The sequence below is a fragment of the Lysinibacillus sp. BS3 genome (assembly GCF_039614735.1).
GTDB lineage: Bacteria > Bacillota > Bacilli > Bacillales_A > Planococcaceae > Lysinibacillus > Lysinibacillus capsici.
In genome coordinates this window covers 4076617-4134073 of record NZ_CP154860.1, presented here as the reverse complement: position 1 = coordinate 4134073, position 57457 = coordinate 4076617, and the positions used below count along the sequence as shown (strand labels likewise).

The 57457-nt window shown below is 35.6% G+C and carries 70 protein-coding genes (2 of these 70 running past the window's edge); 14 read left to right on the top strand and 56 right to left on the bottom strand.

What is annotated here, in order from left to right; translation table 11 throughout:
* Positions 1-1612, bottom strand: the 5' portion of a protein-coding gene (locus AAJG31_RS20595; RefSeq protein ID WP_269897600.1) for a spore germination protein. The gene continues 56 nt to the left of window position 1, outside the view; the window shows 1612 of its 1668 coding nt (coding positions 1-1612); it begins with the start codon at positions 1610-1612; its stop codon lies beyond the left edge, outside the window.
* A 224-nt stretch (positions 1613-1836) separates the two neighbouring features.
* On the opposite strand from AAJG31_RS20595, the gene AAJG31_RS20590 reads away from it, so the two are divergent.
* From AAJG31_RS20590 to AAJG31_RS20580, 3 genes are all read left to right on the top strand, one after another.
* Complete coding sequence (locus tag AAJG31_RS20590) at positions 1837-2841, top strand: hypothetical protein (RefSeq protein WP_279495639.1); 1005 nt, start codon at positions 1837-1839, stop codon at positions 2839-2841.
* A 381-nt stretch (positions 2842-3222) separates the two neighbouring features.
* Positions 3223-4347 (top strand): hypothetical protein, encoded by a 1125-nt coding sequence (locus tag AAJG31_RS20585; RefSeq protein ID WP_048395081.1) that lies wholly within the window; start codon positions 3223-3225, stop codon positions 4345-4347.
* A 170-nt stretch (positions 4348-4517) separates the two neighbouring features.
* Positions 4518-6008 (top strand): serine hydrolase, encoded by a 1491-nt coding sequence (locus AAJG31_RS20580; protein ID WP_279495640.1) that lies wholly within the window; start codon positions 4518-4520, stop codon positions 6006-6008.
* 181 nt (positions 6009-6189) lie between these two features.
* Here AAJG31_RS20580 and AAJG31_RS20575 read toward each other — a convergent pair whose 3' ends face one another.
* Entirely contained in the window at positions 6190-7185 is a 996-nt protein-coding gene (locus AAJG31_RS20575) for a DUF4179 domain-containing protein (RefSeq protein WP_279495641.1), read from the bottom strand.
* Positions 7186-7716: a sigma-70 family RNA polymerase sigma factor gene (locus AAJG31_RS20570; protein ID WP_048395075.1), complete on the bottom strand. Its 531-nt coding sequence runs from the start codon at positions 7714-7716 to the stop codon at positions 7186-7188. It lies immediately after the preceding gene.
* 481 nt (positions 7717-8197) lie between these two features.
* Here AAJG31_RS20570 and AAJG31_RS20565 point away from each other — a divergent pair, with 481 nt between their 5' ends.
* On the top strand, positions 8198-8302 hold the full coding sequence (locus tag AAJG31_RS20565; protein ID WP_227744914.1) for a YjcZ family sporulation protein: 105 nt from the start codon (positions 8198-8200) through the stop codon (positions 8300-8302).
* Between the two features lie 327 nt (positions 8303-8629).
* Positions 8630-8818 carry a hypothetical protein gene (locus tag AAJG31_RS20560; protein WP_048395071.1) on the top strand — a complete coding sequence of 63 codons (189 nt, stop codon included), beginning with the start codon at positions 8630-8632 and terminating at the stop codon, positions 8816-8818.
* Between the two features lie 134 nt (positions 8819-8952).
* Here AAJG31_RS20560 and AAJG31_RS20555 read toward each other — a convergent pair whose 3' ends face one another.
* The 4 genes from AAJG31_RS20555 to AAJG31_RS20540 form a co-directional block, all read right to left on the bottom strand.
* Entirely contained in the window at positions 8953-9591 is a 639-nt protein-coding gene (locus AAJG31_RS20555) for an NAD(P)H-binding protein (RefSeq protein ID WP_279495642.1), read from the bottom strand.
* Between the two features lie 776 nt (positions 9592-10367).
* Positions 10368-12320 (bottom strand): LTA synthase family protein, encoded by a 1953-nt coding sequence (locus tag AAJG31_RS20550; protein WP_115674166.1) that lies wholly within the window; start codon positions 12318-12320, stop codon positions 10368-10370.
* A gap of 369 nt (positions 12321-12689) precedes the next feature.
* The gene (locus AAJG31_RS20545) at positions 12690-13211 is read right to left on the bottom strand and encodes a DinB family protein (protein WP_279495643.1); all 522 of its coding nucleotides are present in this window, start codon (positions 13209-13211) and stop codon (positions 12690-12692) included.
* Between the two features lie 147 nt (positions 13212-13358).
* Entirely contained in the window at positions 13359-13580 is a 222-nt protein-coding gene (locus AAJG31_RS20540) for a hypothetical protein (protein ID WP_279495644.1), read from the bottom strand.
* Positions 13581-13862: 282 nt separating this feature from the next.
* On the opposite strand from AAJG31_RS20540, the gene AAJG31_RS20535 reads away from it, so the two are divergent.
* The 4 genes from AAJG31_RS20535 to AAJG31_RS20520 all read left to right on the top strand — a co-directional run bounded on the left by AAJG31_RS20535 (position 13863) and on the right by AAJG31_RS20520 (position 16220).
* A complete protein-coding gene (locus AAJG31_RS20535; protein WP_048393711.1) occupies positions 13863-14042 on the top strand; it encodes a hypothetical protein in 180 nt (59 codons plus the stop codon).
* A gap of 592 nt (positions 14043-14634) precedes the next feature.
* Complete coding sequence (locus tag AAJG31_RS20530) at positions 14635-14970, top strand: PadR family transcriptional regulator (protein WP_279495645.1); 336 nt, start codon at positions 14635-14637, stop codon at positions 14968-14970.
* A 2-nt stretch (positions 14971-14972) separates the two neighbouring features.
* Positions 14973-15374: a DUF1700 domain-containing protein gene (locus tag AAJG31_RS20525; protein ID WP_279495646.1), complete on the top strand. Its 402-nt coding sequence runs from the start codon at positions 14973-14975 to the stop codon at positions 15372-15374.
* Between the two features lie 153 nt (positions 15375-15527).
* On the top strand, positions 15528-16220 hold the full coding sequence (locus tag AAJG31_RS20520; RefSeq protein WP_279495647.1) for a hypothetical protein: 693 nt from the start codon (positions 15528-15530) through the stop codon (positions 16218-16220).
* A gap of 938 nt (positions 16221-17158) precedes the next feature.
* Here the strand turns inward: AAJG31_RS20520 and AAJG31_RS20515 are convergent.
* Positions 17159-18160 carry a hypothetical protein gene (locus AAJG31_RS20515; RefSeq protein WP_279495648.1) on the bottom strand — a complete coding sequence of 334 codons (1002 nt, stop codon included), beginning with the start codon at positions 18158-18160 and terminating at the stop codon, positions 17159-17161.
* Between the two features lie 4 nt (positions 18161-18164).
* A complete protein-coding gene (locus tag AAJG31_RS20510) occupies positions 18165-18674 on the bottom strand; it encodes a type II toxin-antitoxin system antitoxin SocA domain-containing protein (RefSeq protein ID WP_279495649.1) in 510 nt (169 codons plus the stop codon).
* A gap of 381 nt (positions 18675-19055) precedes the next feature.
* Between AAJG31_RS20510 and AAJG31_RS20505 the strand changes: the two genes are divergently transcribed.
* Positions 19056-20027 (top strand): SHOCT domain-containing protein, encoded by a 972-nt coding sequence (locus AAJG31_RS20505; protein ID WP_279495650.1) that lies wholly within the window; start codon positions 19056-19058, stop codon positions 20025-20027.
* 22 nt (positions 20028-20049) lie between these two features.
* On the opposite strand, the gene AAJG31_RS20500 is transcribed toward AAJG31_RS20505, so the two are convergent.
* The 4 genes from AAJG31_RS20500 to AAJG31_RS20485 all read right to left on the bottom strand — a co-directional run bounded on the left by AAJG31_RS20500 (position 20050) and on the right by AAJG31_RS20485 (position 22171).
* Positions 20050-20271, bottom strand: a complete 222-nt coding sequence (locus AAJG31_RS20500; protein ID WP_279495651.1) for a hypothetical protein — start codon at positions 20269-20271, stop codon at positions 20050-20052.
* Between the two features lie 114 nt (positions 20272-20385).
* Complete coding sequence (locus tag AAJG31_RS20495) at positions 20386-21069, bottom strand: hypothetical protein (RefSeq protein WP_279495652.1); 684 nt, start codon at positions 21067-21069, stop codon at positions 20386-20388.
* A 16-nt stretch (positions 21070-21085) separates the two neighbouring features.
* Positions 21086-21895, bottom strand: a complete 810-nt coding sequence (locus AAJG31_RS20490; RefSeq protein ID WP_279495653.1) for a phage antirepressor KilAC domain-containing protein — start codon at positions 21893-21895, stop codon at positions 21086-21088.
* Positions 21896-21910: 15 nt separating this feature from the next.
* Complete coding sequence (locus AAJG31_RS20485) at positions 21911-22171, bottom strand: XRE family transcriptional regulator (RefSeq protein ID WP_279495654.1); 261 nt, start codon at positions 22169-22171, stop codon at positions 21911-21913.
* A gap of 164 nt (positions 22172-22335) precedes the next feature.
* On the opposite strand from AAJG31_RS20485, the gene AAJG31_RS20480 reads away from it, so the two are divergent.
* A complete protein-coding gene (locus AAJG31_RS20480) occupies positions 22336-23064 on the top strand; it encodes a helix-turn-helix transcriptional regulator (protein WP_279495655.1) in 729 nt (242 codons plus the stop codon).
* A 577-nt stretch (positions 23065-23641) separates the two neighbouring features.
* Here AAJG31_RS20480 and AAJG31_RS20475 read toward each other — a convergent pair.
* Positions 23642-23971: a hypothetical protein gene (locus AAJG31_RS20475; RefSeq protein ID WP_279495656.1), complete on the bottom strand. Its 330-nt coding sequence runs from the start codon at positions 23969-23971 to the stop codon at positions 23642-23644.
* Between the two features lie 51 nt (positions 23972-24022).
* Positions 24023-24187, bottom strand: coding sequence for a YvrJ family protein (locus tag AAJG31_RS20470; RefSeq protein ID WP_103118549.1), 165 nt, complete (start codon positions 24185-24187; stop codon positions 24023-24025).
* 101 nt (positions 24188-24288) lie between these two features.
* Here AAJG31_RS20470 and AAJG31_RS20465 point away from each other — a divergent pair, with 101 nt between their 5' ends.
* Complete coding sequence (locus AAJG31_RS20465; RefSeq protein WP_103118550.1) at positions 24289-24579, top strand: hypothetical protein; 291 nt, start codon at positions 24289-24291, stop codon at positions 24577-24579.
* A 22-nt stretch (positions 24580-24601) separates the two neighbouring features.
* On the opposite strand, the gene AAJG31_RS20460 is transcribed toward AAJG31_RS20465, so the two are convergent.
* From AAJG31_RS20460 to AAJG31_RS20335, 26 genes are all read right to left on the bottom strand, one after another.
* Entirely contained in the window at positions 24602-25237 is a 636-nt protein-coding gene (locus AAJG31_RS20460) for a hypothetical protein (RefSeq protein ID WP_279495657.1), read from the bottom strand.
* 161 nt (positions 25238-25398) lie between these two features.
* Positions 25399-26301 (bottom strand): DNA ligase, encoded by a 903-nt coding sequence (locus AAJG31_RS20455; protein WP_279495658.1) that lies wholly within the window; start codon positions 26299-26301, stop codon positions 25399-25401.
* Positions 26302-26378: 77 nt separating this feature from the next.
* Positions 26379-26732: an aconitate hydratase gene (locus AAJG31_RS20450; RefSeq protein WP_279495659.1), complete on the bottom strand. Its 354-nt coding sequence runs from the start codon at positions 26730-26732 to the stop codon at positions 26379-26381.
* Positions 26725-27063, bottom strand: coding sequence for a YolD-like family protein (locus tag AAJG31_RS20445; RefSeq protein ID WP_279495660.1), 339 nt, complete (start codon positions 27061-27063; stop codon positions 26725-26727). The genes AAJG31_RS20450 and AAJG31_RS20445 overlap by 8 nt, the downstream gene beginning before the upstream one ends.
* A gap of 10 nt (positions 27064-27073) precedes the next feature.
* Positions 27074-28333 carry a UV damage repair protein UvrX gene (locus AAJG31_RS20440; protein WP_279495661.1) on the bottom strand — a complete coding sequence of 420 codons (1260 nt, stop codon included), beginning with the start codon at positions 28331-28333 and terminating at the stop codon, positions 27074-27076.
* A complete protein-coding gene (locus AAJG31_RS20435) occupies positions 28330-28551 on the bottom strand; it encodes a transcriptional regulator (RefSeq protein ID WP_279495662.1) in 222 nt (73 codons plus the stop codon). Before AAJG31_RS20435 ends, AAJG31_RS20440 begins: the two co-directional genes overlap by 4 nt.
* Positions 28552-28728: 177 nt before the next feature.
* Positions 28729-29451 (bottom strand): N-acetylmuramoyl-L-alanine amidase, encoded by a 723-nt coding sequence (locus AAJG31_RS20430; protein ID WP_279495663.1) that lies wholly within the window; start codon positions 29449-29451, stop codon positions 28729-28731.
* Positions 29444-29704 carry a phage holin gene (locus AAJG31_RS20425; RefSeq protein ID WP_279495664.1) on the bottom strand — a complete coding sequence of 87 codons (261 nt, stop codon included), beginning with the start codon at positions 29702-29704 and terminating at the stop codon, positions 29444-29446. Before AAJG31_RS20425 ends, AAJG31_RS20430 begins: the two co-directional genes overlap by 8 nt.
* A gap of 4 nt (positions 29705-29708) precedes the next feature.
* Positions 29709-29966, bottom strand: a complete 258-nt coding sequence (locus tag AAJG31_RS20420) for a hypothetical protein (RefSeq protein WP_066037375.1) — start codon at positions 29964-29966, stop codon at positions 29709-29711.
* Between the two features lie 135 nt (positions 29967-30101).
* Positions 30102-30404: a polymer-forming cytoskeletal protein gene (locus AAJG31_RS20415; protein ID WP_279495665.1), complete on the bottom strand. Its 303-nt coding sequence runs from the start codon at positions 30402-30404 to the stop codon at positions 30102-30104.
* A 79-nt stretch (positions 30405-30483) separates the two neighbouring features.
* Entirely contained in the window at positions 30484-30678 is a 195-nt protein-coding gene (locus tag AAJG31_RS20410; protein ID WP_279495666.1) for a hypothetical protein, read from the bottom strand.
* An 18-nt stretch (positions 30679-30696) separates the two neighbouring features.
* The gene (locus AAJG31_RS20405) at positions 30697-32469 is read right to left on the bottom strand and encodes a phage tail protein (RefSeq protein WP_279495667.1); all 1773 of its coding nucleotides are present in this window, start codon (positions 32467-32469) and stop codon (positions 30697-30699) included.
* Between the two features lie 112 nt (positions 32470-32581).
* Positions 32582-35344: a peptidase G2 autoproteolytic cleavage domain-containing protein gene (locus tag AAJG31_RS20400; RefSeq protein ID WP_279495668.1), complete on the bottom strand. Its 2763-nt coding sequence runs from the start codon at positions 35342-35344 to the stop codon at positions 32582-32584.
* Between the two features lie 11 nt (positions 35345-35355).
* Positions 35356-36276, bottom strand: coding sequence for a phage tail domain-containing protein (locus AAJG31_RS20395; protein WP_279495669.1), 921 nt, complete (start codon positions 36274-36276; stop codon positions 35356-35358).
* Positions 36277-36279: 3 nt separating this feature from the next.
* Entirely contained in the window at positions 36280-40314 is a 4035-nt protein-coding gene (locus tag AAJG31_RS20390; RefSeq protein ID WP_279495670.1) for a hypothetical protein, read from the bottom strand.
* 13 nt (positions 40315-40327) lie between these two features.
* Positions 40328-40549, bottom strand: coding sequence for a hypothetical protein (locus AAJG31_RS20385; RefSeq protein WP_279495671.1), 222 nt, complete (start codon positions 40547-40549; stop codon positions 40328-40330).
* Between the two features lie 56 nt (positions 40550-40605).
* The gene (locus tag AAJG31_RS20380; RefSeq protein ID WP_279495672.1) at positions 40606-41109 is read right to left on the bottom strand and encodes a tail assembly chaperone; all 504 of its coding nucleotides are present in this window, start codon (positions 41107-41109) and stop codon (positions 40606-40608) included.
* Positions 41110-41174: 65 nt separating this feature from the next.
* Entirely contained in the window at positions 41175-41951 is a 777-nt protein-coding gene (locus tag AAJG31_RS20375; protein ID WP_279495673.1) for a phage major tail protein, TP901-1 family, read from the bottom strand.
* 42 nt (positions 41952-41993) lie between these two features.
* A complete protein-coding gene (locus tag AAJG31_RS20370) occupies positions 41994-42437 on the bottom strand; it encodes a DUF3168 domain-containing protein (protein ID WP_279495674.1) in 444 nt (147 codons plus the stop codon).
* Between the two features lie 375 nt (positions 42438-42812).
* Positions 42813-43505: a hypothetical protein gene (locus AAJG31_RS20365; protein ID WP_279495675.1), complete on the bottom strand. Its 693-nt coding sequence runs from the start codon at positions 43503-43505 to the stop codon at positions 42813-42815.
* 108 nt (positions 43506-43613) lie between these two features.
* Positions 43614-43865: an HK97 gp10 family phage protein gene (locus AAJG31_RS20360; protein WP_279495676.1), complete on the bottom strand. Its 252-nt coding sequence runs from the start codon at positions 43863-43865 to the stop codon at positions 43614-43616.
* Positions 43865-44188, bottom strand: a complete 324-nt coding sequence (locus AAJG31_RS20355; RefSeq protein WP_279495677.1) for a phage head closure protein — start codon at positions 44186-44188, stop codon at positions 43865-43867. Before AAJG31_RS20355 ends, AAJG31_RS20360 begins: the two co-directional genes overlap by 1 nt.
* Entirely contained in the window at positions 44175-44501 is a 327-nt protein-coding gene (locus AAJG31_RS20350; protein WP_279495678.1) for a hypothetical protein, read from the bottom strand. Before AAJG31_RS20350 ends, AAJG31_RS20355 begins: the two co-directional genes overlap by 14 nt.
* A gap of 8 nt (positions 44502-44509) precedes the next feature.
* Positions 44510-44665: a hypothetical protein gene (locus tag AAJG31_RS20345; RefSeq protein WP_279495679.1), complete on the bottom strand. Its 156-nt coding sequence runs from the start codon at positions 44663-44665 to the stop codon at positions 44510-44512.
* Between the two features lie 13 nt (positions 44666-44678).
* Positions 44679-45542 (bottom strand): P22 phage major capsid protein family protein, encoded by an 864-nt coding sequence (locus tag AAJG31_RS20340; protein ID WP_054550321.1) that lies wholly within the window; start codon positions 45540-45542, stop codon positions 44679-44681.
* Positions 45543-45571: 29 nt separating this feature from the next.
* Complete coding sequence (locus AAJG31_RS20335; protein WP_279495680.1) at positions 45572-46234, bottom strand: DUF4355 domain-containing protein; 663 nt, start codon at positions 46232-46234, stop codon at positions 45572-45574.
* Positions 46235-46427: 193 nt separating this feature from the next.
* Here AAJG31_RS20335 and AAJG31_RS20330 point away from each other — a divergent pair, with 193 nt between their 5' ends.
* A complete protein-coding gene (locus tag AAJG31_RS20330; protein ID WP_345803555.1) occupies positions 46428-46757 on the top strand; it encodes a hypothetical protein in 330 nt (109 codons plus the stop codon).
* 14 nt (positions 46758-46771) lie between these two features.
* Here the strand turns inward: AAJG31_RS20330 and AAJG31_RS20325 are convergent, their stop codons facing one another.
* From AAJG31_RS20325 to AAJG31_RS20285, 9 genes are all read right to left on the bottom strand, one after another.
* A complete protein-coding gene (locus tag AAJG31_RS20325) occupies positions 46772-47791 on the bottom strand; it encodes a phage minor head protein (RefSeq protein WP_279495681.1) in 1020 nt (339 codons plus the stop codon).
* On the bottom strand, positions 47788-49206 hold the full coding sequence (locus AAJG31_RS20320; protein ID WP_279495682.1) for a phage portal protein: 1419 nt from the start codon (positions 49204-49206) through the stop codon (positions 47788-47790). Before AAJG31_RS20320 ends, AAJG31_RS20325 begins: the two co-directional genes overlap by 4 nt.
* Positions 49207-49218: 12 nt before the next feature.
* Positions 49219-50427, bottom strand: coding sequence for a PBSX family phage terminase large subunit (locus tag AAJG31_RS20315; RefSeq protein WP_279495683.1), 1209 nt, complete (start codon positions 50425-50427; stop codon positions 49219-49221).
* Positions 50427-51245 carry a phage terminase small subunit gene (gene terS / locus AAJG31_RS20310; protein WP_279495684.1) on the bottom strand — a complete coding sequence of 273 codons (819 nt, stop codon included), beginning with the start codon at positions 51243-51245 and terminating at the stop codon, positions 50427-50429. The genes AAJG31_RS20315 and terS overlap by 1 nt, the downstream gene beginning before the upstream one ends.
* A gap of 9 nt (positions 51246-51254) precedes the next feature.
* Positions 51255-51578: a hypothetical protein gene (locus AAJG31_RS20305; protein WP_279495685.1), complete on the bottom strand. Its 324-nt coding sequence runs from the start codon at positions 51576-51578 to the stop codon at positions 51255-51257.
* 65 nt (positions 51579-51643) lie between these two features.
* Positions 51644-52330, bottom strand: coding sequence for a Cthe_2314 family HEPN domain-containing protein (locus AAJG31_RS20300; RefSeq protein WP_279495686.1), 687 nt, complete (start codon positions 52328-52330; stop codon positions 51644-51646).
* A 155-nt stretch (positions 52331-52485) separates the two neighbouring features.
* Positions 52486-53073 (bottom strand): hypothetical protein, encoded by a 588-nt coding sequence (locus AAJG31_RS20295; RefSeq protein ID WP_279495687.1) that lies wholly within the window; start codon positions 53071-53073, stop codon positions 52486-52488.
* Positions 53074-53227: 154 nt separating this feature from the next.
* Entirely contained in the window at positions 53228-53431 is a 204-nt protein-coding gene (locus tag AAJG31_RS20290; RefSeq protein WP_066037345.1) for a hypothetical protein, read from the bottom strand.
* Between the two features lie 944 nt (positions 53432-54375).
* Complete coding sequence (locus tag AAJG31_RS20285) at positions 54376-54810, bottom strand: hypothetical protein (RefSeq protein WP_279495688.1); 435 nt, start codon at positions 54808-54810, stop codon at positions 54376-54378.
* Between the two features lie 167 nt (positions 54811-54977).
* Between AAJG31_RS20285 and AAJG31_RS20280 the strand changes: the two genes are divergently transcribed.
* The gene (locus tag AAJG31_RS20280; protein WP_279495689.1) at positions 54978-55220 is read left to right on the top strand and encodes a hypothetical protein; all 243 of its coding nucleotides are present in this window, start codon (positions 54978-54980) and stop codon (positions 55218-55220) included.
* 74 nt (positions 55221-55294) lie between these two features.
* Here the strand turns inward: AAJG31_RS20280 and AAJG31_RS20275 are convergent, their stop codons facing one another.
* From AAJG31_RS20275 to AAJG31_RS20250, 6 genes are all read right to left on the bottom strand, one after another.
* Positions 55295-56062, bottom strand: a complete 768-nt coding sequence (locus tag AAJG31_RS20275; RefSeq protein ID WP_279495690.1) for a hypothetical protein — start codon at positions 56060-56062, stop codon at positions 55295-55297.
* 31 nt (positions 56063-56093) lie between these two features.
* Positions 56094-56348, bottom strand: a complete 255-nt coding sequence (locus tag AAJG31_RS20270) for a hypothetical protein (protein WP_279495691.1) — start codon at positions 56346-56348, stop codon at positions 56094-56096.
* A complete protein-coding gene (locus tag AAJG31_RS20265; protein ID WP_279495692.1) occupies positions 56333-56749 on the bottom strand; it encodes a RusA family crossover junction endodeoxyribonuclease in 417 nt (138 codons plus the stop codon). The genes AAJG31_RS20270 and AAJG31_RS20265 overlap by 16 nt, the downstream gene beginning before the upstream one ends.
* 77 nt (positions 56750-56826) lie before the next feature.
* Positions 56827-56997: a hypothetical protein gene (locus AAJG31_RS20260; protein ID WP_279495693.1), complete on the bottom strand. Its 171-nt coding sequence runs from the start codon at positions 56995-56997 to the stop codon at positions 56827-56829.
* Between the two features lie 14 nt (positions 56998-57011).
* Positions 57012-57335, bottom strand: a complete 324-nt coding sequence (locus AAJG31_RS20255) for a nucleoside triphosphate pyrophosphohydrolase family protein (protein WP_279495694.1) — start codon at positions 57333-57335, stop codon at positions 57012-57014.
* Positions 57332-57457: the 3' portion of a hypothetical protein gene (locus tag AAJG31_RS20250; RefSeq protein ID WP_279495695.1), read on the bottom strand. 54 nt of this gene lie beyond the right edge of the window; the window shows 126 of its 180 coding nt (coding positions 55-180); the start codon falls outside the window, past its right edge — the gene reads right to left on this strand; its stop codon occupies positions 57332-57334. The genes AAJG31_RS20255 and AAJG31_RS20250 overlap by 4 nt, the downstream gene beginning before the upstream one ends.

The following is a 57457-nucleotide window of genomic DNA, read 5'->3' as shown; positions in this document are numbered from 1 at the left end:
TCATCTTTAAGGGCATTCGCACCATAAAATCTTTCCAATCACCTGCTCGATACGGAATAGTTGGGCTCAAATATGATACACCGAAGCTCTTTAGCTTTACCAAATGACTGCAAAGGAATAAGAAAAATAGAATGATGCCATATAGTCCAAATAAAGCTGCGGAAAACATCGCCACAAAACGTAGCATTCTTAGCGTGATACCAGCATTATATTGAGGGATAGCAAAAGAGGAAATTGCTGTTAATGCAACCACAATGACCATGATTGGACTAACAATTCCTGCCTGTACGGCGGCTTCTCCAATAACAAGCCCTCCAACGATCCCCATTGTCGGACCAATCGGCTTCGGTAGACGAAGTCCTGCTTCTCGTAATATCTCAATAGCGACTTCCATAATGAGGGCTTCAATCAATGCTGGAAACGGTACCCCCTGCCTTGTTGCCATCATGGACAGCGCTAGTTTAGTGGGAATTAAACCTTGATGAAACGATACAAAAGCAATGTACAGGGATGGGGCAAATAAAGAGATGCCTGCAGCAAAATAGCGAAGCAAGCGAATAAGTGAGCTCGATAACCAACGTTCATAGTAATCCTCTGGTGATTGCAGTAGCATATTAAACGTGACTGGCACAATTAATGCAAAGGGAGTTCCATCTAAAAGAATTGCGACTCGTCCCTCTAGTAAAGCAGCAATAACCCGATCAGGACGCTCGGTACTCTGCACTTGCGAAAATGGGCTGAGGTAATCATCCTCAATCAATTGCTCAATATATCCTGATTCAGCAACATCATCCAAATGGATTGTTTCAATTCGTTCCTTCACCTCTTTGACAAGATTAGGCTGCACAATTTCATCTATATAGGCTAAAACCAACTCTTTTTTCGTACGTTCGCCTACTTCCATCTCGATAATCGATAAATTTCGATTCTCACCATGCTGTCTTAATAAAGAGGTATTCACACTTAATTTTTCCGTGAAGCCCACTCTTGGTCCACGTACCATTGCTTCAGAAACAGGCTCCTCAAGATTTCGAGTTTTGCCATGTGCCGTACCAATGATAAATACATTCTGTATGCCATCCACAATTAATACAGTGGAACCAGTTAATACTTTCCCAACAGCTTTCATGACTTTCGATTCCTCTAGCAGTTCACTCACTGGTAGGATTTCATTTCTAATTGATTGTTGTAATTCATGACCTCTTAAAACAGACGACTTTTTTGTATGTCCATTCATTAATGATTTCAAAATATGTTTGTCAATTAATTCTTTATCGCATAATCCTTTAAGAAAAACGATCGCTGCACGATTATCCGTATTTCCTATTTGAAATTCTCTAAAATGAATATCCCAATTATGGCCAAGTTCTTTCCTCATTTGTAAAAGATCTTTATTAAAATCTCCTGTAAATTGCTCTAACGTTTTTTGAATAGGTATGTGTACCATCTCAACTTGTTCACTATTTTCTTTCATCTCAATTTTGCCATTGCTCTTATTAACAAATAAAAAAACATGGAACAATTTATAAATTAAATATGGAATAAAAAACGCTAAAAAGCCTTGTAAAAAAACTTGCCAATGTGGCATGTAGGAAATCACCTTTTCCCACATATTGATCACCCTCTTTAGTACACTTGTACAGAGTATCCCTACATGTTTTTATCTTTATCTAAGCAGCAGTATTTTAAACTTCCAATCCTCAACATTCTTTCATAATAAGACACTAACATTCGGTGACCATAACAAAACCAGCCTTAAATGAGTACTGGTACTTATAAAAGCAATCTTTAGCTTATGGTATACTAGCTACTATGAAAAATTAGAAGGTGAAATTTATGCTAGAAGTCAGTGAAAGTAAATTAACACAATATAGTCTGCATTTTTTGAGTGAGACGCTTATTTTAGGAGAAGAAGTTTTTACACAACCTGAGGTCATATTAGAAGCAGCCTTTACACAGCTCGCTTTTAGTAAAATTGATGTGGAACAGCAATATGAATTTTTCCATGAAAGCAATATTGCACTCAATGAAGTTTTTACGTATTCAAGAGCTATTTTCGAACAGGGAAGTAACTTCCTAGAACACTCACAAAATATTGCCAAACACTTACATAGTGTGTCACAGCATCCTAACATCAAAAGCGGAGAACTGTTTATTGGCCTTTTTGAAAATTGTTATCTATTAAATGAGGCTAAAAAGATTATCGCTATTGTCAAAATTGATGAAAAAGAAATGTTTTTAGATGTGAAAAATGAACACAATCAAATGATCGTGAACGGCGTGGATGGCATTAACGTTAAGAAAATTAATAATATGGCTATTATTGTTGATATGGGACCAGATCAATCTCCTGCCGTGTATATTAAAACAAAACGTAAAGAAGATATTGTTTATTGGCAAGAACGATTTTTAAAAATTAAGGCAGCGGATGAACATTATTATAAAACCAATTTAGCATTAACAGAATGTAAAAAATTCATTTTAAAGGAAGAAAATTATACAAGCACAGAAAAACTTGGGCTCTTGAATAAAACACTGGATTACTTTAGAAATGAAGAGGAGTTTCAAGTAAATCATTATATTGAAACTGTTTTTGAGCAAGCGGACACTACTCAAAAAGATATCATCATTAATTCGGTCAAACCCTATGAGACTATCATTTCTGATAGTGCGCTAGAAAAAGCTGAAAAGAAATACAAACGTAAAATCAAACTGGATTCCAATATTGAAATCCAAGTAAATATTCAACATATCGACCAAATAGATGAATTAATTGAAGTTGGCTATGATGAGGCAACGAATCGCAAATTTTATAAAATCTATTTCCAGGATGAACAGTAGAAGAGCTTGGATTAAACGGATGCAAGTTATCTTATGAGATTAAGCATTAGAATGACAGCGTCTCTCCTAAAATCTTCAATAAGGAGAAAAAGAGCTTAAAACAGTATCAGCTGCAATAATGCCTTAGTTCGTGCCCATGAATTTTCTCTGGAAGCGCACTAATCCTTGAAAATCTTTGCTTCGATAATCAACCCTTTGCATGGTCTGTGCTGTAAATAATAGCTATTTTTCAAAGACTACAGATACTAAAACAGTGAGTCTTATCATGAATCCTCCACTCTTTAATTTCTTAAAATTTTTTTCAAAAAGTTAAAACTTTTTCAATTGGTAAAACGTCTAATAATTGGTAACAGAAGTTAACCTAAAGGAGAATTGATAAATATGAAAAAACCTGCTAAAAAAACATGGCTATTAGCTTCAGCATTAACACTTGGGATGGCTGTATTAACACCGCTTCAAGCTGGTGCAACAGCTGTTGATACAACAAATAATGTAACGATTCAAATAGAACAAAAAATAACAGGTACCATTAAATATTTTGATGGTAGCAGCATTACCCTTAAAGGAACAGATGGAAAAAACTACTACATCGGTTTACACAATTTCTCAGATAAACAAATTGAGCAGTTAAAGCTAGCAGAGGGGCAAGAAATTTTAGTTGAGGGTAGTATTGTGAAAGATTACTCAGATTTCTTTACCTTTGCCGTCTATAAAAAAAGCTTACCTAAAGAAGTAACAAAAGAAGAATTAGTCCAACTAGAGAAACTCTTTTCTGACATGAAAAAGGCTGAAAAAGAAGAGAATTATGAGGAAATGGAACGAATCTATGAGGCGATGGATAACATCACAAGACCTTACGAATTAGCAAATTGGCAACCTGAGCCTTTTGAAGAATTTATTAATGAAGCTGCATTCGCTGAAAAAAATATTGTTATCAAAGCACAAGATAAAGAACAGCTAAAAACACTTTATAGTAACTGGATTAAGTATGTAAAAGAAAATAAAACGGATGAGGCATCAGAAAACATTGATAAAATTTTCACTATTCTTGAACCTTATTACCAAGAATTATATCCACCTTTAACTTTTGAAGAGTATATGGCGGATATGAACGTCGATTTAACAAAAGAGGAACTTGCAAAACTTAAAACAATCTATGAAGAGGCACAAAAAGCTGAAAAAGATAAAGACGAAGAATTGTCCATGAAGAAATGGGATGAATTCTATGAAATACTTCGCCCACACTTTAAACCAGTTCCCTTCGAGGAATATATGGCAGATATCGAATTCAGCATTAGTAATGCAGATTACGCAAAATTAAAACAACACTATGAAGAAGCAGTTGCCCTTGAACAAAAGGGTGAAGATGAAAAAGCTGGCGAGCAATGGGAAGCCTTTTATAAAGTTTTAGACCCTTACTACGAAGCGAACAGAGAAATTCTTATCTCACCATCTAAATTAACATTTAACGGTCAAGATTTTACGCCAGAGCCAGAAACAAATTAAATAAAATTTCAAGGGCCCTCCTATTGGTTTTAGGAGTGGCCCTTTTTGAAGTGACAATTTTGTCATGTTATCCCGGAAATAGTCATGTTAATCGATGGTTTACCCTTATTTTTCTTGTTACAGTAAACCATGTTGTCACAAGCACATTACGTTCTAAGGAGAAAAACAACATGACATTATTCATGAAGAAATCGGTGATGATGACAGTAATGTTACTATTTTTTACGTTCACACCCGGATTTGGACACGCAGCATCAAATAATACAATTAGTAAAATTGATCAGTTTATTAAGGAGCAGCAAACCATTAGTAAAATCCCAGGAATTTCAGTAATTATTGTTGATAAAGGGAAAACCGTCTATCAACGGGGCTTTGGCTTTGCAGATACGAAAACAAAAACGCCTGTTACCTCTGATACTCTTTTTGAGTTGGGCTCCACGTCTAAGGCATTTACAGGACTCGCTATTTTACAATTAGAAAAACAAGGTTTGTTAAAACGATCAGATGATGTCCGAAAGTATATCCCTTGGTTATCATTAACCTATAAAGGCGAGGATAAGGCTGTGACAATACAGCAGCTATTGTCTCATACTAGCGGAATTCCCTCAAATTCCATTACTCAAATCCCAGAAAGCACAGCGGATAATGCCCTTGAATTAACAGTTAAAACACTGCTGGATCAATCACTAAATCGTCAACCAGGGAGTTCTTTTGAATATGCAACCATCAACTATGATGTCTTAGGCCTCGTCATTGAACAAGTTACAAAACAGCCATTCGATCAGTATATTCAACAGAAAATTTTACAACCTGTTGGTATGCATCAATCTTTTGTAGGAATTCACCAAGTACATTCCACACATATGGCTTCTGGCTATAAAATAGGTCTAATGAGAGAGCAGCGATACATACCACCTATCTATCGTGGCAATATCCCCGCTGGTTATATCATCAGTAACGCTAATGATATAGCCAGATGGTTAAAATTACAGGTAGGAAACAGTGATATCTATTCAATCAGTAACAATTTAATTCAAGAATCGCATACTCCAGATCTAACAGTGGAGCCTTTTGATACGAATACTTACTATGCAAACGGTTGGGCAGTTGTGAAAAAGGACACAAAGTCATATATCTACCATGCTGGTGAGAATCCAACCTTTTCCTCGTATTTCATTTTGCAACCTGACGAACAAATCGGCGTGGCTATTTTAGCCAATATGAATACAAGCTCTACAACAGCGATTGGACAAGGTGTCATGGATTTATGGGAGGGCAAAACGATTGACATGCAACATATCAGCAGCTATCAAAAGCTAGATAAAATTGTAACAATCATATGTGCTATCATCATAGCAATCAGCATTATTTTCTGTTATCTATTCGTTCAAAATATACGCAACCTTTATAAAAAACAACGTAGTATGGCAAATCTAAATTACAAAAGAATATTGTTATTATCTGCCCATACTATACTTGTGGCGACAATGCTGACAGCACTATTTATCACGCCTAACATAGTACTTGGCGGCTTAAATTGGACATTTATTAAAGTTTGGGCACCAACTTCTATTACATTCCTGTTGTATAGCTCCATTTCGGCCAGTCTTCTATATTTATTATTAGGCTTTATGATGATTGGTACTAAAAGGAAGAATTAAAAATTTAATAGCTTAAAAGATATTTAGCTACAATTAATAGCTCTATTTTGACTGAACACTGCGTAATATGAGCTAATGGTAAAGATGCTGACCTATATCATTCATTGCTAACACATCCATCTTTGAAGGTAAGAATTGATTCCTTCAGCCCTTTGAAAACAAGTTGTAGGAACAGACCATATCATTTTAGAGAAATATTAATACTTGGGAGCGGAACAAGCTCTTTCCGCTCTAATGTTTTTTCGTCAACAATTCTTATAGTTGGCGTAATGATTAGCGTTCGAATATCAGAATCAGGTATAAAAACCTCAACATAACCATTTACTCGCCCAGAACCGCTTTTAATAGTTGTTGTTCCTACATTTTCATATACATTTCCAAGATTATCTTTTATGTCTACCATTAAAAATTCTGTCTCCCAATCAAGATTTCCCTCAAAATAAAGAGTGGTTATATATTTTCCCTCTGTTATTTGATTATAAAATAACTGGTATTGATCATTACCAAATGGTATATTTACTTTTCTTGAATAGGCTCGGGTTGGTGTAAGTTCTAACTGAAAGTCCCAAGCTCCTTCTACAAGAGTCGTATTTTCCATACCTATAAAATCTTGAGGACGCCATTGAACATTTACCTTTTCACCAATTACTTTGTCTGAAATTCTCGCTGTAAACATACCAATCCAAGTAGCCTCATTCTTTTTAACGATTTGATGACTAAGTACGTCTAACTTGTTTCCGTTGACTTCTAAATCGCCCTTCCAAAATAGAGGGGGTTCATCTATCGATTGTTCGTGTTTCATTTCATAACTAACCGATACAATCGTTCCATCGAAAAAAGCCTCAGCTAATTCAATGGAGGTTCCGTTACTTTCGTCTATTTGATTGATGGTTGATGCATTATCACTAAATACTTGTAATTGGGGATTATCATTGCTATTTAATAGTTGCTGTACAATTGGTACTCGATTAGCCACTACAGGTAGCCAAATGCTGCTACTAGCAAAAATAAATGTGAGCATGGCGACAATACTAACCCACTTCCATTTTTTAAATACATACTTCTTGGTTGAAGATGACCGTAAAACACTTTTTTCAATATTAATCTTTTCCCAATCAGATAATTCAATTGGTTCAATCTCTTCAATATCTATTTCGATGAAGTCCTTTTCGTTCATTTAGATACCTCCCAGCTCTTCTGTTAACTTTAACTTACCTCGATATAAACGATTTTCTACAGCTGATTTAGATAGACCAAATATCTCAGCGATTTCTCCGTTGGAATATCCTAAGTAGTATTTCAAGAGAAAAATTTCCTGATCGTTTTTACTTAAATTTAAAATACTGATAAATAGTTGCTCTTTTTGTACTTTTTGTTCGACGATTCTTTCTGGTAGATCCTTGCTATTTGAAATTGATGAAAGTAACTCGACTGTTTTAGGCTTATTTTGAAGGCTTCTATATGTATCAATCGCTTTATATTTTGCAATAACGCCAATCCATTTTTTAAAATCAATCTCATCGCCAGTAAATTGAATACTCTTTTGCCAAATGGTTAGAAAAACATCGTTGATACATTCTTCAATAGCTGTTTGATTGGGCTGTAACACTTTCACTACAATGGCTTTAACATAACCTCCATATTTGTTAATCACTTCTCTTAAAGCTTGTTCATCCTTTTTTTGTAGCTGATTAATTAATGAATACACGAAGTTAGAAAACCTCCTTTCCTTTCTTCTCTACAAGTAATAACGAGCAAATGAAAGAAAACTCTCACATTATTTAAATAAAAAAACAAATGATTCCTTTCCGCAACACATTGTAGCTAAAAATAGAAACGGAAAAACATAGACTTACTGTTTCAAACCCGCTCCATCATCATGCATCAAAAAATTATTTTTTATCTTATGGACTGGATTGACAACTAATCATCAGGCTGTAACAAGCGCCTTTGAGTTTCATCCTATCAAGGGTTTAGTGATACTCATCCTTCACCCAAAATTCTCTTTAAAATTACCTAAATACGATTCATTAGACGAATACCCTTTTCTCTTTCAACGGCATTCATACAATAAACTGAAGAAAGGAGAGATCTTGATGGGATACTTTGGAAACATGGGTAATTTCAATTGTTGTTATGGAGGCTATGGTAATGACTATAGCGGCGGTTATAGTATGGGTTGTTGTGGCATGGACTATGGCGGCAAAAACAATAGTTCAACATTTGTTTTAATTGTTGTGCTATTCATTCTTCTGATTATTGTCGGAGCAACATTCGTGCAAAAAGAATATTAATATTTATTGATAAACATGAAAAAGGGATGATCTTCATTAATAGCAGCTCACATTAATGTCGATACATCCACAGCAAAGAGGGTCACTTCCAGCCTAGTGACCCTTTTTAAACCTGCTTGTCTTTCACCTTATTTAATTTTAAATTCTCCATTTCCCACATTTGCGGTAATACACATCGCTAAAGAAATATAATAAGCCAACATTTTTACTTCCATTTACGCCCCATATCAGCTTTTACATCATAAAGTTTTTTAAAAATGAAACCACCTAAAACCATGAAACGTATACTTACTTAAGAAAAAGCCATTGTAAAAGGGGTCGAGTAATGTGAGAGAATGGTTGCAAGGAAGGAAAAACAAAAAGAGAAGAGATAAGAGACGTAAAGATCAATATTCATTAATTGACTTATTTCTTGATGTACTAATTTGGATACCAGAATTACTTTTCCTCCCATTTAGAATCATTTATTGGTTGTTGAGAGGAGTTGGAAGGTTTATTGGAGAAGGTTTTAATTAAAAAACTGCTCAAAAGGATGTCATTTGATTTTTTGTACCAATACGATTGAGGCAAAGGAAAATTTTGTTGGGCATTCAAAAGGGATAAAGTCATTTAGTTGAGGCGCTGACCCTATCCCTCTCCTTTAAATTAGATTAATTGGAGATAAACGGTGCTTTTTGTACATACTTTTGATTTTCTATTTGGTTAATGATGAATGTAGCTATATCCCTATTTGTTATTTTTGTACCTGGCATATCTCTAAGATTTTCCTTTATGAACCCTACTTCATTTCCCTCTACTATAAATGGAAGCCGAATTAGTGTCCATTTGATAACTTGATTATTGCTAAGGAGATGCCATTCTTTTTTCTTATCTACCATCATTTTTGAATAAATAATTTCAAATATCTTTGCACCCATTCTATTTATAATACTCTTTGTATCTCCAGCAATGGTTAGCGATCCACCCGTTACCCCAATATAACGATCCATATGTAAATCAGACATGACTCCCAATATATTTTCCGTTACTTTACTATAAATTGGTTTTTCTTTCATGGGTTGACCAAAAGTATTGATAACGATTTGACAATCTTTTAATAGCTTTTGAAGATCCTCGATATTTTGTACATTTCCTTCTATTACCTCAATCCTACTGTCTCTGAAAACTAACTTTTCTGGGTTTCTAACAAGCATCCGCACGTGATACCCTTTCTCTAATGCTTTAGAAGCAATGTAACGCCCCGCTTTACCTGTTCCACCGATAATTGCTATCTTTTTATAAACGTCCATGATGCCCCCTAATTATCATAATAATATGTATACGGACAAATCATAGTTTAGATTCAATAATTCTATTATTCACCTCTCTTTATCAAATGAGATAAAGAAATAGTAATTTTGTTTATTCTAGCTAGAGCTTTTGTCTAAGCAAAAGAAAAAGAACCACTCTCTTAAAAGAAAATGGCACTTCAACGCCTCATCGTACTAACTTGATAATTACACTTTTTAGGTGTATTCAGCTTAACTAGATCAGTGGTTTATATTATTTACTAAGTCTTTATTATAGGCAATCCACTTCTCCATTTCTCTCTCGACAGCTCGGTTTTGCCATTCAAACCAAATACCTGTACATTCACTGCAGTGACTATCGACACCCTTTTTTTCATGTGTATCTTGACATGTAAACACAGTCTTTTTACGACAACTATAACAATAAATGACTATGTCTTTATAAAACTCCATCCCGATCAACTCCTCAAATTTACACCTATTTCTTTCCTTTTTTCATCTAAATTATGCTTTAAAAAGAAATAAGTAAGGATGATGAGTGCCATCATGTTTGTTCTTTCCTCTCCTTACTAATAAAAGCGATTCAAACCCTTACTATTAAAGGATTTGAATCGCTTTTTCCGTTAGTCCAACTTTCTATTTGAACCTTAAGGAGAATATAAAACCTTGGTATTGCCATACTTATTCAAAAATGACCAATAAAAAAGCAATTCAAGGTAAGGGTATGATATCCTATAGACTTTGATATCGTACACAATTCCTTGAACTGCCTTAAATTATTTAGACTCTACATTTTCATCAGGAGAGTAATTATATTGAGAAGGATCAACTGGCGTATAACCTGTTGGCGTATAGAATCTCAATAAGTCACCATTCACGACTCTATCAGATAACGCCAATTTATGATCTACTTCATTTTTAATCGTCTTTGCTTCCTCTAATTGACTGTCGTCTAATGGTAAGCCTGTTTTATTATCATAATATTTTTCATTAATTGAATAAATAGTAGGACTGACAAAATCGCCATTTCTAAATGGTACAATTTCATCATGCTCTTCTGATAATAAGTCTGAACCAAATTGAACAAATTGTTGTGAATCAATTCCTAGTAAATGCAATAACGTTGGCAGTAGGTCTGTTTGGCCACCATAGCTATGGTTGGTCCCACCTTGTATGCCTGGAACATGTATAAATAATGGTACACGTTGTAAATTAGCACTTTCATATGGTGTAATCTCTTTTCCAATGACTTGTTCCATCGCTTTATTATGATTATCGGAAATACCGTAATGGTCACCATAAAGAACAATCATTGAATGATCATATAATCCTGATTCCTTTAATTGCTGGAAGACCTGTTGAATTGCTTCGTCTGCATAACGAGCTGTTTGGAAATAATTATCAACGCTTGCATCTCCCGTATTGGCTTTATCAATTGTCACTAAATCTTGATTCATTTTATATGGATAGTGATTCCCTACCGTAATTAATTTTGTATAAAAAGGTTGTGGTAAGGAGCTTAAAAGATTTTGAGATTGTTCAAAGAATGGTTTATCTAACAAACCATATTCAGCCATGTCCTCTGAAGTACCTGTGTTATAGTAACTAGCATCGAAGAATTTGTCGAAGCCAAATGATTTATAAATTACATTTCTATTCCAGAAGCTTCCGTTATTACCATGGAATACAGCTGATGTATAACCATAATCTTTTAAAATACTAGGAGCTGCCTGATACGTATTTTGTGCTTTTGTAATATAAGCAGATCCTTGTGGTAATCCAAATAAAGAATTTTCAAGCATAAATTCTGCATCAGACGTTTTCCCTTGACCTGTTTGATGGAAGAAATTATCAAAATACAATGTATTCTTATCTTTTGCTAATGAATTTAAAAATGGTGTTACTTCTTCACCGTTTAATTTATAGTCGATTAAAAAGTTTTGGAATGATTCTAAATGTAAATAGATAACGTTCATTCCCTTTGCTGCACCGAAATATTGAGCATTTGGTTTGGCATAGTTTGACTTTGTATAGTTAATTACTTCAGTAATATCACTACTATCCGCCAAAGCTCTCTGAGAAGAGGCTTTCATCGTTTCAACTGAGTCATAAATCGTATAGTTATACATCCCTAGATATTTCACAATATAGTTTCTATCAAAACCTCGTGTTAATAGTTGAGGACGATTAGTTTCAGCTAGTCCTAAATTAAGGATTGATACCGCTAATGCAAAGGCAATGATTGCCATTCCTTTTTTATAGCCAAAACGTTTGGTATCTTTTTGGATTTTTTTAGAGAATCGTAGATAAAACATAACCATTACATCCACAAAGAACAAGATATCATAAGGCTTTAATAAAGAAAGAACACTGCCGCCTAAATCTCCAAAGTTCTGCGTTTGAGAAAGTGTAGGTAATGTAATGAAATCACTAAAAAATCGGTAATAGACAATATTGGCATATAAAACAATAGACATCAAAGTGTAGACAACAACGAGTGATGTGTATTTTCTTTTTCCTTTAAATAAAAATGAAAATCCTAGAAATAGCATTGCTGAGCCCAGCGGATTTATTAGTAAAAGGAATTGTTGAATGATTCCTTCTACACCTAAGTCAAATTGTGATAGTTGAGAGATGTATGTTTTAATCCATAACATTAATACTGCTACTATATAAATTCCTAAAAAGTTTTGTAATAGGTTATCTTTTTTATTTGCTAGATTTTTCATTTTTGCACCTACCTTTTACTGATTAAATTAAAATCTAGATATATATGAACTTAACTGATAAGTACTGTATGGCACTTTAAAAAATGTTACGTTACAATAGCTTTTTTCGCGACCAATGTATAGTACTCCCCATTTAAACTTCTGTCAAGTTGTTAGCTATTCTTCATATAAATATTTCTAATTAACCTAAATATTGTCCAAAAAATACCCAGTAAACATTAGTTTTTAACTAATGTTTACTGGGTATTTTACGCCATAATAGAGATGGTTGGTTCTTTAAATATCTATATGAAATTTACCTCGCAATTTCTCTTATTTGGGCATCAAAAAATCTTCCATTTCAAATGAATTGGAAGATTTTCTGGAACACTATTTAGACGTTTCTATATTTATTTGAGCACCTACTGAATTTTTCAATGATGAAGAAAGACCTCGTCTGATTAGATTCACTGAAACAGGCGCTCTCCCCATCTCCCTTGCCCAAATTGATAGTTGTCCTATATGGTGAATTTCATGTGCAATGGTATGACGAATGATCTCACCCCATGTATGCGTTTCAATGCTACCATCGGCTAATGGATTATGAAGTATACGCTCTTCCATACTATCATCCCATTGATTTACAAAGCTTTCTACTTCTAAATGAAAAGCTGCTTCCAATTTACGAACCTTTTCCAAGCTATTATATTCATCAAAGCTCTCCTGAAAATCAGTTTTCCCTTGTAATAGACGAATCCAACTCCATTCAACATCAATGATATGGAAAAGTGTGTGCAAAATACTGCCCATCCCACCAGTTCTGTTTTGCAAAAGTTCTTCTTCAGTCAACTCTTCACACCAACGAAACCAGTCTTCCCTAACTAGCCAATTATATTTAAAAAATGTTTGCAAAAAAGCACCTCCGTAGTTGTGAAAAACATTATAACTCACTATTTCTTCATATAAAGTGAGGAATCCTTCTTTGCTCTTTTCACATATCCAAATAAGCACTAAAAGTAACATAAATATAGCAACATTTCTAAGGCTGAAGTCTGGTAATTACCATTTCTGGTTACCCTTATGGATTTTTCTATAAACGTAATCTGCATTATCTAGGTTTTTCCAACTACTAATAAAATTCAAAATCAGCATAAAAATTCCAAATAAAATAAATGCCACCATATATTTACCTACGAAAAATAAAACAAACGTTGCAACCAAAAGTAATATCATTAAAATTATTACGAGGATTTGTAATTTCCCCTTCTTCTTCTCATCCACCTGTTCAACCTCCAATCAAAGCGCCGGTACTTTTCTAAAATGTTTTCTTTGGTTTATTTTACCATAATATATATAAATGCTCCATAATTAACCTTATTGAATTCATTTATTTCTAAATAATCAATTATTTTATGTAAAATCCAAACATCAGAAATTTCCTACTAAATTTAACTTACATAGTCTTGGGGTGATCTGAAATATTTAAATATGAAGTAGAAATAAACAAGGGATCAAGGGATATTTTATTGGATAAGATAAATAATATCTTTAGGAGGTGTCGACATGAAACGAGACAAAAAAAATACAGAATTTGCTACAGACGAGCCAACAAAACAATCATTTGCTAGTGGAGCAGACCCAAAAAAACCTAATGGACGCAAAGAATATACTGAAGCCCCACGCCCACAACGTGAAGAAGACCTTATTATGGATGAGAAAAAAGGTAAGTCAACTTCATTATAATGTAAGACAAGTTAATATTTTTGACCACTCTATTAGAGATGGTCTTTTTTAATTTTCTCCACATCATGTAACCCTATATAAAGATTGAGACCACCCATCATGGAGTGGTGTTTCTACTATTATTAAATACAGATTATTTTAATTAACTTATCTCATCGCCAGTATATTATATATTAAAACAAAAAAGTAAATTTATGTTTTTAACTTTTCAGACCACTCATCACGGAGTGGTCTTTTTCATCTATATATAGCCTCACCTATTTGCTTTAAAATTTGTAAGAATAGTGGACTAAGGTTTATTAAGACAAATCCTAGCCCAGCATTCTTATCACGCTTTTCAGAATTACCAAACATAATGAAGAAACAACCACCAACCATGATGACGCTTGCTATAGGGAAAGTACTCGCTACAAGCATTTGCCCCAAGTGTATCTATTGCAGTTGCTAATATCTCTAATGGTTTTTCTGTTTATTTGGCGTTGATTAATTTAATATTGCCATATTTTTTAACATTTATTATTTTCCTTTCAATATGTATCAGTGAAATACATGTATCATTGCAATATAATGGTTAATAAAGCATGATTACCCAATGAATAACAAAAATAAAAACAATAATACACAATATCTTAAGGGTTTATTTGAAATTGCCATTTTAATGATGCTTCAGAAAAAAACGATGTATGGCTATGAATTGACTAAAGAATTGAAAGAGAGCAAGTTTTTTTCTATTTCTGATGGCTCAATTTATCCCATACTAAAACGTTTGACGGCGAATGATTATGTTGATATATTTTCCGAAGAATACGAGGGGAGAATTAGGAAGTATTATAGAATTACGGATTTAGGAAAATCATTAATAGAAATTAGACTGAAAGAATTAGAATTGATAATTAACTTTTTTGAAAAAATTAAGGGGATGAATTAGAAATGGATAATTCGAAGATAAATGAATACGTAAAGCAACTGGAAATCGAATTAGATGTATTACCCAAAAAAGATAGAGATAATCATATCATAGAAGTAAAAGATCATTTATTGCAGTCCGTAACTGATGGCAAATCAGTTGACGAGGTATTAAAGAGTTTTCTTCCACCTAATGAATTAGCTAAGGAAATTATAGCTGAATTTCATCAATTGTATAGTATGTCGTCTACTGAAAATAGACATCTAATCAAACAAAAGAGTAGCAAAATATGGATGATATTAACTGTTGTGGTAGCGATAATTATTTTCGCTATATTTTTAGCGATTGCTGTATTTATGGGGAATTTATCAGATACACCTACTGACAAAAACGGAATCATTGAGTATGAAAAAATAGAAGACTAATAAATATAAAAACGAATTATTTAACAATTGGAATCGTTAAATAGCTCGTTTTTTTTATGCATCAATACCTTAATTACAATATATTCTTGAATTACCAATAATTAAATGGTATATTTTTCAATTAAAGAAAATACATACCAAAAGGAGAACAGCATGAGAAAATTATTTTTAACTTTTTTTGCGGCTTTAACATTGTTTTTTGTAACAAATTCAACAACACATGCAACTACGAATACCGTAAATTATGAAGGTTATCCGGGGTTGAAAATGGTAGTTGAAGAATTAGAAGCTGATGGAAGTAAAGAAGCTATTGAAAACCTTGAAAAAATTGAAGCATTATCAGAGAAAGAATTAATTGATCTTAATAACATTTTAATCAACCCTGATAAATTAGCTGAAGAATTAAGTAAACCTGAAAACTCGATTGTAGAATCTGTTGAGGTAGATTATTCTAACAAAAATAGTTTATCAAACTTTAACATACAGCCTTTCGCAGTAGGCTATTCAGGACAAGTTACAGTGGTAACAGCTTTAAGTGCGTTAGGAATTGATCTTATTAAATATGAATTAACAGGTAAATTCACTGTAAATGAGGCAAAAACTAAATTTATAAGTGCGGATAGCATGGACGGAATTGTTATTCGTAAATGGTTACCACAAGTGTCAACTGAAAAAATTGGTACACCCTCTAAAAAAGTTACGGCTGATGAATTCAGAGGAGAGATGACTTTCAGTTATGATTTGGGAGTCGGTTCATGGGGTGTTGCTCGTGTAGGAGTAGTACGTACAGGATTTACAGGAAATACTAAACGAGTAACTAATTCGTGGGCTTATGGCGAAATCTAAATAAAGACAAGAACCATTACTTTCAATTGCTTATTGAGAGTGGTGGTTTTTTACATTTACTGGAACCCCTTGGATTTTCTTTTTGAATACCACATAATATCCCCTTGTTTTGAATATCGGTAATCTTAAACACTTTGCACTTTATCCCTCTGCATGGGTATTATAGCTGCTTACGTCTTTAATTCAGTAGTCGTAATCCATCTGTTTAACCAGACTATCCATGAGAATTCCGTATCGTTTAATCTTTTCACGAAAAGAGCATTACAAATAACCCTGAGCCTTGTTACAAAATGATTTGCATATGTCCCTTTTGATGCTCACAGGGTAATCAAATTCCTAGCTTGAAAAAGTCGATATTGGAATACCATTAAAACAGAACACATTCATTCAATTTCTAAATGATTAGGACATTCAGATATTCAAACAACACTTGATCACTATTCGCACGTATTAAAAGAAATGGAAGAACGAGATGAAGAAATAGCGATTAATGTTTATTCATCTTAATTTCTTTGTTCACCATGTTTACATTTTGTTTACCTAATTTAAATTTTATATGTTATTCTATGCGATTCTTAAAGAAATCAATATAAACAAAAAACGCTCAAAACCCAGTGTTCATAAGGTTTCAAGCGCTTTTCAATTTGGTTAAAAATTAACCTTTGATTTGCTATTGACGTCCCAGGAGGGATTCGAACCCCCGACCGACGGCTTAGAAGGCTGTGGGTGTAGCTTTTTGGCCTTTTATACATTTGTATATAACTTATAAATATCACTTGTTTATCAATCTATCTATTATGTTTCAATTATTTTTTTCTTCCTGTTTATATAGTTTTATATCTATTTGGGCACCTCTTGGGCACCTAACGATATATACATGAAGCTTAAATAAACCTAAAAAGTCACTCATTATTCTTTCTAATGAGTGACTGACTTTTTTATGCTGCTCGATTACGTGCATCGCGGAAAGTGATAGTTGTTACAATAGTGATCACTGTTATCACTATGCTTAAAATAAAGAATATTTTCCAATCATCTAAATCATTTACTAATGATTTATAATCAATTATATATTCGGATATCCCTAATATTGCAGTCACAACTAATATTACAGCTACTATATAAAGTGTTGGATGTTTTTTTGCTATAGGACAATTACATGAGGTATTTACTTCACATCCACAACTTCTAATGTTGAGTTCTGAAAGTTTGGATATCCCGTTTAATAATAAGAAAACTATTAATATGACTGTAAACATTACGAATGATCCAAGTAAAACCAGCTTTCCAGTCCCAGCATTATTAATATTATTAAAAATACTAGATAAAGAAGTTAAACCACCAAAAGTAGTGATAAGTATTGTCGCAAAAATACCTAATATGGTTACAAACTCTTTTTGAACCTTTTTTGCTTTTTTAACCGCATCTTTTTGTTGCTCTGTAAGATTTGATATTTCTGTAGATAAATCATTGAATTCTTTTTGGCTCTTTTTTATATTGATTTGTAATTCTTCAATATTGGCAGAAAGGCTTTCCTTATAAGTTTCAATTTGTTCTACACCTGAATCCATTCTATTTACTTGTATCCCTATGAGTTCGATATGATCTTTAATTTTTTCTATAAAACTGTTGAAGTTGTCGAGTTCTTCAATTTGTCTTTCTTTTGCTATATCTTTTAGCAAAGCAATATTTCTTAAAAAAATCTCAACATTTTCTCCAGCCTCATTCATTCCATATGGTTTTAAATAAAAAAAGTGGGCGCTTAATGTTGAATATACTCTTACTTTACTCAAAAAAGTTGAATACCAAATATCAAAAATACTGTCTAATTGATGTTTTTCAAAAGCACTGTGATACTGTATTAAATTATTAAAGGTATCTTTAAATTCATTCTTTATAATAATGTTTTGAGAATCGTTTGTTTCACTAATCGGTTCCAATATATCACCACTTTAATTCATTTATAGCTTCTTGATAATCATCAAATGTATATTCAATATTAGATACACCACTTCGAATATCTTCTTCTTTGCGTTTCCATGGTGAATGATCGTGAGTGATATCAACTAAATCAAAAGAATTCATTTCTCCATATTTACTTATCACTTTGTCTACTAAAGCTGATTCAGGTAAATCAAAATTCGCTACTTCATGTTTTCCAAATCTCATACCATCGTTATTTACGATTAAAGTTGTGGGTTGCTCAACAATTTGACTGTAGCCATTTGTACGATATTCTGAATAAACACTTCTAACAACTGGACCTAGCTTCCACATTTCCGTAGCTTGTTTATATGGATATTCCCCATACTCACGAACCCAATCTAAAGTAATAAAATACAGTATTTTCTGTAGTTTTAGATGATCAAGGTACATTCCTTTTTCATTAAATTTTTGCACGATATATGCAGCAACTTCTGACGCATTAAATCTGCCATTTTTATTTAATGTCATTAAAGAATCCTCCCCTCTCTAATATGTATTAATTGTCTATACAAATTGTCTAGACAATCTCTATTTACTCACATTATAAATTATTTGTATATAAAAAAGTAAATAAATGTGGTTAAATAACAAGTTTGTACTATTTTATTCATGACTCTCATTCTGTTCTCACTGTTATTTTGCCTGTTCATTCCCTATAACACTTTCTCTCCTTACTTTATTATAGAACAAATGTTTGCTTTTTGCAAATATAACGTATAATCTAATGAAGTTTGTCATGAATTTTAGTCATTTTTAGCAATGATTAAACCCAATACTGACAACACCTACCAGAATTGATACAATTTTATTGTATTACCAACAAGCTATAAGGAAGGAGGAAATATAAATATGTATGCAGTAGAACAAATAAAAGAATATATAAAACCTGAAGGTTGGGTACTTTTAAATAATTTCAAAAAAGAGATTAACCTTATTGGTGAACAAGTAGATGATGTTGAAATCGTAGAAGGTGTCGCTATTCTTGTGCGTGGTATTGGTGGACTCAAACAATATCTTGGAGTTCTAACTTCAAAGAGATTTTTAACTACTGATAAACAAAAGAAATTCATTAGCTTTAATTTCAATGATATCCATAAATTTACTACCAATAAAAAGATTACTTCTACTGAAATTAGCTTTGCATATAATACTGAAGCTATTTCAATCAACATCCTTTCAGATGATTTGGGTAAACGATTCTTAAAAGATCTACAAGATAAACTTGGCATAATTTCGGATACTCCAAGTGAAAAGAATGATACAGAAGCTAGAGAAATTGTTCGCGTTATGAAAACAATCAAGATGAACATAGAAATACTTAATGGAAAAGAACAATTAAAACAAAATGGTTCAGGCTATAAGTTAGTACAAGCCAAACCTGGTACTGTGGAGATATCAGTTGATTATCATGATGCTGAAACGTTTAAACTTGTGAAATGGGAACGAGTAGAAAATGTCCAAAAGAGTGCCTCTAGTATTGTAGGCTGGACAGTAATCGGCAGTAAATTTGGCAATGCTGGAGCTATAGCTGGAGCCATGGGGGCTAATATCGGGAAAGATAAATCAGTAGCCACACTTTTCTTAAAGCGTGAAAACGGAGAAAAAGTACCTCTAGTCATTAAGTGTGATAAGAAGGATCTTGAAAAGCTTTCATTATTAATTCTTGCTGAAGAGGAAGAGACTAACCAAGCAGCTGTCACTCCCCCTCCCACAACATCAATCCCTACAGAAGAATTGATTAAACTAAAAGAACTCTTAGATGTAGGAATCTTAACTCAAGAAGAATTTGATGCAAAGAAAAAGCAATTATTGGGTATCTAAATCCCTAAGTGATTTGCTAAGTTTAAACCATTTTCATTTTCTCATATATTTGGTTTACATATACTAATTCGCTAGGTATATGTACTTTATTAAATTGTTGTTCAGTACTTAAAGTGAGGAACGCTATTAAAAATTCATCTAAAGAGTCGTATCTTAATAGATCGATACCTTGATTGTTTTTAATTTCTTCAAACATTGATGTAAAAGATGTTAAAGAACGTGGTTTGTCTTGTGTTTCATTCATATGCTCCTCCTATTGGGAGCAACATCCACTTTTAATTACCACCGTTTTCGGTTATAATGCATTTAGTTGTAGGGTGGATGTCACTCAAATTTATGTCATGTTTTAAGTTGCAGCTTAAAGCATGATTTTTTTATTTTCATTTTTAACAACTCTTAAATAACGCGGTCTAGGTTTCTTAACCTCTGAAATCTCGCCTGTTTGGTTGTTTTCGATATACTGTTTATTATCAAGGTCTTCGTGCATTGTATAAGTTGGTACTCCCTGTTCTTCTAAGAATTCCTCCATAATGCCTTTACCAGTTTCTAAACGTCGTATATTACTCATAATTTTTAAAGTTTTTACCATGTAAAATCTAATTGTATGATTTTGATACTCCCAAAGATATTCTTCGATTTCGTCACCAATAACTCTATTTTCTCCGAATTCTTCGATGTACCTACGAGTATAGTAGTAATCTTTCATGCCCCATTTGTCACCATTAAATTCTTTATCAATCGGGAAGATTTTTTCAAATTCCTTTGGTGTTAACAATGCCATTAGACCATTAATAAATGTAAGTAATGGAAGTCTACTTTCTAACAGTACTTTTTCATCATTTGTTTGTTCAGAAACTGAAATTGTTTTAACACCTGTCCAGATTAGTTTTGTTAGTGTATCTCGATCATATTCTCTTGCTGTTTCATACTTTTTATTTGCTCTTTCAATTTCATTAATGAACGCATTTAAATAAAGCATAAAATAATCAGGCTTGTCCTTCTTGATACCATCAATTACTTTCAACTGAGCCTTAAAACTCATTTAATAACCTCCTCTATTAAACTACTAATAACCCATGTTCAGCTAAAATTTTATTGGTAATGTAAATTTGACCCTTACCTGTAATCTTTGGCGTACGAGTTTTTTTCATCTCACCATTATTACCTGTTCGCAAACCATGTTTTACAACAATGATGCCTAAATCTAAACTGCGTTGAGTTGGCATGTTCCACATCTCACCCTTTTGTTTGCAAAGATAACCGTTTTCACGTAACCATCTAAACAATCTAACCTCACCTATATTGACACCTTTTTGTCTTAAAACTGTGGCTAAATCTTTAACTAGTACCGTATCCTCAGATACTTCAACTGCATCTGCGTATACAACTTTAGGTCTTTGTTGTTCTAACTTTTCCTTTTGTTCTGCAATCAATTTATCTTTTCGTTCAATTGCTCTTTGAGCTGCTTGCATTCCCCTCGCCATTATCATCGTGTCATCGTCTTCTTCAGTTGCGTGAACATACGCTCCATCACGACGTATAGAAGGCAGAACCTCTGATGTTACCCAGCGTTTGAATTTCTTCGCCTTTTCTTTGATTTCAGGGTTGTGTCCTTGTTTAGCAGCTCCTAAAATCAATTCGTACAAACCAGATTCGTTCACAAACTTTTTTTGTTGTTTCCCACCATTCGTAAGGACTGGATGGATCGTCCACCCCTCATCCTCAACATGATTCTTTATTGCTTTGTGTGGATCTGAAAAACTTAGTGCTTTAGCTGCTTCAGTTGCACCAAACCACTCTATTTCATCAACTATTAAAACTGGTAGTTCACCAAACATCTGGTGATTAAATGTTTTCAGTTCGTTCATATCCATCTCTCCTTTTTATGAAATTAATTTTTCTAAAACGTCCTTTGGTATCTTCTCTCGATACGCAGCAACTTTTAACTCCAAAGCATCTACATTTAGAATGTCAGCTAATGCTTCATTGAGTTTATTACTAGCTGGTGGGATTCTACCATTTTGTAGTTTACTCAAATACGTCTTGTCCGCAGAAAACCCAAGTTCTCTTAGCTCACCAGATATTTCGCTAAGCGATAACCGCGATTTGACTATAGCTAATTTTAGCAATTCAGAATAAATCATTCTGGTCTCTCCTTTCTAAAAAATTAATAGCAACAAAGCCATTAAACTAATAATAACAACTTAAACTTTTTATTGCAACTATAATTAATATAAAAATAACAACTTATATATTGTTGCTATTCTTACAACAACAATTCATAATTAAAGGTTAGGATGGTGATGTTATGAAATACGCCGAATTACTACAAAGTTATATAGAACAATCGAGATTAACTCTTGATGAAATATCAGAAAAGATATCTAATAAAGGTTTGAGTGCCAGTAAACAATATTTAAGTAAATTACAAAATGGGAAAACGCCTCCAGCAAGCGAAAAATTGAATTCAGTATTGGCTGAAATTCTAAATGGCGATGCTGATAAACTAGATTTTTTTGCATATGTAGAAAAAGCTCCAGATTTAGTTAAATTCATTTTAAGTAACTTTGATGAAGATTTAATTGATTCATTTATAGTACTTTCACACAGATTTCCTGATAGGACCATAAATCTATTAGGTGAAAATGATTTAGATATAAGCGAATCTGATGAATTTAAGAAAATTAATCATTTTGCACAAAAAACCATTTTTAATTATTTAGGTAATGGTCAATCAAACTCATTGAACAATGAAATCACTCAATTAATGGATAAACAACTTGGTCATTTACCTTTTTATCAAAAAAACAAAGAAATGATAACAAATCACTTAAAAGAGTATGGTTTTAACTCAACATTATCTCTTATTAAAGATCTTTCAATACTTAACACTTTAAATATTGAAAATGAAGAGAACTTCACGATTTCAGACCCTGAATTATATCACTGGTACCAAACACTCCCTCTATCTGGCGAAAAAAAATTACGTAAACTGCGTGCTATTTGGGAAATGATGCAGGATGATGATAATGAATAAACTTCCTTCTTGATCATTATTTTTTTATTAATCCTAACAATTCTTTGTTGTAATTAAACAATCTTTTGTTAACTGCTTCCATTAAGGAAGCAGTTTTTTTAGAAGAAAAAACACACATGCCAAATTGACATTTAGGATAAAATTAAAAATTATACTTAAAACCAAGCTATTTTTTTAGTAGACACATTACAATTATTGCTTCCTTCATATAATTCCAAAACATAAAAATGGAAAATTTTTGATTTATATTCCAATAGAGTATTTTATTTGCTGCGTTTTGTTGTTTAATATTGTGTTCAATTGTTTAAAAATATTTAAACATGTTTATTAATTGTTGAATGAAACTCGTTAACAACTGGAAAAAACAAAGATATTCATGTCAAGTTTTTTTCCGAATCTTTTTCTCTATTAAACATATACACAAATATTTATAGTTTTATTCAATACAGTTCTTTCTTTTTGTTTTAGCTGCCATTTTAATCTTCTCTAAAGAGAACACCAAAAAAGAACATACGTTCTTTAGTAATGATAAAAAAATAGCCAAATAGGCAAATTGATTCTTTTACAAACTCTATTACTAATATTCTTTCATCTCACACTTTTCCTCGTTATGAAGTAAATGACTTATTCCAAGATAGATTTTCATAAGCACTTTTTTTCTAATAACATAAATCATCTGCTGGCTGTAATTCATTTCTTGGGCTACCTTAACTATTGTCCACCCATTTATGTACCTAAAGTTTATAAATTTAACTTCTTTTTCTGGTAATATACTTAACAATTCACTAATACATATTGCTATTCTTTGATCTATAGTCAATTCCCCTACTCTTTCTTTACTAATGTAAGGGTACATTTTTAGATGTTCTTCTACTAATTTATCAACTTCACGAGCGTTCGTTTTCATATCCAATTTCCCCTTGCCCTATATGTTTGCCCTTTTTGATTTAGCCTCTGTTTAGCCCTTACTCCTGGATCTTGAGTTCTTAAGTTCATTTGTTAAATTAACAATAGCAATTTCTATGTTTTTCATACTCTTGTCCAACTTAACAAGTAAAAATGTAGAAACAACCACTGGAAAGCCCAATTCCATTATTGATTTAGATAACTCTACATACTCCATGCAAACCACCTCCACGAGAACATAGGTTCTCTTTTACTCAACTTTATTATACTGTATACTTAATGTTGTTTTCAAATTTTTACATTTAAGGGAGAGATAATGTGAGCCCAGAACAAATAACACAGATTTATTCGTTTTACTTCTTAACCACACCAATTTTAGTAAGGTTAATAGTATTTAATTTTATTTTTAAAGAGCATAAACATTTAATGGTTATTTTATTAGATTCATTCGTTATAATATCAACAACTATTTGGTTAATACTGATTAGAGATGTAATATTACCTCTACCTTCAATAACTTTAAATGGTTCTATTGTACTTTTTATAATTTTGATTATTGACATAGCTTTTAATTTTAATCGATTAAAAAAAGCAAAAGCACTTAATTAATTATTAAGTGCTTTTCTTTTATTTATTTTGGATAAGTGATATATTTAGCAACTGTTGGCGCTGAAGTGTAAGTACCACCACTAAATGAATTACCAAATTTATCTTTATAAGGTTTTTGAACAAACTTGACTACTGTTTGTACCCCCCCTATAACAGGTGTATAGGTTGTCGTCAGAGTATCACCTACTCGTGGTTTAGGGAATGTAATTTTTGTTGATGCAGCTTGTCTTGTACCAAAGTATATAGAAATAACAGAACCCAACATCGCAGCATACATTCCAATACCTGTGATAACTCCTAATAGGAACATGTCACCATCTTCAACTTTTTTCACATCCGCTGCTTTGTATGTGTATTTCTTTTCCTTTACAGCTTTTAAGAATACATTACGATAAATAAAGTCGTATGTTTGACCATTGTTAGACTTAATATGAACTTTATATTCGCCAAAGTACGGAACTTCAAATGTAAAAGATCCCTTTTTAACATCTTGGTTATATGTCTTAGAATAAACAATTTGACCATCGCCAGGACGTTGGATGTCGATACGACCATTATAACCAATACCACCACTACGACTCCATGATACTTTTAAACTCTTCTCACCTGTTTGTGAAACGCTTAAATTAAAATCAGTATTTCCATTATTAATTGACATAAAAATTTCCTCCTTGTGTTGTTTAATTGGTACATCTTAATAATAGGCTGTCCACAATGCCTAAAACTCTGTAAAAAATACATAATTATTCCAGTGAATATCTATCAAAACTCTATATATAAGCAAAAAAATAACCAGGTACTCATTTGAGCGCCTGGCTATCAGCTTATTGTTTCTGGGACTTTATCAAAATTAAAGCCTTTAAAGGATACAATTCGTAGTGACCCAGTATTTGTTTTCTCTAGATACTGAACTTTGCAGCACAGTCTAGGTTCCAACCATGTCATATCTCTTTCTTCCTTTGTAACGATTTGTTTAGCTATTTCTCTGAATGCAGTTTTTTCTTCAGGTTTGAACCCAAACTCTACATTTGCGAGTGGTTTATACTTACCATTGCTTAACTGTTTACCAACCAGCATAGTAAATGGATTTTCTTTATACCCTAGAATTACAACATCTGCTATTTTGAAATGCTTATATTTTAACCAATCCTGTGATCGATAATTAGTTTTGTACGTTGAATTAATTCGCTTACCTACGACACCCTCCATATTACGGTCTTTAGTTAACTGAAAGATATTGCTACCGTTTCCCACAATAGATGGAGTAACAAGTAAATTATTTGAGGGCTCTACTATTGAAGATAAAACCTCTTTACGTTCTGACAATGGTTTATTTAAAAGAGGCTTATCAGTCGTTAGAATATCAAATGCAACAAATGTCGCTGGATGAGTAATAGTTGCTTGCTCAATCTTACCTTTATTTGAAAGTCTACCTCTGTAATTGAAGTCATCAAACACAGAAACACCATTCCTTAACACAACACCCTCACAATCAATGATTGCTGTATGTGATTGAATTGAACGGCCAACCTCTTGAAGTTCAGGAAACTTAGCTGTCACATTGTTACCATGTCGAGTAAAAGCCTCGACTCTATCCCCTTCTTTATGCAAAAGGATGCGCCAACCATCCCATTTTATATCGTAAATCCAATTTGGATCATCATCTATTTCTTCATTATTTCCCATGTGTAAAAGCATAGGTTTTATTGGAGTAAATAACATTGTATATCCCTCCTTAATCTACATTATCTCATGTTAGTTAAGACAAGAATACATGTAAATCAAGGGATTGATGGCAATTACAATTTCATCTTCTCATTAATATGATTGATTAATAATTTTTCTACTTGAGTCTTTAGTGCTTGGTTGGCATACCGTAGCACGACATCATTACCAGCAGTTGCTATTTGTACATCGCTGAAGTATTCATCTACATTAGTCCATCCAATAACTCGTATCTTTTGTTGCGCCAGTTGCCTTTTGAGATCAAAATATTCTTGGCGCAAATCTTTTAAAAGGGCATCCATAAGGGGAAGAAATACAACTTTCATTTTAAATTGTTCCGTTTTTTTATAATCAATCTGTAGGGACTTCACTGCTAGTTCAATTAGTAAGTATTTGTGTAACAACTGACGTTGTTCAGGTTTAATCATAATAATCAGCTTCTAATTGAGCTGACTGTATGTTTTGAATTGGAATTCGTTTTGTTTTAAGTAGTGTATCAAGTATGAGTTCATTAGTATTAAAATTAATTGTTTTGATAGTTCCAGTCCATTGTATGATTTTGTTGTCCTGCCACATTTCTAATTTAATGTCCAGTTGCCGACTATACGCTTGATCAATTGTTTGTTGTATTTCTTCTAGTTCCCATTCAGTCAATTCTCTCGGCTGCTCTGTGAAGCCTTTTTTGTATTCCTTAAGTCCATCCAAATGTTCAGGCATCATCATGGATGCCCATTTAATGTTTCCACGGTCTTTTATCATCCAATCACTCCTATGCTAAATGCCCACCAACTAGGCGATCACGTCCAATAGCTGTACCAGCACTTGTATATGAAACAGCTCGTAATAATGCAGTTGCTCCAAACTTATTACGAATCGCATCCATGGTAGGGCCAATCAGCTGTCTCTGAGGTTTTCGCTCATCAAATAAATCTAATTGGATACTGTGCTCACGATCTAGATTTGATATGCGGACAGATAACTGACGTGCTGGCTCTCCAGCAAAATGTTCGTCGAGTAATTCGATACAGACTTTATACATTTCAAGTGTCTCATTTGTAGGTGCAGAAATTGTTTTAGAACGATGAAATCCTTTCGTCATAGCATTACGGCTGTACGATAGACCTAAGCTAATCGTGCGGCCAACAAAGCCTGCATCCCGTGCTCGTTTCATCACATCCTCGCACATTTCAAGGAGTACTACCGATATTTCATTTCGTGTGTAATAATCTCTCATCAACATTTGACCTTTACCAAAGCTTAATGATGGATTCTTGACTAAAGGTTCACCGAGTTTGGACAAATCTATTCCCCATGCATGGTGATACAATTGATTGCCCATTACACCAAACTGCTTTTCTAATTCATCTAAATCAGCATTTGCTAATCCACCGACCGTTTGAATGCCCATCTTATTAAGATTAGCCTCCATTTGCTTGCCAATTCCCCACATTTCTGACAAAGGTCTCACAGGCCATAATTTTGTTGGTACGTCCTCATAAGTCCATTTAGCGAAGCCTGTTTTCTTAGCATCTAAATCCAATGCTAATTTAGCCATTAGCATATTTGGTCCCATTCCCACTGCACTTGGTACATTAAATTGATCAAGTATAGCTCGCTGTATTTCCTTGGCGGTTTCTTCAGCTGTACCCCACAATTTTTCAGTGCCAGTCAGATCAACGAAACTTTCATCCACACTATAAACATGGATAGCCTCTGGAGGAACATAGTTAGAAATCAACTTTGTAATTGACATCGACATCTGAATAAAGAAAGCCATTTTAGGTTCAAACAGCTTAATATCTGGATGCTTAGGAATTTCATAACGACGATTCCCAGTCTTAATTTTGAATCGTTCTTTCATGACTGGAGACGCAGCCAGCACCACACTACCTGGTTGACTAAAATTGCCGACAACTGCTATTGGGTCCTTCAGTATATCCAACCCTTCTAACATGGCGATACAGCTAGCATAGAAGCTTTTCATGTCTATACAAACAATTGGTTTGTCAGGCATTCCTTCATAATTCATACAACATCACGCTCTTTTCGGACAACAGGAGTAACAGCGAGTATACTTCCAATTAAGAAAGTACGTTTTGCTTGTTTGGTAAAACAGAACGCATGAAACGTATCACCAACAACTTTGATAATATTGATACGTCTTTTTGTGACTGTACCATCTTTAGCCATATACATCATATTCACAATTTGATTACGCTGCATAGCTTTAACCAGTTGTTCTCTCATCAATTTTTCCTCCTAATACGTACGTGAAATGTTCCTCTATAATTTATACAAGAACACTTGTTTGTATACATAATAGAACAAATGTTTGTGTTTTGACAAGATAAAATTTTTGGAAATTAAAAAGGCCCATTACCAATTAAGGTAACAGGCCATTGAATTACAAGAGGGTTGATATTATCATTTTACTTCATACAATTTTGTTGTCTTACTTTCGTTATTATAAACCAGCTTAAGTCCTAACAAATCAGCAATCTCACGCACTTGTACATACGTCCTACCTTCTAGAATCCTCGCAGATATAGCTTTAGTATCATTAAGCATGACTTTCGCTTCTGCATAATCATATGCCTGTTCTGTTTGTGCTTTTGTATATCCTAAATGTGCAGCTAAAACCTCTGCGATAGCCGCACAAACAGCATTAAAGTTGCTATAATACAACTCAACATCTGCTTTGCTATCTACAAAGCACACTTCTATTAAGATAGCTGGTTTACTCGTATTTTTAAGGAAGTATAATTCTTTCCGTTGTTTTGCTCCGCGGTCTTTCAAACCAGATGCTTTAGCAATAGCAGCACTCATCCTAGCTGATAAATCTTTTACATCATAATATAGAACCTCTACACCTCTGGGTCCATCGATAGCACTTGCTGCGTTAAAGTGAATGCTCCAATCCAAATCACGTTGTTGTCCATTATGATAGGTAACGATCGTTTGTAAATTTTGATTTTGAGTTATTGAACTATTGTCATGGAACACTGTGCCAGCACCGTTGTATTCACTAGTTAGAATTCGATGAACCTCATTAGTTACTTTCCGGGCTTCATCAACTTCATCGATAAAATGTTTGGCACCCCTGATTTTTAGCCCATGTCCACTTGACCCTACAAATTTTTTAGTCATTATTATCACCCTTTCGTTCATAACTCATTGCTCTGTCACTATCATTAGTACCTGGAGTAGTTGGATCAACAACCACACCAATCAGCACTAAAAAAGCGAGCACAGTGTTAAATAACTCTGTAACTCGCTCGTTATAAATTGTAGTGTCGTAGCCAAATAGTGCGCCAATTTGTTGAATGATTAGTAGCAACAATGCAAATGCTCCCACTAAGAATGGTTTGTGTTTTAAACGAACTTTCCAGTTAATTTTCATGAATTCATCCTCCAAAAATAGAATTTTGTAATGCAATAAATAAAACTCCAACGACACCACTAATTGCAGCAGCTAAAAAATAACCTTTGATTTTATCACTGTTCTGTTCCATTTTTTCAACAGATTTTTCGATTTGTTTAACACTTGAAGCTGTGTTGTACACGATTGGTTTAATTGTTGATACGTCTTTTTCTAGTTCCTGTAACCGTCTTTCATGGTCAGCTACAGTAACAGCTTGTTGAAAGGTTGTTTCTTGACTCATGCCCTATACCCTCTCCTTTGTCCCTTAAAATAAAAAGCCATGAGAAGCTTCGAGATTCAGTAACTTGTACCGTTGCCCATCTCGATTGCTCTCATAGCATAATAAAAAGCACTCTCTGGTTGAGAGTGCTTTTTATTAATATTTCTTACCATTTACCATCGCGTCTTTATGAATAGTCACAATTCCATCGAAATTAGTAATATTTCCTGTTACCATTCCATAAACATCAATTTCTCCGTTATTGTTTACATCGCCACTTACCATACCATTTACTTTAACATAAGCATTTTGTGAAATTGTTAGATTTCCCGAAATCAGTCCACTTACAAATAGTTCTGTACCTTCTATGACTTGTACATTACCACTGACTAATCCACTAATTTTTGTATCCGTATCAATGGTAAGATCACATTCTACTTTATCTTTCAGTATTTTCATAATGATCACCTCCCCATTCTATTACGGTTACAATAGGGTGAAAGTTTCATTAATAGAAAATAATGAAATAGCGCTCAGCCTATACTTGTGTTTCTGTTTCCGCAGCTGATACTGGCAGCACACTAATTATGATGTGTTTATTGATGATTGCTCCACCGATATTCACGAAATTAATCTTTTGATCATTGAGTGTGGCTGTAAATGCTGCTACATCAAACTCCGCATTCGTTAAGTTAATTGCTTGGCCGTTGTTTAGTTGTACTTGATAGTTCATAATATCAATCTCCTTTTTTTATGTTAATGCCACTGAGCCTTTTGTTGAACCGTCAACTTGCACATATAATCTTCCACTTGCGTAAGAAATGCCTATACCTGACGAATTAGCTCTTGCGACTCCTCGAACAGTTGCGTATGAAAAATCAACCGTCCCATTAAAATCAGTAATGCCACTACCCGTTCCGATTGTTATATCTGCAGAACTTAAATTGATTTCTTGAGCGTTTAATTCTAAGCCATAACCAGAGCTGTTGATACGGTTTGAATTATTGAATACTAGTGACTTAAAACCTCCACTTTTACCTAAATACAAATTGTTTCCTACTGTAGCATCAGTGCTAATATCAATTGTGGCACCTTCAATCCTTCCAGCATAAATCGTCCCTAAGTTACCACTGATATCAGAAAGAACACTGACAGCACCAACTAAATTGATTTTTGAAGCCTGAATAGTGACTGACGTTGATGTTTGGTTAATCAACGATGCTATTGTATTACCGTTGTAATCTGTTTGAGAAACCTTACTACTGATTTGACCAGCTTGTTGAACAATAGAACTCTCAGCTGTCCCTAACCTCGAATCGACATTAGACACCCTTGTTGATATCTGACCAACTTCAATAGATAAAGACGACACTTGTGTTTGAGTGCTATCAGCTTTACGTTCTACCCTTGTAACCTCTGCTGTTATGCTATCAGCTCGGATGTTGAGTTGAGCCACCTCGTTAGTAATACGGTTGTTCACGCTTAAATTAATGTTGTCAGCTTTAATATCAATAGCTGCAATACTGTGATTTATACGCTCTACTTCTAAACGGATATTTGAGTCCGTTTGTGTAAAGGATGAACGATATTCTTTAATTGACTCTTTCAAGATCTCTTGTGTTTCAGTCAATTCATCAGACAATGTTTGAGGTAATGCATTCCCAATAACTACGGCCACGGTCTTAAATTCATCTGTTTCTTCATCAATTACTTGTGAAACCTCTAGTATTCGAGTCTGCATTTCATAATCCCACGGCTCGTAAATTAGCCAGATACGTTCCCCAAGCTGTTTATCTAGTAACTCTATCGAATCTAATTCAATAGATATTTCTGGCTGATCTTTTAACGACTTTCGTGCTTTATCCATCAAATTCTCTGAATCTGAAAAACGTTCATCGCTCATGTCATCGGCATCACGAATACCCCATTTAGCAGCCTGTGGTGACGTGTATCGGACAACGAGATTATCTTTACCCTTGGCACTAATACGCGTCCTTAGATTGTCTGTATTAACTGATTTAGACAGTTCAACGATATTGTCACCATATTGGTAAACAAAGTCGTTATCTGGGCCAAGCATTTTGCTAAAATGAATGTTGCTGTTTGATGTGATCTCATACTCGCATTCAAATGCTTCACAGATTTGATTCACTAATTTAACGATATTGTCATTACCAAAAGCTTCGATAAAGCCATCTTCATTAAAATCACTTGTGAAGGTCCAGTTTGTATTCCGCAATGCAAAAGTAGCAAATTCATTTAAGGTTTTATGTCCTCCATTAGTGCCCTCTTGCCTGCGCCAGATATTATCGAAGAAAATATGCTGTGCAAAGACTGACTTCACATTTCCTCTCGATTTTCGTTGTAGTTGCTTAATACGAAATTGAAAACCGCCAGCATCGATGATACTTTCTTCTGCGATCAGTTGAAATGAATGTGGGTTATCACGTTCACTTGCATCCAAGGTCAGTTCAAATACACCATCGATATTTTTCCTTACGAATGGCTTTCCTCTGCATACCAAAGCCTCTGTTAGGGTACCTTCATAGTTAGTGATTGACAGCATCGCATCACCTTCTTTCATAATAAAAATACGCTACCCAAATGAGTAGCGCTTACTGAACAATATGGAACAATTATTTTATAAACACTCGCACAATGTTAGGAGCTACACGCTCAATTACTCGCATATCTGTACGATAATTAGAAGCCGTTAAAGTACCTTCTTCAGCACCAACTTTCGCATAGCTATTAACCTCACATGTGCCATCGTCACGCACTAACAGCTTACCTATTAGACCTACAGTGTCCCACTCCTTACGTTGCTCACGTGGAATGTATTCTTCATCATTGTTCCAATCAGGGTTAAGGATAGGAACGTAGTCTTGACGAGTTTTAATGACAGTTTCGTTATGAACTCCATCCTCTGTAGGAACAGTCATTAACTCCTCATATTCTACTTCTATCCAATGGTATTGAATGCGTCCCCACTCGTCAGCAACGTACTTATTGTTCCAATCGTCTTGGTGAGAGTCGCCAATAACAGACGGGTTAGCTGAAATAATACCTAAAAGGTAAGTGTCTTCTGCTGTAGCCTTGCGAATTTTATCTCCGTCTAGTGCTACAACAAAGCCTACTCTATCCTCGTTGTCTACATTACCATCTGACCATTCAAAGAATTCTGCGTAGTCAGCTCCTGTAGAGTTCCACGCCCCCATACCATAAGTACTACCGTTGAAACGTACACGGAGAGCATTACTTAGAGATGTAGGGCTTGTTCCGTTCCCTATTACAAAAGCATCATCGGTAGCAACTGCAATCGTTGGAGAACCGCTCATTACCTTATTGTATCTACCAATAGCTGTAGATGCGAACACATCTGCTGTTGTAGTATCACCACTAGAATGGGAATACTCTCCTTTAGCTTTGGTTCTATTACCTTCCGCATGAGAGTAGTTACCTGTCGCCTCTGTATAAGCCCCTTCTGCATGTGCAGAGTTTGCTGTAGCTTTAGTGTTACTCCCCTCTGTGTGAGAGTAATGCCCTTCGGCTCTAGTTTTGTAACCTTCTGCATGTGAAGCCTCGCCAATAGTGACAGATGTTTGCCCTTCGGCATGAGAGTATGCACCAGTAGCTTCAGTATAAGAGCCTTCCGCATGAGAATATGCTCCAGCAGCCTTAGAGCCTTGACCTTCAGCGTGTGAGTCATCACCAATAGCCTCTGTATAAGCTCCTTCAGCATGTGCACGATTACCTGTAGCTTTGGTGTTTAATCCTTCAGCGTGAGCAGCAAACCCTGTAGCTTTAGTAAACCTACCTTCAGCGTGAGATGCTGTACCAGATGTATAAGTTTCCATACCTTCAGCATGAGAGTTATCTCCAAAAGCTACGGTCGACATTCCTTCAGCATGAGAGTTACTACCACTCGATACAGTTTTTAACCCTTCTGCATTTTGGTTAGTCTTACTCCCACCTAGCTTAAATACATGCGTAATGGTTGTATCTAATGTTACTAAAGTACTTATCGTTATTACTTGTCCTGAAATAGCGATAATTGTTGCATCTTCTAAAATTACACTGTCATTTCTTTTCAGTTTAACAGCATCCGATACAGAAATACCTTCTGTATTCCATAAGGTGAGTTTGTTGTTAGCAGCGTCTACCGAATTTACAATAGATGCAAATAATGTTGATTTAGAAAAAGTGTTAGACCCAATAGCATTAGATGTTTCTTCTCGCATTACATTGTTTTGATACAGCTCTGCACCACCAGTTTCAACAGTAACCCATTGCCCTTGTTCATCTTCAACAGCTAACTCATTATTAAAATACCTTATCCCATGTGCTCCATTTTCAGAAAGTACGTCATGTCCCAAATGTTCAGTAACTTCCGTTTTATTATCAGTGACCGTTTGCTGTAAATTTGCTATTTCTTGATTAACTTCTGTGAGATCAGCATCCTGTCCTGGGGGACCTTGTTCACCTTGTGGTCCTTGAGGTCCGGTATCACCTTTTGGACCTTTAATGGTACCGACATTCGTCCAGTCAATTGTGGTATCCGACCAAACATATAGGTCGCCATTAATTAAATAAGCATCACCTGGTTCGCCAATGGATGGTAAAGCACTCTCATCTAGCAATGTCCCTAGAATTCGTACTCCAGTACCCTGCTCACCTTTCTCACCTTTTTGAACAAACATTGCCCAATCAGCATTTGAAAGCACAGGTAATGAAGGTGGTCTAACTCCTTTATTGTCACGTAACGCCATATAACCATTACCTTCTAAAGTGACAAAGTTGTTCTTTTTATACTGTGTTTCTATTGTCCATTCCTTTAGATTCACTAACCCTGTTACATTTGGTAAAACTACATAGATTGCGTCAGTAGCTGTCTGTGCTGCTTGTGTCGCTTGATTTGCGTTACCTGTTGCTGTATTTGCATCTTGTGTAGCTTGTACTACATCAATCTTTAACTGCGATAAATTTGAAGCCTCTTGATTGGCGTTATCTGCTGCATTTTGAGCTAACACTGCCTTTTCATTAGCATAATTAGCCTTTTCATCAGCAAGTAAAGCACTAGCATTCGCTAATTCTGTGGCTGTTGTAGCTAAAGCTGTAGCTTCTTCCGTTGCTGTTTTAGCTGTTCTAGCCTCTTGTGCAGCTGTTAATGCTTGTTGAATGGAATCATTTAGGCGCTCTAGTAATTCCCCAATGTTTTCACCAGTCAGCATATCAATTTGTTGCTGTAAATTATTAATATAATTCAGCATTTCTTGACGTAAAGCATCAGTCAAACCACTGGCTTCACCGATTAAGGCTTCTAACAGCCCGAAATTATAGTTTAAATCGTCACGGTATCCTTTATCAAAGGAAGCACCGATTTCACGCATACGCGCCATTGTAGCCCTCCTCACTTGTAATAAAATTTAAATTTAAAGGATAGTAGAAATTGAGTTGCACCAGTAATTTGAATTGTGTTCCAGCCAGGATTCAATACCAAGACTTTGCGGTTTGTATCTTTGAAAATACTGCTACCGTTTTTAGTAAATCTAGTAGGTGTTTCAAGCTTAATAACATCATTAGCGCCACTAGAACCGTTGTATTGCCATTGCATGCCGTTCGTGACATTCCTGATGCTTAGATTAGTGCTAGCACCGCGAAACTCAATTTCAAAGAGCATGTCTCGCAAGTTGGTTTTTAGTGGCACATCACCAGCGTTGTAAACCTGAAAAGACGTTTCGTTTTGGAATACATATTTTAATGTTGTTGGATCCGCAGCAACTAATCCTTGGCCTGTTTGCCATATCTCTTTATCAAAGGTTCGCGCATCTAGAGTGGTACCCGAGGACTCAGCATAAGGTAGTTGATATGTCTCGAACTCAACATCAACCTTCCCTAGCAACCCTCTTTGTTCTACTTCATTCATATTGGTACGAATCACTTTGTAGCGTTTGCCTTTAAGTATTTCGATATTGGTTGGTAGTTGAGGATTCTCGCCCCAAGTTTGCCCTGGTAATTCGAACTCATAAGTAATAGTCTTATAGGTCGGCCGTCCTTCGTAGATATAAAAAGGCTCCAAGTCGCTAAAAATTGAAAACAATTTATCGCGTCTTAGAGCAAAATCTATTTCATCAGAAGCTATGAACATAATAGATAAAATGATTACCCTTGTTCCATGATTAACTGCTTCTCGTACTACCCCTGGTCGCCCGTCCACATCAACACTAGATGCTTTCTGGTCAATCGGTCTAATCAACATATCTTGTGTGATGTATCCTTCTTTGACAAGGGAGAGTGTAGCCCCTGTACTGTATTCGATTAATGTGTCCATCGACTACACTCCTTTACCAATAGTTGTTCTTCGTGAAGAAACCCTGTTACTTTGGTTTCTATCAACATACTCACTGATTACATCTCCATCTAATTCCACAACAAAATCCAGTTTGCTAATTAATGCAGCAATCTGTTTTAATAATCCAATTTGATCTTGGCTTGATGTTAGCTCGTAGCTGTTTAATAAATGTGAATCCATTCCACCATTTAGAGCCGTAGACAGCCCGATAGAGGCTGCTGAAATATCAGTCTGCATTATATCCGTTAGGCTTCTAACAGTGTTTTCTAACATGCCTTTTGTGCTTGCTAGGCCTTGAATAATGCCTTGTCCGGAAAATACTCCTGATTTTTCAAGGACCCTTGATGGCGATTTGATTTGTAAAGCTTTACGAATCGTTTTATCGATGGTATTTGCTATCTCATTAGCTTGAGCTTGTAAAGCAGGCACTTGACTAGCTAGTCCATTACGTAAGCCTTCAATAGCATTGATACCAATCTCTTTCATGCTACTAATCATTGGGTTAAATTCATTTTTTGTACCTTCGCGAATTTGCTTGATTTGTTCAACCCATTCGGTTTGGTATTGCTCTAGCTTAGATTTTGTTTCTGTTTGGAGCTTTTCAATTTGATCAGCCATATCTTTTCGTTGACCTGTTAACTCAAATTGAGCACGTTCTCTAGCTATCTGTGTTTTTTCTTTCCAAAGATTTTCGTACTCATTCAATTCACCAAGACTTAGCTGATTTAATGCCGCAATTTCGGCTTGAGCACTTGGGCCAATTGCTTGTAGCTCTGCAATCAAGCCTTGGTCTACACCTTTAGCTGCAAGCATTTGAAGATCGTTTGCCCAATCACGCATTGCATCTACTTGACCGCGTAGGTTTTCTATTAGCTTAGAACCAAATACATCTGTTTTACGCTCAAATTCATCAAAGATACTGATCGCATTAGCAATCTCTTTAGTTCGAGCATCCTCGGCATCCTGATAAGCTTTTTTGAGCTCCTTGATACCATCAATTTCAGCCTGTTGTACATCTTTAATTTTGCCAATGTATTCTTCGTTTAATGCCATCAGTCGGTCGTGAATCGCTTGTTTTGTCTCAGCGATCTTATCCTCATAATAGATACGTTCCTCGCTACCAACTTTGTACGCTTTAACATACTTTTCGTATGCTGCGAGCTCTTGCGTCAATGACATCAAATTGTACTTCTTACGACGTTCAACGTAGTCTTTTTCCTTATTAAACTGCTCAGACGTTAACTCAGCCATCGATTTGTTGTACTCAATTTGAGCTTTGATCCGTTCCTCTGTGCCTTCTTTGAACAAACTAGTCGCATACTGCCAGTAAGCAGCTTGTTCTTTGGTAGACCACTTTTCCAACCCTACTTGATGTTCTGCATATTCTTTCAGCTTATCGTACTGCTCTTTTGCTGACTTAGCGCGAATAGCATCAATCTTTTTAGCTTTTTCTTTTTCGATCTTTTCGAGAGCCGATTTTTCATCATCATGCAATTTCAAGATTTGGCGCTGTTGAGCAGCCGTTAGCTTTTTCTTTTTGTCATTGGCTTTAGCATTGATCTCAGCTATCTTGTTGTCCGATTTCTTAGTAGCCTCTGCTCTTTTCTTCGCATACTCTGCTTCAACTGTTTTGATTTCCTTTTCAATTTCACTTGTCTTGGATGCAAGGATTTTCTTAGCAGTATCCATCATATTGGTTGTAGCTTTTACAGTTTGTTGGAAGTTAGGGATAGCTGCTCTAGACATTGCCTCAGCAGACTTCTTAATATAATCCAGACTGTTGTAAATACCAGTAGCAACACCTGCAGGAATCCACTTAGATACCTTAGCCATAACTCTTGATGGTGAGTGGATGCCTAATTTTTTCTTCAACCAATCAGGAATTAGATCAGCAATACCAGCAGCTGTTTTCTTCACATTTTCCCACATTGAGTTGATACCTTTAATCAACCCTTGGATAATGTTCTTACCAATTTCAAATAGGTTAATATTTCGGAAGAACGATTCAATGGAGTTCCAGACGCTTGATGCTGTTTGCTTAATAGTTTCCCAAGCACCTTTCCAGTCACCGTTAATTAACTGCATGACTGTCTGGATAATACCCATTACTAAATTAATGCCGATTTCAACAGCAGATTTAATAAGATTCCAAGCAATTTTTACTACTCCAGAAATAATCGGCCATGCTACTTGGAAGATAGCGATGATATTACTCATAGCCCAATTGATTATTACTCCAATCGATTTCCAAACTGTATCAACTATTTGTTTAATACTTTCTTGGTTATCCTGCCAGAACTTTGTGATTTTACCCCAAACAGAAACGATCGTTGATTGTATTTCTTTTAGAACCGAGGAAATAACACTTTTGATTGCTTTCCATATTTCGTCAACCTTAGCTCTAAATTCTTCGTTCGTTTTATAGGTTTTCACCAAGATAGCAATAAATGCTGTGATAGCTATAATGACAAGTCCTATTGGGGTGGTGATAAAACCCCATGCAACTCCTATCAATTTAGCGACACTTGTAATTTTCGCGCCAATCATAACCATGGTTCCGCCAAAATTAGTGAATAATCCTGTTATAAATGGTAGCGCCTTTCCGATACCACCTATAAGCGCTGGTCCTAAACCTTTGAAAAGCTCTCTGAATGCAATTACATTCGGAACGACAGCTAGCAATACTCCGCCTATGGAAATGAAACTAGCTAAGAGCACACCAATAACCCGGTTACTTTCCATACCACTGTTTATGAACTCTAGGATACTATTTACAATGTTCATCAGCCCTGCACCAACAGGAGCCATACCGATCCCTAAGTTCACTAGAAACTTAGTCAAGTTACCAATTAATTGCAGGACACTAGGCGCTGTCTGTTGCACATAGGATAAGAATGTTTGGAATCCTTGATTTTGAGATAGACTCGCTGACCATTCTTTAAAACGAGCCATCATATTAGCAAGGCCTGTCATCATGTCGCTTGATGAACCGCCAAATGCTGCAAAGAAGTAAATGAGCCCAGCTGTAGCATCACGGAAGATTGCTCGAATCTTCGGCATGTTGGTATTCACATAATCCACGAAAGATTGGAACTTCGAACTTCCTGAAAGGCCATTTGACCATTCAGCAAAACGTGCTGTCATTTCTTCGAAGCCTTTAGCTGTTGAAGCTGTTAACGGTGCAAATGCAGTCAGCATGGAGAATACGCCTTGAAGTAAATTCCCCATTGAACGAGTCACTGTTTTTAACATTGGTGCGCCTGTAGTGTTTAGATAATCCAAGAATTTTTGAATTGGTGGCGTACCAATGGCTGTGTTAAGTTGTGTCATCAAGCTAGATACAGCTTGAGCACTGGATATAAACAATGGTCTTAACTTTGTAAGTAATGTATTTGTAGCCTGCATTGCACTTGTAAAAGCATTTAACACTGGCTTTTCAGTTTCTTTTACAAGTCCCTGGTAAGTTGATTTCATGTTGTCAAAAGAGGCTTTAGCATTCTTTTGAGCTAAATTTAACTGTGCGTTTTCGTCAAATAACTTTTTAATCGTGGGTATTGCGACTGCTGCAAAGGCTCCTGCTGCTACACCAGCACTTGCGAACGCACCAGCTAAAGCAAAAGTGGAACCAGCTAATGTACCGATCATTGGACCAAGATTTGCGATAGCTACACCTACGTTAGCTAGTAGTGGTGCAATCATCGGTAGAACGGCAATTATTGAACCTTGTAACGTGTGTTGCATGAGCTCGCCAAAGGCACGAATATCTGTCGCAATGCGTTGTATTTTTCTTTGGAAATTTTCTATTCGCGCCTCAATTTTGACGACTACTTTATCTCGTACAAGCGCTGCTATACGAGCTCGAATTTCAGCCATTCGACGGTTAAATTCGGATATATCTGCACCAATTTCTACACGTACATCATTTGCCGAAGTGCGAATGGCCTCACGAACTTGCCTCATACGAGCCATAAACTGCGTTATGCGAGCCCCTATTTGAGCAGTGAAGTTTCCGTTCATAGCATTCTCCCTTCTATGGCTTCCAGTTTTTTAATGCTGCCATCGCTTTTGCATGTTTCTGTTTCTTAACTTCTGGATCTACTTGTTTTTGATTAATGGATTTTCTTACTTTATCCGCATCAAACAAGTCGCTCTTAGGATTGATACGCGACTTATTAGTCGCCACTCGATTGAACATGGCTGCGTCTGCTAATGTTTGATAATGGTCGATACGTGCATCTTGAGCCCCTTCCAAGAATGCTCTAAACTCACTCGGACGCCATGAAAGAATTAACTCTGGATCATAGACCTTTAGATATCTTGCTGCATCTCGATAGATTTGTCGGATTTCACTAACTCGATCTGTTTGTTCTCTAATAATTCGGCTCTCGCTGATTTCATCATTTCGATTCCAGCTGCTGCCTGTTCTTTTTCTTCCTCGGATGCTACTGATTCGAATAGCTCTAAGTTCTCCCAGAATGTCTTGACAGCTTTTTTGAAAAAACCCGATTCATCTATTTCGCGGAAGGCTTCTTTGAATAATGGTTCTACATCGCCATCTTCCTCGATTCGTTTTTCTAGAGCTGCTTCAATTTCTGCTTTACTAGGCTGTTTAGATAAATGAGCAAGTCCACACATCCAAAATGCGCGTAAAGCATCTAAATCAAATTGCAATAAGCCTTGATAGATTTGGTTAAAGCCACCTGGTCGGTTGCCATGTGCATCTAAATCATTAAATTCTTTATCTGCCTTATTTTTAAAAGCAAAAGTAAACTTCGCTGTAAGAGTGTTTTCACCAATTAATAATTGAGCCATTTATGATCATCCTTTTCTGTTTGTATTCAATAAAAAAGAGAGCTAATTAGCCCTCTCTCGTCCGTTTATACAGTTACTGTCACTGCTGTTGTTGCCGTAAATCCACCATCGACTGTTGTTGCTGTAATTGTAGCTGAACCTTCTGCAACACCTGTTACAACGCCTTGCGCATTCACAGTAGCAATTGCTTCATCGCTCGATGTATATGTCACTGATCTATTTGTCGCGTTCACTGGTACTACATTAGCGACGATACTACCTGTATCACCTACACCAACTGTCAGTGTTGTCGGATTCACTGATAAACCAGTAACTGCAACTGGAGTTGTTGTTTCTTCACCATTAAACTCACCAGTTTTTTCACCAGGAGCCTCGAAATCATAATCACCGAAGTTAAGTACATCATCTGGTAATGGGTTTAATTCACCATTCTTAGTTGTATTCAGAACCTGTAAAGTTGCTGAAATCTCCAAGAAATTATCTGTGGGCGCTGATTTTTCTAATGATTCTACGTATGTGTAAGCAAATAAAGAATTGTGCTTTCCATTCTTATTGAGATGCTTTTGAACTTCCCAAATTTTTAATTGTGTGCCCTTTTGAATTGATTCTAATACTGCTGTTTGTCCAGGATCATCAGGATTTCCATAAAAGGTAACATCTAGTGATTCTGATAATTGTCCCGGACCTAATATACGTCCGAATTTCGTTTGTTCATCCGTTAATTCACGCTCATAAGAATGTGTATGTTCGGTTTGATCTCCAATTAAAAAACCCTCTGTGCCTAATGCGTTATCAGTAGGTTGTACTAACAATAAGCTATCTTTACCGTTTAAACGTGCCATTTAACTTTTCCCTCCTAAAATAAAAGCAGCCCCCGAGGACTGTTAAATGTTTTGTATTATATATTGCATTGTTAAAATGCCATGCTTTACACCCGGCATATTATCATCTATCACTCTTGAATCACGCCTTTCGACTCTCAAGATTGACGCATTTGGAATAACATAATTACGAGTCATTAGAGCTCTTTGACAAGCAGATAACATCTCATAAGTTATACGCTTGCCACTATAATCATCATTATCCTTCCACCACGTATGAATGGTGAAAGTGATGCTTTCAATATTGCTTGTTTTAGTGTCATTCGGTGATGAATACGGCTCTGATATTGTCACATAAGGATATGGTGTGTTTTCGTCTACTGCATCATAAACACCTAAGTCCCATTCATCTTTTCTCGTAATGGCCGTTAGTGCTTCACAAGCAGTTAGCTTTTGAAAAATAGCCTTCTGTAATTCAAAATAAGGCAAGGCATAATAATTCGTCATAAGCCTAATCGCCTCATTTCTGTTTCAAAATAATCCCTTCCAGCGTCAACAGCAGGTCCCCAAAACGGTTGAGCTCTCATACCTTCAGTGGTTACATAACGCCCTAGCTTTGTACTGAAATAAGTCCATGGTGTTCTTCGGCCATTTCCCGAAACACTATAGACACCTGTACCAAATTCAACGTACCATTTGTTATCGTAAAGGCTTTTTATCCTTTACTTCTTACAGTCACCTGTAAGTTCGGCGTACATTTTCAACCATCAAAAAAAACAACCTATGACGGTTGTCGGACACTCTTGCTAGGATTATATTTATTCACCTAGTACGCTCTACGGTGCTTGATAGCCTTTCGTAATCTATCAAGTTACCTCGGTGTTATCTTTTCTTGAATTGTCTTTTTCCTAAAGGTCTTACAACATTCTCACCTGTATCACCTCTAGCAATTCGTGCATAAATAGTTTTGACTGGAATCTTGTACAACTCTTCAAGCTCTATAGGGGAGTATTTCTTCCCATCGATTATCACCCACTTATTAGTTGAACGGTTTTGAGCTTGTTCTTTATGAGTAATCCATGTACAGTTTTCTGGACAGTAGTTTTGGTTTAAATCTTTTCTTTCGATTGTTAAATGTTTTTCATAACCTGAAGCATGCGCCCACTCGGAAAAATTAGAGTAATCTTCTAACCACTCATCACAGACTTTAATACCTCGTGCGCCATAGTTTTCATAACGATCTGATTTAGGATTGTAGCATCGTTTTTTCATATTCTCCCAAATGTAATATAGTCGAGTATCAGCTTCACCATGTTTCTTTCTAGCTTTGCTTGTATTTGTTTTATGAAGACATCCACAACTTTTCGTGTGCCCACTGTAAACATCGTAAGCAGACTTAACAGTTTCGTTTCCGCAAGTACATCTCACTTTCCAATATGGTCTTCTATTACCAGAAGGGGAAGTGTAGATATGACTAAATTCTATAAAGGTAAGTTGATTTTTTTGAATCCCTGTATAGTCTTTGAAACCTTTAATGCCACCTTTTATAAACTGCCCTTTGTTATTTCTTTCCATATAATCATCTCCTTATGATGATTATAACCTATTTAAGCATAAATACGAGTTTTTAATTCTACACAAAAAGACTTCCTCCGATTTTGCCCGATTCTTAAACACTTATTGTTACCAATAAGGGCGGCATACGTTTACCGCGTAATGTACTCCTACCGTTACAACAGCATTATATTTGCCAAGCATCTTCATTTCGATTGAGTCTCGCAAGCTACCATCATCAACAGGAGCTAGAGCCTTGGCCTGCGTTTGTATAAGCCGTGCTGTCTCATAAACAATATCTGATATCTTATCCAATAAACCTTCTTCAAATCTACGTGCTGCCCTTAGTAACTCACGCCCTCCGAATGTAATTCTAGCCACTATTCAGTCACCAACTTTAATGCCACACGCATGATTTCGTGTTGACCACCCTGATCTTCAGGACGACCAGCGAATGCATATATCTCACCTTCATAGCGTAATCGCATGCTAGAAGTCAAATCAGTTCTGTAAGGATAATACATATATCTTTGTAACGGATTGCCTATCTGTTGTGCGTAATACTGCTCTTTACTTGTTGGCGTATCAACAAATGCCTCCATAGTATCTACTGGAGACCATTCTGTTTTAAATCCACCAGCACCATCGGATACCTTACGTTTCTGAACTACTTCAACCTCATGAGGAAATTCATCGTAATGCATGGAATCTCACCCTCTTATATGGCCTTAGATATGTCCAAATGGCTTTTGGGAACTCAGTGTCGTAACTATACGAGACAGTCCCCATTACACGCCCTTTTAGACCCGTTGATTGTGTATTAAACTGTATGGCTTTAGCAATGAACAATCTAACTCCTTGTGGCATTTCTGACGGTTCCCACCTACCATTACAATGGTCTTTTGCTACATCAAATAAAATAGGAGCCATTGCACGGTAAAATCCATCATGCTTAGCTCCTGTTATGTTATTCATTTGCTTTAGTTGATCTAATTCTTCTTGTGTTGGTTCCCACATAAGACCACCTACTTTTCTGTTTCGTCTGATTCCGTTTTCTTAGCTGGAGCACGTTTACTCTTAGATGCTTCCACCTCTTCAAATTCATCAGTACGTAAAAGACGGGCACCGTGTTCCTCAGTGACCGCCCATGTGATATCTGTTTTCAAATTTTTAACAAACACTTAAAATCCCTCCTTATTGTGGACGTTTAGCTGATAACACTGCTAGAGCTTCAGGACGTGTCACTTTGGCACCGTACAAGTGAAGTCCTTTCACAGCATCTGCAAAACGTTTCTCTGGGCGGTATCCTTCAACTTGAGCTGCTTGTTCAGCATACGTCCAGGCCATGTTATGACCTGCAATGATTTTAGAGTTTGCAACCACTCCAGTGTCTGCTGCAACAGTAGGAGCATTGTTAGATTTCATTAATAAGAAACCTGCTGCACGACCTACAACGCCATTTAATAAACGCTCATCAGCTGGTAAAGAACCTGAACCAACGAAACGATCATCCTTTAACAATAAACCTTCAAACCAAGGTGGTAGAACAGCAAAACGACCTTGAGTTGGCACATTTGATTCATCAAGCTTAGTTGAAAGGTCTACTAGGTATTCATAAGCATTATCCTTTGTCACTTCAATTGGTGTTGCATCAGTACCAATAGTATTCGTAGCATGTACATAATGTGATGCAATAAATTGATCAGCAACATTCGATAGTGCATAAGCAGCTTCAGCCATTGCAGCATCCATTAATTTAGGGTTTTGTTGAATTTTATCAAGATCATCAATCTGGAAATTGAAGAATTTTGATTCAGTAATTTGTAGTGAACGCGTATGATCTGTTAACTCTTCTGGATCTCCCATATTAGAGTTTTTTGTATAGTCACCGATTGTTACAGCACCAATGCCGTTGATTTTCACGGTGTCACCATAAGCTTTGATTTCCCCTTCATAATCACGATTGATTACACCTGTTTGTCCAAACACTAAAGATTTTTGTAAGTTGTGTAGTAGTCGAGCTGACCAGATTGTTGGAATAAAGTTTGTAATTGCCATATTGTAATTTCCTCCTTACCGATAATCGGTTATAGTAATTTGTTTTTCACGATTTCATCCCAATTCGCATTGATTTCATCAGGCGTCATTTTCAGTACTGCCTCTTTCGTCAATGTAGTAGGATGACCACCTTTTGGTGGCGGTGGCGTTCCACCATCTTTGAAGCGCTTGTCTACTTCTGCTTGTACAGCAGCATTAAATTCAGCTTCAAAGATGCCTAAATTAGCAGTTGTCTTTTCTGCATCCTCACCTACAAAGAACTCTACTAATTTTGCTGGTAAACTCTTTTCTGTTGCAGTAGACAACGCTTGATTAACTAACTTTTCGCGCGCGGCTTCTTTTTGAGACTGCTCAAATTGTGCTTTTAAGTCGCGTAACTGTTTTGCTTCCTCAGATTCTGGTGGGTAACGCTTGGAAATCTCATCCTCTAATTTCTTTGGAAGAGTTTTAGTTTCGTACGTTTTAATCGCATCAGTTACTCGAGTATCAGCAAATGATTGAAGCCATTTCTTACCCTCATCATTGTCGTTTAGAAATGATTGAACCGATTCAAGTGTCAATGTAGCCCCTTGACCGTTTCCTCCATCTCCTAGTGGTGGGTTATCCGTCGGGGGAGTTCCTTCGCCCCCGTCAGCAAGCATTTGAATATCTAAAGGTATTAAAGTTTTAAGATTGAATGGATTGTATTTCATGTTTTCCTCCTTGCCCAATTTAGTTGCCTCATCAAGCCCCTAAACCGTTCAAAAGTTTATTTTCTCTCGTTCTTTATAGCGTCTACAAGAGTAAAGACAAAAATAAAAAGCCGTATGACTACGACTAAAATTACTCCAAATTTCATCTGGACTTACATTATTTAGTTAACTATCATAAAAATGAGGTGATACTTTGTCAGTCATTTTTAAATACACAAAATATATTCTTATGTTTATATCTGCAATTCAGTTAGCAAGGTTTAGTCCAGAATATTTAGAGCCTATACTTCTTTATGAGTATCTAGTATTGATAGCGTTTTGTTTTTTTCTTGGCATTCTGGAAGATTTTTTAAAGCCAAGTAAAAAAACAAATATTTTAGTGCGTGTAGCTATTATCATTTGTTCTCTTGTGTTATTTTTTACATCAGTCTCTCTCAAATCAACTGCTACAATTATTTTTTCGATAATAATGTTTATTGCTATCAGTTTCTCAGTTTATTTAGAGATTAGGCAAAAGGATTAAATCACCTTTTGCTTTTACTCCTCTCCACTGAATTGTTTTCTCCACTCTTTATAACTCATGAACGGAATTGTAACACTAGGTGGTTTCACCAGTTTGTACGCTTTGTTAAAAGCCTGTCTGTAGGACAATCCTAAATCAGACATATAAGCATCAATACGAGCAGCCAATTTCTTTTGGTACGCATCATCCATGTAGTCTCGGCCTCTCCTGTATTCCGGTAACTTGCCATTGACCATGTAAATCGTGTGGCAACGACACTGGATATCCATTGAAGAAATGCCCCATAACCTCGGTGCTTTTGATTTCCACTTGCCGAAATGGTAGTAGCCCTCTTTATCAGCTTTCTGACCATCTAGCTTTCTATGAGACTTACGAACCCTTGTATCAAGTGATGACATCCACACCTTAGTAAGCCTTGCTGTTTTACTTGCTTGTTCCTCAATGGCTAAATCAACCTGAGATCTCACACGGCCACCTTCTGTACGTGCAACGAGAATAGCTTTCTTCCTTGTCCATCCCATAGCGTTTTCAATCCTGATAGCCATGTCAGTGTAACTCTCTCCTGCTTGTAGGCTCTGTGCTATCTCAATGTTTAACCGCCTGATAATGTCGTTTCTATGTGCCTCGAATATCTTTGGCAACGTCAAAAACTCAACAGGATTAGTTAACGCTGCTTGAATCACCTCAGCAGATGGTATTTTAAAGCCCATTTCCTCGCCTGTAGACTGTTGCAAGAGATAAGCCATCAATAAGTATCTCTCGATGTAAAGACGTTCCTCTGAAGCTTGTATGAGTTTAATAATCTCTTTGTAATCAGCATTAAGTTCTTTAGCAATCATTCGCATTTCTTGGTTGAATCTGTTGTACTTATTAACATCTGTCCAAGTAGCCTCACCGTTTCTGCCAAACTTCCGATGCATGTCTAACATTTGGGCAAGAATAGACTTTAAACGTCGTGCAAACACAACCTCAATGTCTTTTTCAGCCTTGGCTTCTAAATCATCTAAGATACGATTGATTTCCTGTTGATTCATGAGACATCAACTTCTTTTAGGTCAGCGTCATCCTCATTCAAAGGTTCAAGCCCATTACCAAACAGTTGTTCATCCTTCTGCATTTCTTCAAGTTCATACTCCACATCATCAACAACAGACAACTTAGAAAGGCGAGTACGCTCTGATACCAATCCTTTTAACGCTTGTGAAGCTTGTGCCTCGGACAGTAAATCAATAGGAATGTTGCGTTTGTATTCATACCAAACTTTCAAGTAGTCATCCTTTGAGCAAATACCTTTCTTGGCCCATGCACTACATAGCACTTTAAATTGGTACCGAAGAGCAGTCGTGAACTTTCGCTCCATCGTCTTACATTTGTTCTCAAGTGCCATTAATTTGTATTTCATAGCTACGCCACTTGCATTACCTGCAAACGATTCATCGCTGAAATTTACACTCTTAGCTAGGCGCATGATGTTCTCTTCTAAGCGATCCAGATGGTTCTCGATCATTTGGTCGTTAACATCTTTGGTTAGATATTTAATGTCGTCATTCTCACCCATCAGCTCAAAGATACCTGTTCGAGCAACCTTCTTTGCATCTTCGTCATCCATCCCCATACCTTTAAGTACTAGATAGGACAATCGGAACTGTTCGATTTCGTTTGAAGCATCAGATAAAGTTCTATCATAAGCGTCGATGAGGTTGTACACCTTATCTGCATCGCCCTGCAACTCCTCGTTATTTGGAACACCGAATAAAGGGCAATAGTCAAATAAGTGCTTCCGTTCATCTTTCAAAACAAAAGGTGAATCGGCATCAGTACGTGTGTAGAGTTTTTCAGTTGTAGCATCATAGAACACCAGCTGCTCAATCTCTACTTTCTCACCCTCAGCATCTAGTGCTGCGCTTTTAAAATATCGCATAGCATATTTAGGTTCACTAACGTCTGCTGTTTCCGATAGGATAATTGTTTCCCATGGATCAATGGTCGTAACCCGTTCATTTCCATCAGTATCAATGTAAAGTAGTCGTGCTGAATAGCCACAAATAGCTGTTTTCTTCCCTGACTCACTATCAAGATCATCAACAGAATTACGCAAATTAAAAAGCTCAATCGCCTCAGATAATTTATCAAGGCCTTGAGCTTGTTTGTCTACTACGTATGAAATTGGATTACCGAACATGTAGCCAACCTTGGTATCTACTATTTCAGCATCTAGTGGATTATTTAAAGTGTTATTCACCTTATCGTCAACACGAACAACATGGTCATTACCTTGAGCGTAATCAGTCGGTTTACGTGTTAAAATCGGGACTGCTGAAATTTCAGCTTTATACCGGTTGTAGTTTAGTAGTCGTTTGTTTCGTTCAGCCTTTGTCTCATCTACTAGCTTATTAAGTAATAAAGGAGTAACACCTTTCTCATTAATATAAGCAATGTATTCGTTCACTGCACCACCTCCTTATCGGTTCTTCCCTTTTAGAATTGCCTTCTGATAATGTGTATAGATTCCATAACGTATCACATCCAATACGTCATCCCATAACTTAATTGGTTCTCCAGTAGTACCATTCCATGCGTATTGGTGGATTTCACCCTTAAACCTTTTCACTTTATCTTCAACGATAAAAAGCCGCCCTATTTTAAACATCTTGGCGACTTCCTCAATTCCTGCTATTACTTTTTTAATTGCATTAATTGCCCTTAATCCTTCGCGTCTAAAGCGTTGAACATGCTCAGGTCGCGCTGAATCACAATAGAAATTGATATTGCCATAACGTTTTTTGATGTCCTTAGCGATGTCTACCCAGTAATCAATTTCTTGGTGCTGTTTGGCATGTTCTTCACATAAATAAACAATTCCATTCTCATCTTCTGCAAATACCCCGATTGCCCCAAAGTGCTCATAGCCCCAGTCAACAGCAGCAAAGTATTTAACAATGTTGATTTTTTCGAACTCTTTGCTAGAAATGTAGTTTCGGTCCTTATTAAAGTCTTTATATATAATTCCTTCTGCCGACACCCATAAACCGTGAATATCACGATCTGTAAACATTCCAGATGGTGTAGAAGCAATAATTGACTCCACGTATTCCGGATCCAGAAAGATGTTATCAAACAAAGTGAAATGAAATACCTTGATATTTAATCTTCCACTTTCAAGTAACTGACCATCTTTATCGATAATGTCTGTCTTAACTGGATGTGCTGGATTTTCTGGGTTAGTATCTAAGAGGATTTGAGCTCCTGGATATGAACATCGTGAGATTACCTCTTTAACAAACATGTCATGTAATGCGGTGCCTTCATTCAAAAATCCACCTGCTGCTGTAAAACCACGAGCCTTTTTCCATGCATCCGCATTAGTACCGTCAAAGCAATACACCTTATTACCAAACACACGGACTGCATTGGTTTTATCCAACTTTAATTCTTTGCCTAGAATAGCCTCCATATCATCAAGCACATTACGACGAATACTCGCTTGTGTGGACCCACCGATAATAAAAGATAGCCCTTGGTTTTCAAACTTAGCAATATGCATTAAAAAAAGCAGTATAAGAATAAATGTCTTACCTGCCCTCTTGGCACCACTAGCAGCCAATATTTTAGGTTTTTCATGAATAAAGCAGTCCATAACCTCTTTCTGTTTGGGTGTAAGCTCTGCCATTATTCCTCACCTGCCATTTTACGCAGCATCTTTGCAATTTCGCTTTCTTGAGTTGTTGTATCTCCAGATTGAATCTTTTCGATTTCTAGTTTTGTTTTATCGATACCTAACTGCATCTGCTCTAGCTTCAACCTACGCTCATCATCCTGATCAGCCATCTCAACAAACTGACGAATAGAAGAACGCAACTCCCCAATTGCTCTCGATTGAGCAGTGAGTAGTTGTGCCTGTCGTTCCCATGCGAATTGAAACTCATATTCTTCTTCTGTTACAGCCTTTTCGACGCCTCCGCCATCCTCTTTAGAACGTGGATAGTAATCGTATTTCGCTTTCTTGAGCTCTTTAATTATTTCATCTTTAGATTCGACGTGCATAATTCGTTGAGCCCTTATGATTGCAGCATACTGTATTTGTATTTGGTCCCAAATTAAATCGGCTGGAGAACGCTCATTCATTGCTTCCATTATTTCGAGCGTTTCTTCTGGTAAGAACTTTTGAAAGAATCCGTGAGTGAGAGCATTTGAGTTTTGTTTTGGAGCTGACGCGTTTTTATTACCTCGATTACCTTTTGCGTTAGCATTACCAATAGGAGCGCCTCTTTCTCTCTTAACACTTTTTATCGGAGTACTCCGTTCGTCTGTTTGGAGTACTCCATTTAATTTCTCGTTCCAATTGTCTTTAGATTTTGATTTCCATGAGCCAATTGTTTTTTCTGGAACACCTAACTTTTCAGCTATTGCTCGATTTGTAATATCACCGTTGTGTTCTTTGTAAATTTCAAATGCTTTATCTCGATTCGGGTCTCTCGCTCTAGCCATATCTCATAATCACCACCACCTATACCTGAAGCCTTGGAAGCCTCTTACTTGTTCTAAGCGTTCTTGCCTTAAATCATCCATAAAAATAAGACAACCATTCCATGTGCGATTAGTTACCTCACATGACGCAGTCGCCTTTGTTTCGATTTGTATTACTTTCATTGATGACTCAATATATCCGTTTTTTACGAAATACACTCTATCACCAATGTTTAGCTTTTTAGGTTGTCTGGATAGTTGCCAGAACTGTTCATATCCACCTTGTTCATAAACAGTAGTTTCTTTATTATCATTTACATATTCACTCTTAGGAATCGTTACTACGATGTCCAATGGCATCACCCCATTATGCTAATTGCTCTAAAAAATAAAAACCACCTACTAGGTGGTTTAGAGAATTATAAATGCTTATTACATTCCTTTGTTATTTCTTTTAATAAATTAATGAATTCATCTATACAACCAAGTATTTCCACAGGTTTACTATACTTACCTTTTGAAATTGTTATAGTCTGTCCTTGTTTTACAAAACCAGAAGTCATACTTAAAGGTGAGTGGTTATGTGTAAAACTATTTCTTACATCCTGTGCTGTTACATATCTATCATCTTTAATTGCATCTTTAAAACAATCAAACAAATCTTTGTTTTTACTTTCTAAAGCACTTAAAACATTCTTTCTAAATTGTAAATTTTCTTCTATTTCAAGTTGATATTTCACGTTGATAATATGAACTAAGTTATCTACCAAAGTGAATAATCTATATAATAAACTTTCTACTTCATAACTAAACCAGTAATGATAAGCTATTTTTTCTAGATCCTTCTTTTGATAAATATCATATCCATCAAGTTTTTTAAAATATACATATACATAACCATAGTTAATACTTATTGAGAGCATCTTTTGATTGAATTCGTTTTTCCAGTGATCAACTGACATTTTCCCGTTATTCATTTCTAAAAGATTGTATTTACTTTGCGATACCTCAAAAGACATTTCTTCTAAATTATTACCAATCTCTAAGTCGAGATCATTCCATTCTTCTTCACTTAGTAAAATTTGATAATTGTTTACATTAACCATATATATCCCTCCCACCCAATCATAACCTAGCAGATGAAATATATGTAATAACTTTTTGCTCTCAAAAGTAAGTGCCGTTGCCCTGGCAGTCAAAGGGGAGGAAACTGCTCGATACTCACTTTTCAGGGCAAAAGAAAAACACCCCGAAGGATGCGTTAAACGTTTTTTCTAAATTTTCTATACTCTTCTTCAAATATCCTTTTACTATTATCAAAAATTGCATAAATGTCACGAACATCACCAATAAGTATTTCAGCTGTATGTTTGTTTATTTTTTCAGTAACAATGTATCTTCCAATAGATTTTTTGTGGTATTCTACAATTTCAATAGCATCATAATCCATACTCTTATACATATATTCTCTGTCATTTATTAATTGTTGATGAAGTTCTTTTATAGTTTCTAAAACATTTTTGGTCATACTTTCTTCGCCAAGCTGTAATAAATTTTCGTATATATACATCTTATTAAGGTACTTACTATAAGTATCTATTAATACACTAAAAATCATTAGTTTTTCTGTGGCATTGCTAAAGAATATTTCTCTATCTCGATGTTTCAGAGTTCTATTAACTCCAATATAAGTAATTGCACCTCCAAATATTGCTCCAAAAAAAGCGATTATTGCAGCAACTATAGTATCCTTCCAGCCATAGAATTCCATCATTATCCAACCGGAAATTAGTAAAACCATTAAACTAGTCCAAATTAGAATAAACCATTCAAATATTCTTTTACTCACTTTTATCACCCATAAGTAATGATAAGCTAGATGTAGAAAACTATGTAACAACTTTTTGCTATCAAAACCACATCAAACTCTACCCTCTCAACTCGTAGCGTTTTGGCTGTTTGATGCAGTTTTCAAAGCAAAAGAAAAGCCCTGTGAAGGGCTCTTAATTACGTGCAATTGAAGCGTTGGCCCACATAACAGCAGTTTCAAGGTTAGTCATAGCAACTGACTTCTCACGGCTGTTAGGACATTCTTCATCGATAAGGTAAGCAAGCTCTTTCGCCTTCTCACGAATAGCCTCATACTTTGCTGGTTGTCCCTCTTTTGGTGCGTGGTACATAAAGTTGTTTTCAATTTGTGGTTTCATTTGTTTTCTCCTTTCGCATGCATAATTAAAAGCCTCCATCCGAAGATGAAAGCTTAGATATTGTGGTAAATTGTCGAGTGCTCTTTTCCGACTCGTGGTAGAGCGACACCACGTTATTTTGTAACGAATTATGTTCTAGTTTTATAGTGCATTTCCGTGCACTTTGAACCTGTAGTAAGTTTGTTTTAGTAAGTTTGACTGAATTAAATGGAAAGTGGACGAAGTTCACATATAAACCACTCCTTCAGTTTTTATTAGCCTTTTATATTAATTAAGATACCTAATCTCTTAAAAAATATGGGCCGGCCATGTATGTCTTGCTCCGAACAAATTTATGGAGCGCGGGTCGGTCGTCGGTCTGTCTTTCCCTAATATTTAGGTTTTTATAAATACCAAGAGAGGAAAAGCTTACCGCGCCGTCCTGCCTCCCAGTTTACAATGGATTTTTTATTTCACAAAACATGCTACATGTTTTACATTTGTTCCTTTTGTTACATCTGTTTCATTTGTTTCTTTCGTTCCACAATCGCGCCTGATTGTGGAAGATCGGTTTTTCAATTAAATGTCCTATAATTTTCTTCGTTTGTTTTTCAAATCATTTATTTTAATAACACCATAATAAACAATCCAAAATAAGAGAATTAAAAATACAGAATAATTCTTTTTACTTTCAGGCAATAAAATTAAAGTTACAATATATATAAGAACACTAGGAACAAGTAATACCCAATACAATTTTCGTCTATTCATTTAAAATCACTTCTCCTTCAAGACAATCTATTGACAGTATAGCTCTCGCGCAAACAACCCTAATAAAGGAATTTTAAATATATTATACCATTAACAAAAAAGCTCCTAAAGCGTCCTTTGGTGACCTTAATTGTTATTCAACAATCTGGCCCCGATTTTTGAATAAATGTTATTAAAAAGAAGTAGCCCATTGGCTACTTCATCATCTGACTTAAAATATTATTTCTCACTCTAAAAATGGTCGTGCTAGATAATCTCATATGCTTACCAATAGCACGCATACTATCACCATCCAGCAATCTATGAAGTACTTCCACCTCTCTGTCTCCAGTTACAAGAGGAATACGTTTTTGAACCTCTGCAATCTTTTGCTCATATTCCTTAATACGATAATTTAACGAATATACACGACGTTGTACTTCTGTATACACTGGATCACTTGTACCACCACTAGCCTTTGGTAATGTCGCCTCAATCCCATACATAGCCGTTTTAGCCCCAATGTAGCTATTGATATCAGCTTTCGCTACTGGCTGCCTTGCTTCCTCAATCGTTTCAACCATCCATCGATAATTCTCAATCCATTGTAGTAAATCCTCTTTTGTAACTGCTGTTTGCCCTTTTAACATAGGTTTGCCCTCCTAAGTTGTGATATACTACTTTTACTAGATTGTCTTAAAAGGGCATAAACCAATTCGAGCTGTAGCGTGTGACGACGCTGCGGCTTTTTTATATGCATAAATTTTATTTTTCTGTGAAAACTATCCTTAAATTTATATAAGGAGGTGTTTTCATTATGTCGATAGTAGGATGGGGTAGACTCCTAAATACCATTAGATTATTAAAAAATTACGAAGAATCAGGATATCTTGAACATTTTTGTAATGCACACGGTTTAGATTATCGCTTTTATAAACGTTTCATCAAAGCTAATTTAGCAATTATTTCAGACCAATCAGAATTACTAGATGCAATAAAAGAGGATAAGGAATTTGCCAAACGTTTAAATGATATTTTAGGTCCTATAGAATCTGTATGATCTTTATTGGCATCTGCAAAATTAATAATTTGCAGATGCCCTTTTTTAATTAAATTACTCATATTGTTTAGTGACTACATCGCTAATTTCTGCGAATGTTCTACTATGATTCTCTCGAATATCGCTTCTACTAGTTTCATAGGTATATTCGAACGTTCGTTATACTTTTTGCTATAGTTATTCCACTCGATTTCTCCTTGTGTACTTTCCTGTTTTAGGTTCAAATGCAGGTTACTTTTAAATTTCGTTGGCTTTTTTAGTGGATAATCATAATTGTTATAAAATGTTTTGTTATCGTAGGGAATGTTGAAACCTAGCACCCTATCAAAGTAATCCCAAATTCTACTCGTTGCAGGGTTTTCAATAATGTAGTATTTTGGCTGGTAACGCTTGATAATTTGAATTAAATTAAACGCACACAGTTCTCCATTTATTCGATTAATAAAAGACTTCTCAGGCTTGAACTGATAATCTTCATAGTCCTTGTAATCCCTCACTGTAAAACGTGACAACGGTATTTGTGGAGAAAATAACGAATCGCCTTGTTCTTGTTTCCAACAGGCATTTCCATTCGCCATTGCACTTGCCACTGACCAACTTTCACATGGCGGACTAGCAATAATTGCATCAGGTTTCGGTAACAAATCCAATGTTGACCAAAGTTTATTGTCACCAAATAAATAACTATAATCTGCTAAGTCCAGGTTAATAAAATGGTTGTTTTTTTGTTCAATATCCAATCCTATAGGAAATATTTCAATTTCCTTAAATCTTTTTGCGCCTTTTTCATAGGATCCATTTCCACTATCAAACAATGCCCAAATTACAATTTTATTTGTCATTTTAATCACCTCATTATCTTCACACTAATTTTCAACTAACCACTTTCCTCTTTCCTAACAATCCACCAGCTCTTGGCCCAATCCTTCCTGCCATTTCAAGGTCCATAGGAATTAAAGCCACACTCACCTTACTCGCATTAAGCTTCTGAGCTATCTCATTAATTGGATATCCTTGATTCCACATAGCTATGAAGCTTCCGATCTGTTGTATGGTGAAATCAAACTTAACCGATTCATGAACCTCACCAGTGAATAAGATGTATCGACTCTCTACTTTTGGTGCCATTCAATCGTCACCTCTGCCCTTGGGTTATCCGAATACCACTTACGAGCAACTAACTCTGTCACTTGGCTATCATCACGCCATATAACCTTACTTAGACCATCTTTAATGCCTTTTGCCAGATTGTCGATGTCTGGTTTAGTTGTTGGTCGTAACTCACCATTTAACGCCTGCTGTAGCTTTTTCTTGCTATTGCTGATAGCTTTTGGTATCTTACGATAAACATCGATAGTTAGCTTTATATCTTCTGTTATTAGGGTTTCTGGCGCTACTTGTGAAGCTACTAATCTTACAAATGATTTGTAGTCTTTGGATTCCTTCGGATCAAATGTGCCATTTTGTGTTACTCGTGGTCGTTGTTGTGCCTGCACATCTCCTGGTATTTCAAATGTGAGTATGTTCATGTTTGCCCTCCTGTCAGCACTCTTAGAAGTCTGCTGATAAAACAATCTAATGCCGTTCTACCAGCAGCGTGTATGAATTAACCGTTCTCTACTATATTTGTTACTGTTCCTGAACCACCTACATAAAGATTTTCGGAATCCCACACTTCACCACATACTGCGCAGCATCTTAATTCTTTGTTGCACTCTACCATGGTTAAGCTTTCACATTTATTGCAGCCATAAATTTCTACTTCTATTTCACCCATTACTTCACCAACCTTCACTCATTTTCTGCTCGATTAATGCTTGCCTCAGTACTAAATCCATCTGGATAGCGCTTTTTTAATTTCTCGATATTGGCTTCTGCAATTTCATCTAATGACAAACCTGCCAATCTAGCGATATTTGCTAGATACCACATAACATCACCTAATTCTTTCTTAACCTCCACATGATCAATAACATGACCATGGAACATAGCTTTTTTAATTAAATCTGCAACCTCTCCAGCCTCACCTGCGATACCTAGACCATAATTAACTAGTTCATTATCATGTTTAGCTGCTGTTCTCGTTGCTAACAATTGATACTCATTTAAGTTCATTTAGCTGCCCCTTTTCCGAATCGTAATAGCACTTGATATGGTCTTGCTTCATATTCAAAGAATTTAATATCACTGGTTGGATACCAATGGTTCTGTCTTTCAGCTTTAATTTGCTTTTCAAG

Coding starts and splice junctions, on each gene's coding strand:
- AAJG31_RS20590 (WP_279495639.1), top strand. CDS start 1,837: ATGCTAGAAGTCAGTGAAAGTAAATTAACACAATATAGTCTGCATTTT.
- AAJG31_RS20585 (WP_048395081.1), top strand. CDS start 3,223: ATGAAAAAACCTGCTAAAAAAACATGGCTATTAGCTTCAGCATTAACA.
- AAJG31_RS20580 (WP_279495640.1), top strand. CDS start 4,518: ATGACATTATTCATGAAGAAATCGGTGATGATGACAGTAATGTTACTA.
- AAJG31_RS20575 (WP_279495641.1), bottom strand. CDS start 7,185: ATGAACGAAAAGGACTTCATCGAAATAGATATTGAAGAGATTGAACCA.
- AAJG31_RS20565 (WP_227744914.1), top strand. CDS start 8,198: ATGGACTATGGCGGCAAAAACAATAGTTCAACATTTGTTTTAATTGTT.
- AAJG31_RS20555 (WP_279495642.1), bottom strand. CDS start 9,591: ATGGACGTTTATAAAAAGATAGCAATTATCGGTGGAACAGGTAAAGCG.
- AAJG31_RS20550 (WP_115674166.1), bottom strand. CDS start 12,320: ATGAAAAATCTAGCAAATAAAAAAGATAACCTATTACAAAACTTTTTA.
- AAJG31_RS20535 (WP_048393711.1), top strand. CDS start 13,863: ATGAAACGAGACAAAAAAAATACAGAATTTGCTACAGACGAGCCAACA.
- AAJG31_RS20530 (WP_279495645.1), top strand. CDS start 14,635: ATGAATAACAAAAATAAAAACAATAATACACAATATCTTAAGGGTTTA.
- AAJG31_RS20525 (WP_279495646.1), top strand. CDS start 14,973: ATGGATAATTCGAAGATAAATGAATACGTAAAGCAACTGGAAATCGAA.
- AAJG31_RS20520 (WP_279495647.1), top strand. CDS start 15,528: ATGAGAAAATTATTTTTAACTTTTTTTGCGGCTTTAACATTGTTTTTT.
- AAJG31_RS20510 (WP_279495649.1), bottom strand. CDS start 18,674: ATGACATTAAATAAAAATGGCAGATTTAATGCGTCAGAAGTTGCTGCA.
- AAJG31_RS20505 (WP_279495650.1), top strand. CDS start 19,056: ATGTATGCAGTAGAACAAATAAAAGAATATATAAAACCTGAAGGTTGG.
- AAJG31_RS20500 (WP_279495651.1), bottom strand. CDS start 20,271: ATGAATGAAACACAAGACAAACCACGTTCTTTAACATCTTTTACATCA.
- AAJG31_RS20495 (WP_279495652.1), bottom strand. CDS start 21,069: ATGAGTTTTAAGGCTCAGTTGAAAGTAATTGATGGTATCAAGAAGGAC.
- AAJG31_RS20490 (WP_279495653.1), bottom strand. CDS start 21,895: ATGAACGAACTGAAAACATTTAATCACCAGATGTTTGGTGAACTACCA.
- AAJG31_RS20485 (WP_279495654.1), bottom strand. CDS start 22,171: ATGATTTATTCTGAATTGCTAAAATTAGCTATAGTCAAATCGCGGTTA.
- AAJG31_RS20480 (WP_279495655.1), top strand. CDS start 22,336: ATGAAATACGCCGAATTACTACAAAGTTATATAGAACAATCGAGATTA.
- AAJG31_RS20475 (WP_279495656.1), bottom strand. CDS start 23,971: ATGAAAACGAACGCTCGTGAAGTTGATAAATTAGTAGAAGAACATCTA.
- AAJG31_RS20470 (WP_103118549.1), bottom strand. CDS start 24,187: ATGGAGTATGTAGAGTTATCTAAATCAATAATGGAATTGGGCTTTCCA.
- AAJG31_RS20460 (WP_279495657.1), bottom strand. CDS start 25,237: ATGTCAATTAATAATGGAAATACTGATTTTAATTTAAGCGTTTCACAA.
- AAJG31_RS20455 (WP_279495658.1), bottom strand. CDS start 26,301: ATGTTATTTACTCCAATAAAACCTATGCTTTTACACATGGGAAATAAT.
- AAJG31_RS20450 (WP_279495659.1), bottom strand. CDS start 26,732: ATGATTAAACCTGAACAACGTCAGTTGTTACACAAATACTTACTAATT.
- AAJG31_RS20445 (WP_279495660.1), bottom strand. CDS start 27,063: ATGATAAAAGACCGTGGAAACATTAAATGGGCATCCATGATGATGCCT.
- AAJG31_RS20440 (WP_279495661.1), bottom strand. CDS start 28,333: ATGAATTATGAAGGAATGCCTGACAAACCAATTGTTTGTATAGACATG.
- AAJG31_RS20435 (WP_279495662.1), bottom strand. CDS start 28,551: ATGAGAGAACAACTGGTTAAAGCTATGCAGCGTAATCAAATTGTGAAT.
- AAJG31_RS20430 (WP_279495663.1), bottom strand. CDS start 29,451: ATGACTAAAAAATTTGTAGGGTCAAGTGGACATGGGCTAAAAATCAGG.
- AAJG31_RS20425 (WP_279495664.1), bottom strand. CDS start 29,704: ATGAAAATTAACTGGAAAGTTCGTTTAAAACACAAACCATTCTTAGTG.
- AAJG31_RS20420 (WP_066037375.1), bottom strand. CDS start 29,966: ATGAGTCAAGAAACAACCTTTCAACAAGCTGTTACTGTAGCTGACCAT.
- AAJG31_RS20415 (WP_279495665.1), bottom strand. CDS start 30,404: ATGAAAATACTGAAAGATAAAGTAGAATGTGATCTTACCATTGATACG.
- AAJG31_RS20410 (WP_279495666.1), bottom strand. CDS start 30,678: ATGAACTATCAAGTACAACTAAACAACGGCCAAGCAATTAACTTAACG.
- AAJG31_RS20400 (WP_279495668.1), bottom strand. CDS start 35,344: ATGGCGCGTATGCGTGAAATCGGTGCTTCCTTTGATAAAGGATACCGT.
- AAJG31_RS20395 (WP_279495669.1), bottom strand. CDS start 36,276: ATGGACACATTAATCGAATACAGTACAGGGGCTACACTCTCCCTTGTC.
- AAJG31_RS20390 (WP_279495670.1), bottom strand. CDS start 40,314: ATGAACGGAAACTTCACTGCTCAAATAGGGGCTCGCATAACGCAGTTT.
- AAJG31_RS20380 (WP_279495672.1), bottom strand. CDS start 41,109: ATGGCTCAATTATTAATTGGTGAAAACACTCTTACAGCGAAGTTTACT.
- AAJG31_RS20375 (WP_279495673.1), bottom strand. CDS start 41,951: ATGGCACGTTTAAACGGTAAAGATAGCTTATTGTTAGTACAACCTACT.
- AAJG31_RS20370 (WP_279495674.1), bottom strand. CDS start 42,437: ATGACGAATTATTATGCCTTGCCTTATTTTGAATTACAGAAGGCTATT.
- AAJG31_RS20365 (WP_279495675.1), bottom strand. CDS start 43,505: ATGGAAAGAAATAACAAAGGGCAGTTTATAAAAGGTGGCATTAAAGGT.
- AAJG31_RS20355 (WP_279495677.1), bottom strand. CDS start 44,188: ATGCATTACGATGAATTTCCTCATGAGGTTGAAGTAGTTCAGAAACGT.
- AAJG31_RS20350 (WP_279495678.1), bottom strand. CDS start 44,501: ATGTGGGAACCAACACAAGAAGAATTAGATCAACTAAAGCAAATGAAT.
- AAJG31_RS20340 (WP_054550321.1), bottom strand. CDS start 45,542: ATGGCAATTACAAACTTTATTCCAACAATCTGGTCAGCTCGACTACTA.
- AAJG31_RS20335 (WP_279495680.1), bottom strand. CDS start 46,234: ATGAAATACAATCCATTCAATCTTAAAACTTTAATACCTTTAGATATT.
- AAJG31_RS20325 (WP_279495681.1), bottom strand. CDS start 47,791: ATGAATCAACAGGAAATCAATCGTATCTTAGATGATTTAGAAGCCAAG.
- AAJG31_RS20315 (WP_279495683.1), bottom strand. CDS start 50,427: ATGGCAGAGCTTACACCCAAACAGAAAGAGGTTATGGACTGCTTTATT.
- terS (WP_279495684.1), bottom strand. CDS start 51,245: ATGGCTAGAGCGAGAGACCCGAATCGAGATAAAGCATTTGAAATTTAC.
- AAJG31_RS20300 (WP_279495686.1), bottom strand. CDS start 52,330: ATGGTTAATGTAAACAATTATCAAATTTTACTAAGTGAAGAAGAATGG.
- AAJG31_RS20290 (WP_066037345.1), bottom strand. CDS start 53,431: ATGAAACCACAAATTGAAAACAACTTTATGTACCACGCACCAAAAGAG.
- AAJG31_RS20285 (WP_279495688.1), bottom strand. CDS start 54,810: ATGTTAAAAGGGCAAACAGCAGTTACAAAAGAGGATTTACTACAATGG.
- AAJG31_RS20280 (WP_279495689.1), top strand. CDS start 54,978: ATGTCGATAGTAGGATGGGGTAGACTCCTAAATACCATTAGATTATTA.
- AAJG31_RS20275 (WP_279495690.1), bottom strand. CDS start 56,062: ATGACAAATAAAATTGTAATTTGGGCATTGTTTGATAGTGGAAATGGA.
- AAJG31_RS20270 (WP_279495691.1), bottom strand. CDS start 56,348: ATGGCACCAAAAGTAGAGAGTCGATACATCTTATTCACTGGTGAGGTT.
- AAJG31_RS20265 (WP_279495692.1), bottom strand. CDS start 56,749: ATGAACATACTCACATTTGAAATACCAGGAGATGTGCAGGCACAACAA.
- AAJG31_RS20260 (WP_279495693.1), bottom strand. CDS start 56,997: ATGGGTGAAATAGAAGTAGAAATTTATGGCTGCAATAAATGTGAAAGC.
- AAJG31_RS20255 (WP_279495694.1), bottom strand. CDS start 57,335: ATGAACTTAAATGAGTATCAATTGTTAGCAACGAGAACAGCAGCTAAA.